Raw genomic sequence first — 57,671 nt, 5'->3', positions numbered from 1 at the left:
CCTGTTTTCGCAGTGCCTACGGCTTCACCGTGGCGCATAAGAGCAATGAACATTTTTAGACAACCAGCCATTTATTAATCACAAAAAAAGTAACCTGTAATTTAAAATTGAAAAAAATGAATTTATAATCGTTTATACTTTCTTATAAATTATTATAGTATCAATATGTTAAAAATTTGAACGAAAAATTATTTTTTGTCTTGTGTTAGAATTTTTTGCACAATATATAGAGCCGCACATACAACATGTGGAGGCTTTGAATATGAGCGAAACACAGAACGCTGAGTATCATCCTACCGAAGATGAGCCTTTCATGAGTGAAAGGCAAAAAGTCTATTTTCGTGCTAAACTTATAGCTTGGAAGAATGACATTTTACGCGAAGCGAGAGAAACGCTCGAAAATTTACAGGAAGAAAACGCCAATCAACCGGATTTGGCTGATCGTGCGTCATCCGAAACGGATAGAGCAATAGAATTGCGTGCTCGCGATCGGCAAAGAAAGTTGATCGCAAAAATTGATGCAGCGTTGGAACGGCTGAATGATGGCACTTATGGTTATTGCGAGGAGACCGGAGAGCCGATCAGTATCAAGCGTCTTGATGCGCGTCCTATTGCGACACTTTCTATAGAAGCGCAAGAACGCCATGAAAAACGTGAAAAAGTTTATAAAGACGAGTAAAACGTCTGAAGAGTAAAATTAAGCCCAGCCTGTGTCATAACAAAGTGTGACACAGGCTTGTTTGTTTTAATTAAAGTGATGGGGATGTTTACGGCAAGAATTTAAGCACTTTGATATATCACAAAAGCCGCGGGACTTCGATTAGACAGGCGAGTGGTAGCAAAATTGGCTGATGATGGCAAAATCCGGTTTTTATGGATAATTTGCTGCATGAAATTCGTAGTGAGAAAATTCAATTTGATTGAAATGGTTGTGTAACCGCATTTATTAAAAATCCCGTTCGCGAGGCTCTTGTGCGTCCATATTGGATTTCGGAAATGAGCCGGCTAAAATTTTTGTTCAAAAATGGCTTACTTGAAAATAACCGGAACACATTTGCCAAAAATGAAATGGCGTAGAACTCCAAATTTCAATGAAACACAGATAAAATCGGAAGCCCCATTTTGGTTGATGAAAATGCGGATCATGCAGCTTTTTGACGTAACAGTTCAAGTGCAGGTGTTCGCCATTTTTACGGAAATGGGTGTTACCATTCTTCCCGAAACAGGAATGACAATGTAGTTATATCGCGAAACGGTTTTGGTTCCGCTTAATCACTTGAACAAGCAAACATTTTCAGCGCCCGAATAAGCAAATATTTCGCAAGTTTAGTGTTTTTCGTTTTTTATTGCGTCTTTCAACTCGTCTTCAAACATGTGGTCGAAATCGTCGTCGAGATTGACCGCAGGATCAATCGTTTTTTGCACCGTTCCAAGAGATGGATCGCGCCGACCTTCTATTTCAGCACCAATCGTACTATCTCTAACAGTCGGAGAAAAATCGGGCGTAACGGGCGGCTTTTCGTGCAAACGAGGTGATACTCTTCCCGTCGGAAGAGGAGAAAAATCCGCTGCAGAACGGTCACGTGGCGAGAAAACGGGCGGTTCTACGCTGCGATTAACCACTTTGTTTTCATCGGCAGGGCGGATATTCAATTCGGGAGAAATATTTGTGAAATTTCCGGCTGATGGGGACGCATCAAGAGAGGTGGGCGCGGGATTTGGTTTCAAGGCGGACCGATTATCGGCACGATGTTGCAAAGGCGGGACAGGGGTATTTTCGGCGGGCGTCGGATTGGTAAATCCTGTTTCTCGAAAGCTCGGTGCGGGCTGCGGATTTTCGGCCAATTTGTCGGTAGGCGTGAACAAACCGGGTTCTTTTCCTGCCATTTCGCCAATTTGGATATTTGTTTCAATGACGATATCGGTAGGTCCGCCAATCATCAACAAATGTTCGACATTGTCACGTCGTACCAGAACAAGTCGGCGTGTGCGATCAACGGCGGCAGCGTCACGCACCGATAGACGTGGTGTTCGTGATTTTCCGCCAACAACAAATGTACCATTGTTGAATTTGCGTAACAGCGAAATGGTGATTGCGATTGCAGCGATAACAACGATGAGCACCACAAGGCTGGTAATGATGTTCGCAGCCGATTGTCCGATCTGGTTTTCTAACCAAGCGTGCATACTTTCTCTATCTCCTATTGGAAGAACGTGACCATATCCATTCTTTCACAGTTATGCCAGAAGATTTATAGACCAAAGAAGGCCTTATAAAGGAATGGAAAGTTGTTTTTTAGAATATGCACCAATATTTGGAGTTGTCGCCAGAGCCGGGACTGTTGTGAAAAATTGCGTACCGTATCATTATTGCTTCATGGATAGGGTGTTTTCGGGCAAAATAGCTCGAAGAATCAAAATAAATGTCAGAGGCAGTCCTGAATTATGAAGAAGCCGGAAGAAATGGATAACAAACTGGTTTTTTCGGAAAAATATAAGCGATTTGTAAAGCTTATTGCCGGTGCTATTGTACTCGTTTCAATTGCTATGGCGTTTGGGGGTGTGTTTGTCCGGAATCGTCAATTCGATTTTGCCGCCAAAATTATGTTTCTGTTTTTGGCACTGATCGGATTTTCTGTGCTTATTGTCTTTTTATCTGGCACATTCGAGCGGTTTTACAGAAAAGACAGGGGGGGAGACGGGCTTTCCGGCGATATGGTGGAAGATGCACTACTTCTCACCGACGCATCCGGTCACATCATTAACGCTAACGCGGCATGCCGGAACCTCACAGAATTTGACAAGTCGAAAACAGTCTTTTCGCTTTTTTCTTCGCTGCAAAATGCCGAACAACTTATCTATCGGCTTACTGCAAAAGCACTTTCAGGTGAAGTGGTGCGCGAGCAAGCGCAGGGAACCCGTCCCTTATGGTCTGAAACAAATGGAGAAACTCAAAGCTGGTACAATTTGACAGTTAGACCGGTAAAACGGGAAGGTGTTTTATGTCTCTTATGGAGGCTTCAAGATATTGGTTTTGCCCGTGATATGTACGCGCCGCTTTTCCGGAATCTTCAGGAAGCGATCAATTATCTGGACCAGTCACCTGCCGGTTTTTTATCAGTCGACCAAAATGGCTCCGTTCTCTACATCAACGCCACATTGGCGAATGCGTTGAATATTGACTTGTCAAAATTCAAGAGGGGCGAATTGACTTTCGACAGCCTCTTCAAATCGGGTGATTATGGAGAAACGTGGTCACAATTAAAGCAACATATGAAAGAGGGTGGGAATAATCATCGTTTCCACATTGAATGGCGTAATCGTGAAGATAGGCACAAGACTTTCCTGGCTCTCGCTGCAAGCCAAACAAGCGAAGGCGAGGATGAAACATTTTGTCGTCTTGTGTTTATTCCTGCCGAAGGCCAAGCAGATTCAATAAATGTATTGCCAGCAACGTCGGACATTTTCCGTTATTATTTCAACTATTCGCCTCTTGCACTTGCCACAATTGGTCGCGATGGAACTTTGTTTGCAATCAACAAGCCTTTTCATGAACTATTCGATATAAAAAACGATGATAGCGGCAAAAAATCACTTATCGGGTTTTTCAGCGAGTCCGGTAAACGTGACATTGGCGAAATCATTCGGAAAATATCGCAAGACGGGCATGGCAGCTTGACCACAGAGGTTAGCCTTGCAACGAATGAAAACCGGCATTTCCGGCTGTATTTTTTAGGTCTATCGAAAGAAATCGACCAGTCTGACAAAGAAATAGCCATTTTATCAGTGATTGAGACGACAGCTCAAAAAACGCTGGAAGACAAGATGGCGCAAGGGCAAAAGTTACAGGCAGTCGGTCAACTTGCTGGTGGCATAGCCCACGATTTTAACAATGTTTTGACCGCGATCATTATGTCTTGCGATCTTCTATTGGCAAGTCACAGGAGTTCCGATCCGGCTCATGCGGATCTCATCAATATCAAGAACAATGCCAATCGGGCGGCTTCGCTTGTCCAACAATTATTGGCATTTTCACGCCGACAAACACTCCGTCCCGAAGTCGTCGATTTTACCGAACTATTATCGGATGTAAGAAATCTTTTAATGCCTCTTCTTGGAAGCAACATACATTTGAAATTCAATCACGGGCGCGATCTTTGGAATGTAAAAGTCGATCAGGCATCATTTCAACGTGTTCTGATGAACCTTGTCATCAATGCCAGAGATGCAATGCCTAAAGGCGGAACAATTACGATTACAACAACAAATATGCCACGACAAAAAATAGCCAATCTTGCCTTTAACGGCCTTAACGCCGGTGATTATGTCGAACTCGACGTGGAGGATACGGGAACCGGTATTCCCAAAGCTGTTCAGGATAAAATGTTCGAGCCATTCTTTACGACAAAAGAGGTCGGCAAAGGGACTGGCCTCGGCCTTTCTATGGTTTACGGCATTGTCAAGCAGACCGGTGGTTATATTTATTGTGAAAGTGAAGAAGGGAAGGGTACAAGGTTCCGTATCTTTTTGCCGCGTTTTGTCGCTGAAAACACTCAAAACACTCAAAAGCCGACAGAGCCGGCCAAATCGCCAATCGAAAAAAACGCAGATCTTTCGGGAACAGCAACTGTGCTGTTGGTAGAAGATGAGGCAGCGGTGCGAATGGGGGGTGTGCGTGCATTGCAATCACGTGGATATACTGTTCTGGAAGCCGAAAACGGGCTGGAAGCACTCGACATTATTGCAGAGCATAACGGAGCAGTCGATCTCGTTGTATCGGACGTCGTTATGCCGGAAATGGACGGTCCGACTTTATTGGGCGAAATGCGAAAGAGATATCCCGAAATAAAGTTTGTGTTTGTATCGGGATATGCGAAGGATGCTTTTGCTAAAAATCTACCTTCGGATGCGGTCTTCGGTTTTCTGTCAAAACCGTTCACTTTGAAACAATTGGCGATGAAAGTGAAAGAAATGTTGTCCGATAATTCCAATAATAGTGCATCAAATTAAAACCTGTTTTATTTTTCCTCGAAACATTGCGTTTAGGTGATTGAAATCCTCGTCATCTAATGCAAGATAAACACCACTAAATTCGGTAAAGAGGGTGAACCATGCGCAAAATTCTGATTTCTACAGTTTCCGCCTTGGCATTAACTGGCAGTCTTTTCACAATGTCGGCATATGCCGATATTATTATCGGCTTTATCGGTCCGATTACCGGTTCCGTCGCAGCCTATGGTATTCAGGCAAATAACGGCGTAAAAGTTGCCATTGACGAATTCAATAAAAAAGGTGGCATTAACGGCGAAAAACTGGTGTTGAAAGTTTTTGACGACGGTGCCGAGCCGAAGCAAGGCGTGTCTGCAGCCAATCAGCTTGTTGGAGAAGGTATTCAATATGTGGTTGGGCCGGTCACCTCGAATATAGCCTTACCGGTTTCAAATATTCTGGAGGAAAATGATGTTTTGATGATAACACCTTCCTCGACAACACCCGAACTTTCAAGCCGCGGGCTTTGGAATGTCTTGCGTACAACCGGACGTGACGACCAGCAAGGTGATTATGCAGCAAACTATTTCATCCAACATTTGAAAGATAAACGTATTGCCATCGTCCATGACCGTGCCACTTATGGCAAAGGACTTGCCGATGCATTCAAATCGGCTTTGAACAAAGGCGGCGTAACCGAAGTTTTTTACGGTAACATCACACCGGGCGAAAAAGACTATTCGGTCATGGTCAGTCGGCTCAAGCAGGAAAAAGTCGATTACGTCTATTTTGGTGGTTATCACCCCGAGGCAGGGCTTCTTCTCAAGCAGTTGCGCGAACAGGGCGTTGACGCACCGCTTATCGGAGGCGACGGCTTCAACACGTCCGAATTGTGGTCGATCGCTGGAAATGCAGCCGAAGGATCTCTGTTTACCAATGCTATAGATGTTAAAGGCAATCCGTCCGCGCAAGATGCGATCAAGGCGTTGAAAGCCCAGAATATTCCGCCGGAAACCTTTGCCATCAATGGTTATGCTGCAGTCGAGGTTCTTGCCTATGGTATTGAAAAAGCGGGTTCGGCAGACGACCCGGAAGCAGTCGCAAAAGCTGTCAAATCCGGCGAGCCGATCAAGACAACGCTTGGCGAGATAACTTATGGTGATCGCGGTGATATAACATCAAAGGTTTTCGGCATGTATAAATGGCATAATGGCGAGATTATTTCAGCCGAGTAAACGAGCGTAGAACGAAATAATAGACTATATCGGAAAGGCGGCGTAAAGCCGCCTTTTTGTTCGAGCTATATTTGCTTATGTTTTAAATCACGAAAATTGAAGCGTCATTCAATTGCTTGCAACGGCGGTTGATTGGTAAATGCGGGCAAGCATTCGGGAACCGTCTTTTTGCATGTTGGTTTGCATTTTATTTTCCGTCGCATCAATGAGAGCGGCAACGGTATTATTGCGAATAGCAACAGGGTTGCGTTCGTAACCGGGGCGCAGGAAAAAATTCGCTGTGGGGACTTTGTTCCGGTATTGTGCCGGCATTGTGACCATATCGTAACCATTGCCGTCTCCGGTCAGGTTCAGCATTTCGAGTTCGGCGCCGGAAAGTGGACGGGTCACACCCTTTCGACGTAAAAATGTTAAAGAGGTCTTCAATTTATGGATTTGCAACAGAGGACCTACATCTTTATCCATCGTCATTGCATGCATTCCGAGGCCGGCATCGGTTTTTGCAAGTTCGCTCTGTGCCGTCCAATTGTGAGGCACTGTCCTTGCCCTTGCTGTCATCCGTTCGACGACATTGGCTTTTTCGAGTAATCTCATTCTTTGTGCACCCGATGCCATTTGCGCTTTTTGTCGCAATTCCTTGACAATGTCGTTGCCATATTCCCACATCAAGCTCACACTTGCGGTTGCGACAAGTTGGTTATAGCCGATAGCGGTCGATGCCGGTCGGGCGTTTGCTTTGCCCTTAATCATACCCGATTGAAGATCGTGGCTGCCATCCCCACCGGTTTCAAATGCATAGATAGAAACGAGCTGGTCACGGTTAAGGCCGATTTCACGCGCTGCATCGACATAAGTGCGCATAAATTCTTCCTCGCTTGCGGGAGCTTCCGGTTGGAAGCCATAAACGCGTTTTGATGCTGCAATAAAATCGTCAACGCCCGGTATTGTTCGGGATGGGGCTGAAGAACCGCCTGTCTGTGGTTTTGAAGGTCCGGTGTAGAGCGGCGGCTGGGTAAGTACATAATCGGTAAGTTCTACAGTTTGTCCGCGTGCGCGTTTTTGATTCCGCAACTTGCGCTTGGCGCTAATCTCGTCCCAATATGCAGAAGCTTTTTGATTATAGGCGCTATAGGCTGTCCGCCACGCTTCATAATCACCATTATTGGCGGTTTTTAAGGGGCTGGAAGGCCGGATACTGGATGTTGTTTCACTTGACGGACGTGAGGATGACAATTGCAGAGACTGGAGCGAGTCCGACATGCAACCGCCAACAAACAAACTGCAACCGATGAATAATATAGTTTTCGTTTTTAACACAACAGCACGATCCTGTGAAAACTTCACTAGCCATTATGTGGTTAATTGGTTGACAAGTTGTAAAGACGTAACTTGTTCTTCGCAGGACGGCCGATCCGAAGAATTTAAAAATTCTGCGACGTTATTATTCGAGGTATAAAAATCGCAGCAAGAACATCTCGATAAGGGTAAAGAATTATTCGGCTACGACCAGACAATACGCGCGACAGGCAATACTCAGGATTTGTTAATTCGATTTTTTCCACCGCTTGTCATGGTTTTTAAAGGCAGGGGGTAATCGCTGTCTCTTCAAATCATTGTTCGGAATATTCCTACAAAGTAGAAAAGCTTTACAACAAGCAGACAATCTTCAAATGAAGTCAGAACGAAATGATCTGTTGTTCGCCATTTACACCATCGTGCCGATGTTCGATAAATGCGCGCAAGGTTGCCGGATAAAGCTGGTGTTCGACTTTGAGTACCCGTGCAGCCAGACTGTCGGCTGTGTCATTTTTCAAGACCGGTACTGCTGCCTGACCTAATATTTCCCCTTCATCCATCCCTTCAGTGACGAGATGTACAGTGCAACCGCTTATTTTTACGCCTGCTTCAATGGCACGTTGGTGGGTATGTAATCCTCTAAAAAGAGGTAGGAGAGCCGGATGAATGTTCAATATTTTTCCCTCATAAGGAGAAATAATACGTTGTGAGATCAAGCGCATGAAACCTGCAAGGCACAGAATATCCGGCCGGTATTCATCAATTCGATTAAGCAGTGCGATTTCAAAAGCTTCCTTGTCGGCGAAGTCTTTACGTTCGACAACATGAGTCGGAATATTGAAAGCTTGAGCTTTCTCGATGCCTTTCGCGTTTTTGTTATCACTCAATACGGCTACAATTTCGGCCGGAAAGTTCTCTTTTCTGGTTGCTTCTACAAGCGCCACCATGTTGGATCCGCTGCCGGAAATGAGAATTACAACTTTTTTTTTCATAATCCGAGGTGTCCTTTATAGACAACGCCCTTATCTTGCCGGGGAATAACTGTTCCAAGCGCAATAACTTTTTCACCCTGTTGCTGAAGGAGTGAAGTAATATCGGCAGCATCTTTTGCTTCGACGATGACAATCATACCGATGCCGCAATTATATGTACGTAACATTTCATTTTCTGCAATATTTCCCTGTTTTGCAAGCCACGAGAAAACCGGAGGGACTTCGATAGCAGAAAGATCAAGCTCGACGGCCAGATTTTTCGGTAAAACTCTTGGAATGTTTTCGGGAAAACCGCCGCCGGTAATGTGGGCAAGTGCTTTTATGCCGCGATGGTTTTTTAAAACGTGAAGGAGAGACCGGACATAAATCCTTGTAGGTGTCAGTAAAGCCTTGCCGAGTGAAAGAGTTTTGTCGAACGGAGCAGGGGCATTAAAATCAAGACCACTTTTTTCTACAATTCTACGCACAAGGGAAAAGCCGTTTGAATGTAGACCGGTGGAAGACAACCCCAATACAATATCACCGTTTTCCAATTCTTTGGATGGCAAAAGTGTACCACGTTCAGCCGCGCCGACAGCAAAACCGGCGAGATCATAGTCGCCTTTTTTATACATACCCGGCATTTCGGCTGTTTCACCGCCGATAAGAGCTGCTCCCGCCTGTCTGCATCCTTCGGCAATTCCGGAAACAATGGCTGCTCCCTCATCAGGATCAAGCTTGCCGGTTGCAAAATAGTCAAGAAAGAAAAGCGGCTCTGCACCTTGAACGACAAGATCGTTGACACACATGGCGACAAGATCAATTCCGACGGTGTCATGAATGCCAGTATCAATGGCAATTTTCAGCTTTGTTCCAACGCCGTCATTGGCGGCAACAAGAACAGGGTCTTTAAAGCCCGCAGCTTTCAAATCGAACAATCCGCCAAAACCGCCAAGTTCCGTATCGGAGCCGGAACGTCGGGTCGTCCGTACGACAGGTTTTATCTTCTCGACCATAAGATTTCCGGCATCAATATCGACACCGGCATCAGCATAAGTCAGATTGTTTTGAACAGGATGTGTGTCGCTCATCGGATTTATCCTTAACTATGCTCTTGAACACGTCAGAGCAATGCCACGTTCAAGCGTCACCCGCAAGTTTTATCAAGCTTAAAAAAAAGATATAAACGATTGTTTCTTGACGATGCGACGGGAAGCTGCATATCCTTAAAAAACAACAAATTCAGTGGACGTTTATGAGCAATACGGATTTTGATACCGCCTCCAAACAACAGGCAATGTCAGAGGGCAAAAAAGGTTTGAGACTGGGAAGGCCTAAAAAGACGGTCTATATTCCGGCTTATGCCAATGTTGCATTCCGTGGTAACGTAAAAAGGCAAGCCATATTCTGGCTCTTGACATTGCTTTTTTTTATCATTTTCATGTTCGTCTTCAGTTCCATTCTTTTGCCATTTGTCGCTGGAATTGTGCTTGCCTATTTTCTCAATCCGATTGTTGAAATACTCGAAAAAATCGGAATTTCACGAATGTGGGGAACGGTTCTTATTACAATTGCGATCGTACTTATACTCGTTATAGCACTTACAATTCTTATTCCGGTTATTACTTCACAGTTACAGCAATTTATCCGCGACGGATTGCCGGTTTACGTAAATCGTATTCAAGCATTTTTCGCCAATCATAGTTTTGAATGGATAAAGCGATATATCGGCAGCGATGCATCGGAAATACAGGCAAATATTCAAGGCCTGCTGGGGCAAAGTTCGGATCTTATAAAATCGGTGCTCAATTCTGTTCTTGATTCGGGAAAATCACTGGTTAATCTTGTGAGCCTGTTTGTTGTTGCACCGGTCGTTGCATTTTATATGCTCCTTGATTGGGAGCGAATGGTCAATACAATCGATTCATGGATTCCGCGCGACCATCTGGAGACGGTAAGGGGCATTTTTCATGAAATGGATCGGGCTGTTGCAGGGTTTATTCGTGGGCAAACATCTGTCTGTCTCGCGCTTGGCGTTTATTATGCAGCAGGTCTTACCATATCAGGCTTGAATTTCGGTCTCCTGATCGGATTGTTCGTAGGCTTAATCAGCTTTATTCCCTATGTCGGTTCTATGACAGGGTTTGTTCTTTCGGTTGGTGTTGCGTGGGTACAGTTCTATCCCGAACATTGGGAAAGAATTATAGTTGTCATGGGAGTGTTTTTTGTCGGACAGTTTCTTGAAGGATATGTTTTGCAACCGAAATTGGTTGGTCAATCGGTAGGGCTTCATCCTGTCTGGCTTATGTTTGCGCTCTTTGCTTTTGGTTCTCTTTTCGGCTTTACCGGTATGTTGATCGCTGTTCCTGCTGCTGCGGCTGTCGGGGTTCTTGTAAGGTTTGCACTTCATACCTATCTTGAATCACCACTCTATTCACCGAGCAGCAATTCCGCAGCCGATCAAGTCGGAGGAAAGGAATGAATAAAAGGTTAGAGCAATTACCGCTCTCACTTTCGCATCCAACAGATTTCTATTCAGATGATCTGGTTGTCACCAAAAGCAATATTGCTGCATACGAGCTCATTGAACACTGGCCGGATTGGCCTATGCCAATCGCAGTTCTTGTCGGACCGAACGGTTCGGGAAAAACACATTTTTCCAGTGTTTGGAAAAATATCAGCAACGCGCGTCAGGTTTCTCCGGATCGGCTTGGCGAGGCTATTGTCGAGATTGATAAGGGTAATCCGGTTCTGATAGAAGATATTGATAGTGTCGAACTCGACGAAGTGACTTTTTTCCATCTTATCAATTCGGTCAAACAAGCCCGTTTGGTCAATCGGGTGGCGACATTGTTAATCACATCAACATCGGCTCCTTTAAGCTGGAAGGTAAAACTTGATGATCTCACAAGCCGTTTAAGGTCGGTGACACTGGCAGTCATCGGGCAGCCTGACGACGAGTTGCTGGTTTCTGTTGCTTCCAAGCTTTTTTCCGACCGGCAGATAACGGTAGATCCTTCGGTGGTAGAATATCTGGTAAGTCGTTCGGAACGGTCGCTTTTTGCGCTAGGGAAAACTGTCGATGCAATCGACAGGCTCGCATTGCAAAGAAAAAGCAAGATTACCAAAGCACTCGTCTCTGACGTTATGAATAACGTATCGGAACAGGATTAAACGAGGGAAAACCGGTCACGGGGTTATCGAACCGGTTAAAGCACCATCAATCAAACTAGAAATATCCGGTGCTCTGGTGCTTAAACTTGTTCCGTTTGCCCAGCCGATGATATTGGTGGAGGGCACAACCACGCGGTGCCAATTGCCCTGACGTTCATAGGAACGCATTTCCTGCCCTGCTTTGACATTTGCAACAATTTTCGAGTGCGAATCAGCCTTTGTATAGATCGCAGTCGGCACTCTTGCAAAAATAACATTGGCGGCATTGTTAACGGCAAATCTCGCTTGGGGCGGTAAGTTTGTATCCGGACGATAGGGTATAGAAGGTGAAGTGAGGTCAGGTTTTTCGATCGGAGCCTTAGGCGCGACCGGCTGGAATGTGACCGGATCCGGTACTTTTGAAACGGGCTTTACAGCAATTTCCGGAAGCTTGATTGATGAAAGTTCGGTTTTGCGAAGAGGTGTGGCAGAGGAATTCGCAAGGGTTCCGGATTGTTTCTGGTTGGCATTTGTCTCGTATGTATTATGGTACCAACCGGCACCACCCAAAAGAGTTAAGCCGCCAAGAAGAAAATAACTTAATGTGGAGGAATATTTTTTTCGGTTTGAAGTTTGCCGGATTTTTTTTGCTCTTGTCCGATGTACCGCCATAGCAAATCCTTTCTTTAAGGCGATTTTGACATCAAATTATTTTAGAAAAGTTATCGCCCCAAAAAAATTACGGAATAATCGGAAAAAAGCGAGATTTACGCTTGCACTTCACAGTGGAAAAATTTAGGGAATGTGCGTCGAACTTAATTAATGTCGGAGCGTAGCGCAGCTTGGTAGCGCACCTGATTTGGGATCAGGGGGTCGTAGGTTCGAATCCTATCGCTCCGACCATGACTTGATTTGACAAAAAGATGATGCGACAAAGTGGTCGTAAAAGTTTATAGTATGACCACGGCATGATCCGAAGGGAATAAATCATGGTAGCTCGAATTTTCAGCCCGGCTAAAACGGCGATGCAATCTGGAAAACGCAATACCGGTTTTTGGGTTCTTGAGTTTGAACCTAGTGAAGCCAAGATGATAGATCCGTTGATGGGATATACATCTTCTGCCGATATGCGTAGCCAAATCAAATTGACGTTCGAGACACAAGAGGAAGCTATTGTCTACGCGACAAAGAACGGAATAGCCTACCAACTTGAGGAACCGCACGCGATGACACGCAAAAAGGTTTCCTATTCGGATAACTTCCGGACTGATCGTCAGGTTCCTTGGACACACTAATCAAACTATCGTTCTGAACAATTTTGGTCCCGTAGCTCAGCTGGATAGAGCAACGGCCTTCTAAGCCGTGGGTCACAGGTTCGAATCCTGTCGGGATCGCCATTTCACCTTGAAAACAAATTTTTTCCGATTTTCAAGGACGCTTGCGATGTTGTCGATCGGGACGAAATCCGTATTCTTGAGTTCGACATTACAGTTCACAATAACATAAATCATTCATTTCGAGTCGCTGCCTGTCGCCTTCGTCTGCAAAGTTTCAAAATAGAATCATTTAGTTTTCTATTCCCGCTCTTTTCCGGTTTTACGGCTTGAGTGCGGAAGAAAGCGGATATTACGGCTGTTCTTCTTCTTCATTGCTCCGCATCTTTTTTTAAGTAATTTTTCTTTTCAAAATCGTTTTCACGAAAGTGATAACTTATCTGAAAAGCGTGTTAAATTATCGATGAGTGCGAGTTTGTTTTTCACATGCGTTGAGCGCAAAAATTACGAAATGACAGAAACTCGTCGGAAGTGAATTGCGATTTTTACGAATCAGTCAGGCAACGGGAATCAACATCCGGTAATTCAAATCAATAAGAGTCCTGCATTCTTTTATATTCGTTAGAACAAGAATGGGCAGGCAATGCAATGTCTCGATTGCATCGGGAAATTATCTTCAATATCTGAAATATGCGTCCAGAGCGCTACAAGTGGATAAGGGGCAATTCCCCTTTTGGTGAGTGCGGATTTCTTTTGAACGCGAAAGTACCGCTAATACTCGTAGAACACAGGATAATAGCCGATATTCAAGCTGTTTATCGGGCAGGGAACAGACCGAACAATCCGCTGCACGGCTATTTTTTATTGTCACTGAAAGGGAGGAAAACTGCTGGTACGCCCAAGGGGATTTGAACCCCTGTTTCCGCCGTGAAAGGGCGGCGTCCTAACCACTAGACGATGGGCGCTTGGCAGTGAAACGGCTTATAGAGAGGATATTATTTAATCGCAAGCCCTGTTTGCAATTTTTTTTAATTTTTTGCTGAACAAGTCCAATTCCAATCGCGTTTCGGACCAACATCGACGTGAATTGACTGGTGACAATATGTTCCCACTCCGCCTCTATTGGGCAAAGCACGAACAAATTTTGCGACTTCCCACTTGTTTGTGTCCGGCACTTGTATGTCTGCTGCGGCACAAGACATATGCATGGAACGCTTTGCACCGTTGACTTTCTGGTTATAGGAGGGGCTACGATAACCCGACGTTATAATAACCGGCTTATTGAAGCGACGTTCAATGGTTTTTAAAATCGCAACCAGTTGGGGTCTTAAACACGAAACTTCGACATCTTTACGCGCGACTTTAAGTCCGTTTGGAAGCGAACGGCCGTACATGCTCACCGAGGCAAGTGTATAAAGCGACGGCGAATCAATTTCATTCGCATCAATATCGGTATCGTCATAAAGACTTGTGCGATGTTTGATAACAATTCCGCCATTGGGACGTACCCCCGGTAATACATCGTTATATTCGTGAGGATCTTTTTTCGGCAGTGGCACAAGGGCGGTTTTCGTCTCGCTATCGACGGGCTTGTTTTCTTTGTTATTATCGGAGCGCCCGAAAAGACGCATCAAACTGCCTTTTTTTTGACTTGTTGCATCATGTTCGGGCGGCAGGTTCCGGTTTTCGGGAGATTGAGCTGTCGATTGTGAAGAATCACTGCCGGTCGCACCGGCATTCGCCTTTTCCGTGGGCGTTACAGTATTGGTTGCAGGCGTGGCAACGGACGGGTTGGACGCCGAATTGTTGGCAGTCGGTAACGTTCCGGAGGACGGACTTTGACCGGAATCAGGTGGATCTTGTGTCTGGTCTGTTTTTTCTTTTGACCGTCCAAAAGAAAAAAATGCCGTTTTCTTAGGTTTCGGTTCTTCAGTGGTAGCAGGTGCTCCCGCTGTTACTTCTGCCGGAACCTGATTGCCAATCTTCGCGGTTGACTGATCGGGCAACGGAGACTGTGTCATCGCCGTTTGCGGTTTTTCGTTCAATTTTTGTCCCGACAATGGCAAAGGGGTCGGAACAGGCACATTTTTAGGTTGATCCTTGCCGTGGCCGTTAGCATCCGGATTGACATTAGGTTCTGCCGAATTGATAGAGCCTTGAGTATTTTTAGCCGAATTTGCCTCGATAGAATTATTGTCGGGAGTTTGCGTTTGGGGAGTTTTTGACGATTTATCAAATACGCCGAGCCCGTTATTATTAGCCGTGCAGGAAGTCAACGCCAACACCAACGAGATCACGAGGCCTGAACGCAATAAATGTTGGCATAAGACAAAGGGTTGTTTGTTCGTTTTCGGAAAAATGTCGTTACTAGCTAACAATCAACAACCTCTTGTGGGGGCCTTAAGGCTTATGTTTCCAGCCTAACGCGTGGATAAACACAAGTGAATTATTTGGCGACCAATTTGCGTTTATTTTATGCTAAAAATTAAAAATGGTCATCACATGACGATTCACTTTTGAAATATATGTTACTTTAACCACACAATTCACCGAAAACAACAAAACCTGACGAATATCGTTCAACATCTCTTGACGTTGGCTTCATGATAATCTCATGATAGGTGAGACTTTTATCATAGCGACGGGAATATAGAAGAAAGATGAAGATGCCCTTCAACAAAATGCAAAGTGTTGTTCTGACTTTGGTCGCGATTGCAGCTATGGGCTGTGCTCGCAGTGCCGAATTTACAGCACCGGAACAAGCTGGGGCATCCCACTCGGATATATATCCTCGTTTTTCCAATAAACCCAGAGCTGCCACAAAACAGTTTTCGGAAGCTGAAAAACAGTCTCTAACCGAAAAACTCGATTCCGAGGCAACCGCTCTGAAAAAAGTCCCTGGTCCCACTGCAAACAGCGCGTCCAAACTTGCAAAAGCCAAAGATGATGCCCGCCGCGAGGCCGAAGAAACAGTTCGTCAAATCGAACAAAGTGGCAAACAGGATTAGTCATGTATATGCCACTGATTTATCAACAACTTTAACTTCAATTTTTGAACCGGATTAGAAAATGTCGGAAGAATTCCATAAAATTCGTCGTTTGCCGCCTTACGTATTTGAACAGGTTAACCGCCTGAAGGCTGCGGCGCGAGCGAAGGGAGCCGACATTATCGATTTGGGAATGGGAAATCCCGATTTGCCGACGCCGCAAAACATTGTTGATAAGCTTTGCGAGGTTGTTCAGGATCCACGAACACATCGCTATTCGGCTTCACGTGGCATTCCCGGATTAAGAAAAGCGCAGGCCAAATATTATGAACGCCGTTTCGGTGTAAAGCTCGACCCCAATACGCAGGTCATTGCGACACTGGGTTCCAAGGAAGGCTTTGCCAATATGGCTCAGGCTATAACTGCACCTGGTGACGTTGTTTTATGCCCGAACCCGACCTATCCGATTCATTCATTCGGTTTTATTATGTCTGGCGGTGTCATTCGTTCCATGCCTGCATTTCCGGGTGAAGAATTGTTGCGTGCTCTTGATCGTGCCGTCAAACATTCGATTCCGAAACCGATTGCCGTTATTCTGAATTATCCTTCCAATCCGACGGCTTATGTTGCCGATCTCGATTTTTATAAGGAAGTTGTCGATTTTGCTAAAAAGAATGACATCATCCTGCTTTCCGATCTTGCTTATGCAGAAATCTATTTTGGCGACAAAGAACCGCCGTCAGTTTTGCAGGTGCCGGGTGCTATTGATGTAGCCGTGGAATTTACATCCATGTCGAAAACCTTTTCAATGCCTGGCTGGCGCATGGGTTTTGCTGTCGGCAATGAGAGATTGATTGCCGCCTTGACGCGCGTCAAATCATATCTCGACTATGGAGCTTTTACGCCTATACAGGTTGCGGCTGCCTATGCTTTGAACGGTGACGGCTCGGATATTGCTTATGTCCGTTCTGTCTATAAAAAACGCCGTGATGTTATGGTCGAGAGTTTCCATCGTGCCGGTTGGGATGTACCTTCGCCGGAAGCAACAATGTTTGCATGGGCACCAATTCCTGAGCAATATAAACATCTTGGGTCGCTGGCTTTTTCCAAACTTCTCATTGAGAAAGCCGACGTTGCTGTTTCTCCCGGTATCGGATTTGGCGAACAGGGCGATGATTATGTACGTATTGCGCTTGTCGAAAACGAACACCGGTTGCGGCAAGCTGCGCGTAACATCAAGCGCTTCTTTTCCGACGAGAAAAACAAGGCAGCCTGACGAATGGTAAATGCGTTGAAGATCGGCATTGTCGGGCTTGGAACCGTTGGAAGTTCTGTTGTCCGGATATTGAAAGAAAAACAGGACTTGCTGACCAAGCAATGCGGCAGACCTATCGAGGTTGTTGCTGTAAGCGCGCGTGACAGAACACGCGAACGCGGGATTGATCTTCAAAACATAGAGTGGGTTGATGACCCGTTGGTTCTCGCTGGAAGTAAAGATATTGATGTTTTTGTCGAATTGATTGGCGGTGAAGAGGGGATAGCACGTTTTTGCGTTGAAGAAGCGCTCAAACGCGGTCATCACGTCGTTACCGCCAATAAGGCTTTGCTTGCACGCCATGGTGTGGCGCTTGCGAAAATTGCTGAAAAAAAGGGTGTTTTGCTGAATTTTGAAGCCGCCGTGGCGGGTGGAATTCCGGTCATCAAAGCAATGCGCGAGTCGTTATCCGGCAATAGCGTTTCGCGGGTTTACGGGATATTGAATGGAACATGTAACTATATCCTGACCCGTATGCTTGCCGAAGGGATTTCTTTCGAGGAATGTCTTAAAGAGGCGCAGATACTGGGCTATGCGGAGGCAGATCCGACTTTCGACATTGAAGGGTATGACACTGCACACAAGCTTGCATTGTTGACCAGTCTGGCATTCGGTTGTGTCATATCGGTCGACGACATTTATGTCGAAGGAATCAGTAATATTTCGCTTGCCGATATTCATGCAGCCGATGAACTCGGTTATCGTATTAAACTGTTGGGCGTGGCTGTGAAAACCGACACCGGTATCGAACAGCGTGTTCACCCGACAATGGTACCAACTTCAACCGTTATTGCCCAGGTTCAGGGCGTTACGAATGCTGTTTCCATCCAGACCGATCTGTTGGGAGAATTGCTGTTGTCGGGGCCGGGGGCCGGTGGGAATGCAACTGCATCAGCCGTTATTGGTGATATTGCAGATATAGCGAAATCCCATCCCGGTTTTCAGCACGGGCCGGTTTTTGGAACACCTGCCCAAGCACTTGCGCCCTATAAACGTGCTCGCATGCGTGCTCACGCGGGAGGCTATTTCATACGTTTGACGGTAACGGATAAAATCGGTGTTTTTGCAAGTGTTGCAAAACGGATGGCCGAGAATTCGATTTCACTGGAATCGATTGTTCAGCGGCCGCTTGCCGAAAATGTGCAGCCCAATACTAAAAACATTGTCCTCGTCACTCATGAAACGACCGAGTCGTCGGTACGTAAAGCGTTGATGTCGATCATGGAAGATGGACATCTTATAGATAAGCCGCAGATGATCCGCATTGAACGCCCGAATTAAAGGCCGTTTTTTGCGTTTATTTTGTTTATTATCACTTATGTTTCAATAATAATTTATGAATTGATCGTATGCCCTCTTGCGGTAAAGCGGAGTCTTTGCGAAAAGGCTATACTATAACGTTGAAAAACAACGTTGGTTTTTCTTTAACAATTATCCGGTGGGATTAATCATATGTCGAACTCGGCTGACCATACATTACATGGACTCAATCGTATTTTAACACTTGAGCTGGTTCGCGTAACCGAGCGTGCAGCGGTTGCCGCAGCACGCATTCGGGGATGCGGAGACGAAAAGGCAGCCGATCAAGCCGCCGTTGACGCAATGCGTAAAGAATTGAACCGTTTGCCGATCGACGGAACTGTTGTTATCGGCGAGGGCGAACGTGATGAAGCACCCATGCTTTATATCGGTGAAAAGGTTGGAACCAAGGAAGGACCGGCTGTTGATATTGCATTGGATCCTTTGGAAGGTACAACAATCTGCGCCAAGAACTTGCCGAATTCGCTTGCTGTTATTGCAATGGCGGAAAAAGGCAATTTGCTTTATGCGCCGGATGTCTACATGGAAAAAATTGCTATTGGACCGGGTTATCCCAAAGGGATCGTCGATCTTGATGCAAGTCCGGTTGACAATATCAATGCTCTCGCCAAAGCGAAAGGCGTGAAGCCCAATATGATTACCGCTTGTATTATGGATAGACCACGCCACGCCAAACTTATAGAGGCCGTGCGCACAACCGGTGCCTCGATCCGTTTGATTGGCGACGGTGACGTTGCAGGTATCATCCACACGACAGATCCGGATGAGACAGGCATCGATATTTATATGGGCATTGGCGGCGCACCAGAGGGTGTTTTGGCTGCGGCGGCACTTCGTTGTATTGGCGGACAAATGCAAGGGCGCTTGCAGTTGAATACTCAGGAAAAAATTGACCGTGCGGCCAAGATGGGTGTTACCGACCCGCACAAAGTTTATGCGATGGAAGAAATGGCAAAAGGCGATGTTCTTTTTGCCGCGACCGGCGTAACAGATGGTAACCTGCTTTCAGGTGTGAAATTTGCAAAAAATTATATCCAGACGGATACAATCGTCATGCGCTCACACAGTGGGACAATTCGCAATATCATTGCTCGCCATCAGGATATGACAAAGTTTGATTGATTTTCGTGATTTTCTAAACCGGTTTTGCCGGTAGTTGCGAAATTATGATTATTTTTAAAGCGCGTTTTCAAAATAGAACGCGCTTTTTTATTTTTCTGGATAGTCAGGAATCCGGTTGAAGTAGAGCGTTATACGATAGGGATAGACTATAAGTGGACTATTGTTTGATGATTAAAAACGAAGCGCGTTTTCTACCGGTCAGATAATATCTTCCGAATGCGCTTTATATTTCTCTCTATTATTCTTGCAAAAAGAAGAGGCCTGAAAAGAGTTCACTTAAAAAGTTTTTCAGATTTATTATATCCACTCCAGCAGACATACAAAACCGCGTGGTTTAAAGAAAACACGAATAGCATCCATCCGGAAAATTGTTATTCACGTTTATCGGGAGAGTTTTAACGCTCGTAAACAACAGACGATATAACATACGGGCTTCGTTTTAACTTAAATTCCGTATCTCTCGCGATCAGCTAACGGTTATCGGGAAATATCCGAATGGAGAACCGCGTGAAACGTGTTCATTCATGGTCGGGAATAAAAGTTATGAAAAATACATGACCCCAACGTTACATTGTCGAACGATCGAAGCCGCTTAAAGCATATGAGCTAACGGAAATACCGCAAGTTTAGTAAAGAGAAACAAAAAAAGTGCAGCCTGATAAGGCTGCACTTTCAATTAAATGTATAATCAATCAATTTTAACAGTCTTTACCCAGCCGTAAGGATCTTTGGCTTCACCTTTTTGGATATGGATGAGCTGTTCACGTAGATTCTGGGTAATTTCGCCGCCATTTCCATTACCAATGACAGTTTCACCGCCTTCATATTTGAATACTCCGATCGGCGTTATCACGGCAGCGGTACCACATGCAAAAACTTCCTTGAGGTGGCCACTTTTTGCATCCTTTTTCAAATCGTCAAAGGAATAACTGCGTTCTTCCACCTTCATTCCGTTGTCTTTGGCAAGTTGCAAAATCGACTTTCTCGTAACACCGTGAAGAATCGTTCCGTCAAGTTTCGGTGTAACGAGCCGATTGTCGTCCATGACAAAGCATACATTCATGCCGCCAAGTTCTTCGATCCATTTACGCTCGACCACGTCGAGAAAAAGAACCTGATCGCAGCCGTTTTTCTCGGCATTAATCTGGGCGAGCAAGCTTGAAGCGTAATTGCCACCGCATTTTGCTTCACCTGTTCCGCCAGGGCCGGCGCGGCTGAATTCGGTATCAAGCCAAACGCTGACCGGTTTTGTGGTACCGCTTTTGAAATAGGAACCGACCGGAGAAGCAATAACACTGAAAATATACTCGTTAGCCGGATGGACGCCCAAAAATGCTTCATTTGCGAACATGAACGGCCGTAAATAGAGACTGGAATCAGGTGTTTCGGGAATCCAGTTCCGGTCGATCTTGACAAGCTCGTTGATGGCGGCAAGAAATACATCCTTATCAAGAGGAGGCATTGCAAGCCTTATAGCGGAATTATGAAAACGTTCAGCGTTTGCCTCAGGGCGGAAAAGAAGAATGCGGCCATCATGTGCACGATAAGCCTTGAGGCCCTCGAAAATTTCCTGCCCATAGTGAAGAACAGCACTTGCCGGATCAATCTCGAAAGGCTTGCGAGCGGTGATGACCGCATCATGCCAGCCTTTTCCGGCTGACCATTGCACCACTGCCATGTGATCGGTGAACACCCGACCAAATCCAGGATTCTTCAATAGGTCCGCACGCTTTTCTGCACTGAGCGGATTGGGATTTTTTTCAATTTTAAATGGAAGAACAGTACTGGAACCTGTCATGACAATAACCTTTTGAAATGTATGTTCATCTTATTGCTCTTTTAACAATTGGTGATTTCTGCAAAGCAATAAGGTTTGAACATTAGAGTTTATTCGGCACAGGTGTCAACGATTTTAGAACAGTTGTCACGTCCGGGAACAACATTGTGAAACGTTTTTATAAGTGCACATTAAATAATGATTAAAAACAGCAAGGGAACACAACAATAGTCCATGCGTTTAAGGGATACAGAAATCATCATAGCCCGTGAGGACTATTGTTCTTATCTCTAAATTGAACTTTTAGTTCTCATGAATGAAAGCCTCTCTCAATGTCAGACAACAAGACCAACAGTATAATTACGCGCTTGTTAGCGTTTCTAACGAACCGTATCCTGATAGAAGCTTTTGCAGTTTTTGCGGTTACAACATTGTTTACGTGGGCAATATTTACTGCGACCGTTCTCGTCAACTGATGAACACGTTGATGATTGTATCAAACATGTTTGCTCCATTGTCACAACGCTTCCTTGGACGGCTTGTCTGTTATATGCTCGAACATGTTTTACACAGAAATCGGGACGCTATCCACGTCAATTCGGTACGATATTTTTCGGCTGATAATCAGAATAAATTTTTATAAGATTTAATTTTTATAATTTTACAATCAAGAAAATAGCATACAATAATATTACGGATGTAACCAGTATAAATATATTAATTTATTCATAAAAAATACACGTAAAATTGATAATGAATTATTTATATGAAATTTTATTTAATTAATTAAAATAGCGTTCTCAATTTGATAGAAAAATATAGAAATTTGGTTTTATATCAGATTCATTATTTATTTTAATATAAATAATTCTCATATATTACAATTGTGAATTATTAAATGATTATATTATGTGATGAATACCTATCATTTATCTGTATGTATTAATTGATTTTTATGAGTAGCCGATAAAAGACAGCAGTCCGGATTACGGAGCGCCCAGTATAAAAATCCATACCGTCCGTTGAAAAAAGCGTAAACTTAGAAAACGTCTGGCGGCGACGGAAAATAGTTGCGGTGACAATAGACCCGCTATTATTTTCCGACAAAACAGCTTCCGTTTTGGCTCTTTATCTTATCACAAAGACTTACTGCATCATCACGCGGACCTACTTGTATTCTGACGCGATAATAAGTGCCTTTACCGGGAATGGAAGCCGGTTGAATACTTAAAGGTAATGATCCGATGAGCGAGCCGAATAAGCTCTTGGCTTTATTCATTGACGTTGTAGCCGCTTCCTGAGTGGGTTGTGAGGCAATCTGGACGTAGTAGCCGCCTGAGCCAACGCTCGCTGTCACGGGAGCAGTAGTTTTCGGCTCTGACGTTTCTAACGGGCGAGTGGGTGTTTTTGGAAGAGCTGGCGGAGATTGTCGGGGCGTTTCTGCGGTGATGATAGGTTGCGCCTGTTGTTGACGCTTGGGACTGTTTACTGTGTTGATACCGTTTAAAACGCTTTCACTGGTTAGTGAACCGGTTTGTGAATTGTCACCATTATCATCAGGCGTTCCGTGATTGGACTGTGCATCTTCATTGATAATCTTGGTCAGTTCGGAATCAGCTGCCGACATGCCGGATTCGGAAGAAGCCGTACCATCGGAAGAGGCTTGCTCCGTCCCGTTTTGGGCGTTTGCTTCTTTATCGTTTATTGTTGCGGAAGAACTATCCTGTTTTTCGGCTGTATTTGAACGCGGACTCGGAGTGATTGTACCGTCAGGATTGACTACAACGGATTGAACTTCTCTGGTCGGGACGCTCTGATTTGAAGCCGCAGTAATTGCATCTTCCACGTTTGACGGGTCGGCATATGTATCGACGCCGTCCGGTACATCATTTAATGCAGTCAAATCTTCCGGCGTTTCGGAGTGGTCGACCAGTTTATCCTGATTGCCTTCAGAGCCATTTTGACCGTTCGCCTGATTATAAACGTCCTGATTGTTTTGTGTTTCGTTAGTCGTGCCGGTTTGTTCTGCCTGTACTTTATAAGGCGAATCATCCGCATGTATGACGGTTGAAGCGCCACCGCCTTGCGATGGCATAAAATACTTCATTGCCGCATAGCCGCCGCCAAGTAAAATAAATAAAGCAACACCGCCGATCGTTAATTTTCGTGCAAAGGATTTTGGTCTGTTTTGGTTTTGCAGTCCTTCCAACGCCGCATTTCCTGCAAGCAAAGCTTGTTCGCTTCCATCATAGGGAACGTTCGGCTGGGGTAGCGGGTATTGCCCCTGAAGAGTTTCGCTGGCGTTTTCAGGTTCACGGGTTTTATCCTGTCCATAACCGGATTGAGCATAAGCTTCTGCGAAAAAATCATCCTGTTCTTGGGGGGTATTCGTGGCTTCCTGTTTGTTGCCTACGCTGAATACATCGGCAAATTCACTCTCTAACGCATCAGCCGATTGTGCCGGTTCTTCAGCAGGGTAGGGAATCTCCGGCACATCGACCGGCTCTGTTGTTTCCACTATTTCATCTGCAAATTTATAAGTATTGACGTCTGGTGGCTGGTTGGCATCATTTTCGCCAGAATTTTGCGCAAACGCCTCTTCGGAAGCAGGGTAGGAGGTGTTAACCCCATCATTTTCTTCAGCCGGTTGAGGATAATCCGGATTTGGATTTAATGCTTGCGTATTTTCCGCAGCCTGTTCACCGGTTTGAGCATAGCGGGTTTCCGAATTTACGCTTTGCATAAACTGTTGTTCGGTTTCCTGAGCTTCTAACGGTAAATGTGGAATATCTGCTACGTCATTCACCATATCCGGTTGAACATCTCTTGATTCTGGCGAAGCAACAGGAGACGGGGCTTCATGGAACGGGGGATTGACGATAGCATTTTCGTCTGCCGACAAGTCCTCAAGGCCGAAGGGATCAGCGCTTTGCGGTCTAGCATCCGGAGCGGCAGCCGGTTCAGCATGATGTAAACCGCTATCCGGTGGTACATTTTCGCGCAAAGGGTGACCGTCGTTCGCAAACACATCATCAAATCCGAACGGATCGTCCGAATTTAAAAAATCGGTTTCGGAGCCGGTTTGGTTTTGCTGCGGAGGTTCGTAAGGTAAAGGCGCAGCATTGGTTGCACGGCTCTCACTATAAGTGTTGGCAGAATAGGGCTTATTTTGCTCGAATTGACTTCTATGTGTTTGAAACTGCGGATCATTGCCGCTGGTTTCTATATTCGGGAGTGAATTCAAATCACCCGAATATTGGTGATTTTCGACCGGCGGGTTTACAGCCTGTCTGACCGGATCGTTATAATGTGAAGTAGACGGTGCAAGATTTTCAGCCGCATTTTGCGAGCCGAAATGTTCTCCGGATGTAGGAAGCGGGTCATTAACGAGAAGGTTTTCGAGTTCTTTGTCAAAACCCATTTCATCGAAAATAGGATCCCGACGAGCCGTTTGTTGAACTGTTGTCTGGTCGTTGGTATTCTGCTCAGGCAGTTCTTGTGAAAAATTATGCACAGGTACCGGTTGAGAAAGCTCGTTCGGCGAATTTAACGGTTGTCCAAAACGCGTATTCTGGAAACCTGATGTAGTTTGTTCGGGAACAAAATCCGGGCTATTCGCAACTCTTCCATATTGGGCTTGCTTATCAAAAGTCGGATTTACCGGATTAACCGGCTGCGACGGCTCGTTTCCAATCGGAAGATCCGGTAAAGTGTCCAAGTCAATATCGGGAAAGCCTGCAGGCGGCTCTATCGGCGCACCGGTAGCACGAGCCTGCGGGGTAAACGATGGCATGTCATAAAGTTCGTTAAAAGGAAGATCAGGTTCCTGTTGGCGAGGTGCAGGCGCGGAATCTTCAGCCTGTGGCAGAAAATCAAGATCATCATTATTTCGCGCGGCAGTGTTCCTGTCATTTGTCAGTCCACTTGCCGGCCGTGAGCTGGTAACTGGAGGTTGAGCGTCAAGAAAAGACAAACCGGCATCATCCGCACCGCTGTTCTGGGGGTGTTCAGATGGGCCTGTCTGCACAGTGGATGTTACCGGTTTGCGAGTCGGACTATCACCATTCGCATTAAAGTCCAGATTGAACAAGCGCGTAAGTTCGAGAAGCGGGTCTTTCTCTTCTGAAGCCGGTCGTTCCGGACGGGGGGCATTGCGATCATTGTCGGTCATAGTTTTTCCCACATAGTCGGTTACGCAATCTGGTATTTATTGCATTCCGCCAGACATTAAGCTCATTCATCTTAAAAATCTGAAATTCTGCTTTAATATCATAAATATACGTTAGATAACCTTAACACAAGACATAGTTACAAAGCCCGTCTGGAAAGTCTCTTTATCAACGCATTTCCACCGGAATCAACGCATTTCCACCGGAGCATCAACACCAATAATGCCCAAGCCGGATGACAGAACATCAGACACAGCCTGAATGAGGCCGAGTCTTGCTAAAGACAATTCTCTATCGTCAAGCTTGATAAAACGTAAATCCTCATTTTCTGTACCTTTGTTCCAATGTCCATGGAAAAAAGAGGCAAGATCGTAAAGATAAAACGCCAATCTGTGCGGCTCGTAATTCAATGTAGCCTGTTCGACGATACGTGGATATTCCGCCAATTTCTTGATTAAAGCAATCTCTCCGGCATCTGTCAATTTTTCGAGATGCGAAACCAGTTCCTCCCGTTGGAAATTCGACAGATTAAGGAGTTCTTCTGCTTTCCGGAAAGTGGAATGGCATCGTGCACACGCGTATTGGACATAAAAGACCGGATTGTCTTTGGACTGTTCTGTAACTTTCGCAAAATCAAAATCAAGCGGAGCATCGCTTTTCCGATAAATCATCATAAAGCGCACAGGATCCCTGCCGACTTCGTCGACAACTTCACGGAGAGTGACAAAAGATCCGGCTCTTTTTGACATAACCACCGGCTCGCCATCGCGGAAGAGCTTTACCAATTGGCAAAGAAGCGCTGTCAATTTGGCTTTTCCACCTGAAATAGCTTTGGCGACCGCTTGTAGCCTTTTTACATATCCACCATGATCTGCACCCAATACATAAATCATTTCATTGAACTGACGTTCAAATTTATTGCGGAAATAGGCTACATCGGCAGCGAAGTATGTATACGAGCCATCCGATTTGATTAATGGTCTGTCCTGATCGTCACCAACTTCCGTCGAGCGAAACAGTGTCTGTTCACGATCTTCCCAATCTTCCGAAACCTGTCCCTTCGGCGGCGGCAATGTTCCCTTATAGACATATCCTTTCAATGTCAGATCATTGATCGTACTGCGTATCGCTTTTGCATTATCGGCATGCAAAGTTTTTTCAGAGAAAAACACATCATGATGAATATTGAGTGCAGCAAGATCATCGCGGATCATCTGCATCATTGCATCAACCGACCGTTCTTTTATGAGTGGCAATCGCTCCTCTTCCGGCATTTCCAAAAGCTTGTTGCCAAATTCTTTTTTCAGTGCCTCGCCGACAGGGACAAGATAATCGCCGGGATAAAGCCCTTCGGGAATTTTGCCTATCGTTTCACCAAGTGCTTCCCGATAGCGCAGGAAAACAGAATTCGCCAATACATCAATCTGACCGCCCGCGTCGTTGATGTAATATTCCTTTACAACGTCATGTCCTGTAAAAGAGAGAAGGTTTGCAAGCACGTCACCAACAACTGCCCCGCGACAATGTCCGACATGCATGGGGCCGGTGGGATTGGCCGAAACGTATTCAATGTTGACTTTTTTCCCCAATCCAAGCTTTGTGCGGCCGAAATTGCTACCCGATTTTACGATGGTTTTTAATACATTACGCCAAAAATCGTCAGTCAGCCGGAGGTTGATAAAGCCAGGACCCGCAACATTAACAGATTCAATATCATCGTCCGCTTCCAGAAGAGATACAATTCTTTCTGCCAGCGCTCGCGGATTGCAACCGACAGATTTCGATAGAACCATTGCCGCATTCGTCGCCAGATCACCATGTGACGGATCGCGCGGAGCCTCGATGGCGACCCTGCTTAAATCAAGTGGCTGACCATCTTTTGCTTTAATATCAGACCGCTGAAGCAATTGTTTAATTTTTTGCTCGAACTCATTAAAAATATTCATCATCGAAATCCGTGTTGTTGTCACCTTCGTTTAGGACAAATAAGTTGCGCGGTCAAACAATCGTCGATATTCGCGCAGTGCATAATTATCGGTCATTCCTGAAAGGAAGTCGGAGATCACTCTTGCGCGACCGTTGTCACTTAGATCAATTGTCGTTTTAAACCACTCTTCCGGCATTGCATTCGGATGTTCGTAATAAAAATCGAACAGGCTTGAAACAATTTTTTCGGCTTCGTTGCGTCGTTTCCAGACATATTCGTGATGATAGAGATTATCATAAAGAAATTGTTTCAGTTTTTTTTCGGATTTGGTCATAAGCGGAGAGAATGCGACAAGTTGGTGATCTGCACCATGGACGTCGTCAATAGTGTGAGGTGCGAGCTGATGGATGAGGTCCAGAGAATGTTTTATAACGTCTTCCACCATTGCGGTTATTTGGCGTCTTACAAGTTCATAACCGGTGCGGGTTCGGTCCAGATTCGGAAATTCGTTTTTGATAAGACGCAGGATGTCACCTGACAATTCGACATTTTCAAGTTGCGTAAGGCTTAGAAGTCCGGATCGCAAGCCATCGTCAATATCATGGGCATTGTAGGCAATATCATCAGCTATAGCCGCACATTGGGCTTCAAGACTGGCAAATTTATCAAGTTCCAGATTTTGAATCTTGTTATATTCGGCCAAAGTAACAGGGATAGCAGAATTTTTTGCGTAAGGTCCGGAAAGTGGGCCGTTATGTTTGGCAAGTCCTTCGAGAGTCTCCCAGGTAAGGTTCAAGCCATTAAACTTCGGATAACGATGTTCAAGTCTGGTAACGATGCGCAAGCCCTGCGCATTATGGTCGAACCCGCCAAACGGTTGCATCCTGCTGTTTAAAGCATCTTCACCTGCGTGACCGAATGGTGTATGACCAAAATCGTGAACGAGTGCAATGGCTTCTGCCAAATCTTCATCAAGGCGCAATGCACGAGCCAAGGCGCGGGCAATTTGTGATACTTCGATTGTATGTGTTAGACGTGTGCGGTAGAGATCGCCTTCATCGGCGATGAATACCTGGGTTTTATGCTTCAATCGACGAAATGCATTTGAATGGATGATACGGTCGCGATCGCGTTGGAAAGGTGTTCTCGTCGGACTTTCCGGCTCATAAACCAGACGTCCACGACTTTTTGCCGGGTCACTGGCATAAGGCGCACGAGAGTGGTAACCAAAGCCTATATCTTCTATATCCATTGTAACTTGTCCAATCGAGACCTAGATTCAGATGTAAATATCTTTTATCTGATATTCAGGTTTACGAAAACAGTCTATAGCAAGGAAGTGTTGATAATGGGTGTTGTAGTTACAGAATCAGCGGTCAAACGCATAGCTCGTATTCTGGCCGGTGAACCTGACAAGACGGCTTTGCGGATTTCCGTCGAGGGAGGCGGTTGTTCCGGCTTTTCTTATAAATATGACCTTGTCAACGAACCGCCCGCAGAGGATGATTTGGTAATTAAAAAAGACGGTGCCACAATATTGATAGATTCGATGTCTCTACCTCTCATGGATGGTTCGGAAATCGATTTTGTCGATAACCTTTTGGGACAAGCATTCAAAATCAATAATCCCAATGCTGTGTCCTCATGTGGTTGCGGTGCCAGCTTTTCAATATAGCCGGACAAGCGGATAAAAGTGACACTCGATTGCTTTTACCTAATTCATAACACCAACGACTTGAAGCTGCTGACAGTTAAAACCAGATGACGTTTCTACTCCGCTCAAAGCAAAAAACTACGATCACCATTCTGGCAAGTCTTGTTGCTTTGGCAGAAGCTTTTGGCATGTCTCATGCCTGTGCCGAAGAAAAACAGCACGAATTGAATTTGACGGCACCCGAACCGCAACATCATGAGAATAAATTCAAACCACAGGCCGCGCCTAAAGGAGAAAACCCGCCAACCAATGTTCCCCAACCCGCAACCGGCGCGCCATCTCAAAGCCAATCTTCAAGCGAGACTGAGCAACAAAAGGCCAAACTTGATCTCAATGCGAGATTGACAGATAAGGGGATGGACATTTCACGCGGGCTCGTTTGGCGTATTTTTGAACCGATTTATGGAGTGGATAATAAATTACCACTTGTCGCTTCTTCCCAAGGGGGAAGTGCACATTTTGCTCTCGACCCCGGAAGCTATATTGTCCATGTTTCATTCGGGAATGCGAGTGCTATGCGACGCGTAACGGTGAGTGCGGCGCAACAACTGTCGGAAACTCTGGTTCTGGATGCCGGAGGCTTGAAGCTTAATGCGACCATGCCGGAAGGTAAAATCAACCCGCAATATTTACGTTTCTCGGTTTATTCGGACGATAGTGAAAATGACGATACCTCACTTATTCTTGCAGATATTAAACCGGGAAAAGTCATAAGGTTGAAAGCGGGTAGCTATCATATTGTATCGAATTACGGAACGGCTAACGCCATTTCCAGATCCGATATTAAAGTTGACGCCGGCAAGATAACCGAAGCCACAATGCAACATCACGCGGCACTTGTCACTTTGAAACTTGTTCGCCAAGAGGGTGGAGAGGCTTTGGCCGATACGAGTTGGTCAATTACCAATGACTCTGGCGATATTATCCGCGAAACGGTGGGTGCATATGCAACTCTTGTATTGGCCGAGGGTGATTATGTCGCAATTGCAAAAAACAAAGACCAAATCTATCAAAAAGAGTTTTCGGTTTCTTCCGGCCATGATCAGGATGTCGATCTCGTTACAACTGCGCCGCCCCAACCGCCAATTGATGATTCGATGGATTGACGGAACGCTGTCAGCAGGTGATAGCCGGATTTGGCAATAAAAACGATTATTATCATTAAATAATTTGAAAAACAGCCGCTCAATTGAACAGTCCGGCGTCACGTTTGGTCTCTGCCAAGTTTTGAATTAATTCTTGCAATTTTTCTTCACAGAAACGTTGAAATCAATGTCACACCGGTTAACCTGATACCTGACGCTGTCAGACAATCGGGTTCAGTCGAGTTTTTTCGGCGGGAATAGTTATGGCAATCTATCAAGCTGTAAAAAAATCTGGCAGGTCATGTTTTACCTGCCAGAAATTCATTGAGACAATTAATCTTCTAGCGCATTGCGGCGAATATCGGGAGGCGTTGCTTCCTCTTTAAGGTCGGCGATCACCTTTTCAAGACGTAGAGACACTTGTTCCTGACTCCCCAGACGGCGCATATTTACCGAACCGTCTTCGGCTTCGCGTTTCCCGCAGACCAGAATGACCGGTACTTTTTGTAGCGAGTGTTCGCGTACCTTATAGTTGATCTTCTCGTTTCTAAGATCCGATGTTGCCAACAAACCGGCGGCTTTGAGCTTTTTGACGACTTTTTTGGCATAGTCATCGGCTTCCGATGTAATCGTGGCGACAACAACCTGAAGGGGAGCAAACCACAACGGCAAATGACCTGCATAGTTTTCAAGAAGAATACCAAGAAAGCGTTCCATTGATCCGCAGATTGCACGGTGGATCATAACCGGCTGACGTTTTTCTGAATCTTTATCGATGTAGAAAGCACCAAAACGTTCCGGAAGATTAAAGTCTACCTGTGTCGTTCCGCATTGCCATTCACGGCCGATCGCATCTTTCAATGTATATTCAAACTTCGGCCCGTAAAAAGCACCTTCACCCGGCAGGATTCCGGTTTTGATACGACCGTTCGATTTTTCCTCGATTGTGCGCAAAACCTCCGCCATGACGCTTTCGGCGTGATCCCATAATTCGTCCGAACCAACGCGTTTTTCAGGTCGTGTCGACAATTTTACGGTAATTTCGTTGAAACCGAAATCGGCATAAGTGCTTAAAATCAGATCATTAATTTTCAAACATTCATCGGCGAGCTGTTCGTCGGTACAGAAAATATGGGCGTCGTCCTGCGTAAAGCCGCGCACACGCATCAAACCATGCAGCGAACCGGAGGGTTCATAACGGTGAACAACACCGAATTCTGCAAGGCGGATAGGTAGTTCGCGGTAAGACTTCAGACCGTGCTTGAATATTTGCACGTGGCCGGGGCAATTCATCGGCTTCAAGGCATAAACGCGGTCGTCGTCCGCATCGTCACCTGCGGGCGTTACCTTGAACATATTTTCTTTATACCAACCCCAGTGCCCTGATATTTCCCATAAAGACTTGTCGAGAACCTGAGGAGCATTGACTTCCGAATATCCCTGATCGTCAAGGCGGCGGCGCATATAGCTTACAAGATTCTGGAACATCCTCCAGCCTTTTGCGTGCCAGAAGACAACGCCCGGACCTTCTTCCTGAAAATGGAACAGATCCATTTCTCGACCCAAGCGACGATGGTCGCGTTTTTCGGCTTCTTCCAGCATATGAAGATAGGCTGCAAGATCCTTCTCATTGGCGAACGCGGTTCCGTAAATACGGGTCAACATCGGATTGTTGGAATCACCCCGCCAATAGGCTCCGGCGACCTTCATCAATTTGAATGCATTGCCGATCTGGCCTGTCGATTGCATATGAGGCCCGCGACAAAGATCGAACCAATCCCCTTGATGATATATCTTAACGTCTTCGTTTTCCGGAATTGCGTCAACCAGTTCGACCTTATAGAGTTCGCCTTTATCCGCGAAAATCTTTTTGGCTTTTTCGCGCGGCAAAACTTCCTTGGTAAATTTTGCATTGCGCTTGATGATTTCGTGCATTTTCTTTTCGATAACCGGCAGATCTTCAGGCGTAAATGGCTGGTTACGGGCAAAATCATAGTAAAAACCATTTTCGATAACCGGACCGATTGTGACCTGTGTTCCAGGAAAGAGTTCCTGTACTGCTTCGGCTAGAACGTGTGCACAGTCGTGACGAATAAGAGCAAGTGCGCGCGGGTCGTCACGTGTAATAATCTCTATCGAGCCGGATTGTCCGAGTGGATCCGACATGTCACGTAAAACGCCATCAAAGCTGTATGCAACAGCATTTTTTGCCAGTGATTTTGAAATGGATTGTGCGAGTTCCAATCCGGTCATATCGGCGGGATAATCGCGTTTTGAACCGTCAGGGAAAGAAATGGAAACGGTGGAAGACATAAAATTACTCCTAATCCAGTCCCGCCAACGAATGCGGGTGGGGGTGTTGATTGCTCCGGTTGATGACAACAAAGCGGTTTAATGTCTGGTCTTTTATGTTTTCTTTTGAAAAAAAGAAAGTCCTATTCATGTTTCTTTTGCGCAATTTTCCAATAACGCCATGGTGTATACCAGTGATAGGTTTCATCGAGATGTGTCGGAACAGGATCAAAGCCGTGGGTTCCGAACGGTCCGCAACGCATAATGCGAAATAAACCCATCCACGAACCAGCCCACAAGCCATATCTTGCAATTGCTTCAAACGTATATTCGGAACAGGTGGGCAAATGCCGACATTGGTTGCCGATGAATCCTGAAAGCGTGAGCTGGTAAAGGCGAACCAGTCCGGTTCCCAAAAGTCTTCCCGGTGTTTTGCGCCAGACTCCTGAAAAATTGCGGCTTTCCGACTTCGTCATTCTGTCACTCTTTGTTGCGGGCTTCGATCTGGTCAATGCAATCAACAACGGCATCGAAAGTCAGCATAGTGGACGGCTGGCGGGCTTTATAGTTTTTTATCGGTTCAAGGCAGGCAAATTCGGCAAATTTTCCGGTTGGTGCAGGACCATTTTCTGTAAGCATGAGCCAGACAGTATTGCGTAAAGAACGCAGTTCTTCACTCGTCGAGCCGATTATATGACTTGCCATAAGTGAAGAGGAAGCCTGCCCCAATGCGCAAGCGCGCACGATATGCGCAAAATCTGTTACAATGCCGTTTTTCATTTTTAAATCAACTGTTACGGTCGATCCACAGATTCGGGAATGTTTTTGTGCCGTCGCATCGGGAGCGTCAAGACGGCCAATTTTATCGATATGCGCCGCAAACCCTAGAATTTTATCGTTATAAATTTCGTCAATCATATTTTGTTGCTCGAAAAACAACCTGTTTTTTATGAACTTACTTTGATTCTGGATATATGTGTCTATATAGGTGTAGTCATTATAACTACCAAGTTTTCTTTGGCGGTAAATCGGAGTTCATTTATGCAATCCCTTCAAAAAAGTCCGAGCGTTGAAACTCATCAAATTGCGAATAAGCGTCCAAGCCGTGAAGAGGCTGAAGCAGCAGTGCGTACTTTGCTCCTCTGGGCGGGCGAAAATCCCGACAGGGAAGGGCTTGTCAACACGCCAAAGCGGGTCGTTAAAGCTTATGAAGAGATGTTTTCAGGCTATAAACAATCCGCAAAAGAAATTTTAGGAACAGTCTTTGATGAGGTGTCCGGATATAACGATCCCGTTCTTATCAAGGACATTCCTTTCTATTCGCATTGTGAACATCATATGGTGCCGATAATAGGGAAAGCGCATGTCGCCTATATGCCTGATGGTCAAGTCGTGGGGCTGTCGAAAATACCGCGTGTTGTAGACGTTTTTGCAAAACGCTTGCAAACGCAGGAAAGTATCACCGCAGAAGTTGCCGACGCCCTTTATCAATATTTAAAACCTCGCGGTGTGGCTGTGCTCATAGAGGCCGAACATATGTGTATGGCCATGCGCGGCGTCAAAAAACAGGGGTCAACCACTATTACCGCCACATATCGGGGAGCCTACAAGGATAACGTCGAGGCGCAGGTCAATTTTGTCAAGATGATACGCAATCTTTGATTTTAGGGAAAAGAAATTGTCTGAAGAAAAAAATAGCTTGGAAGAAGGTTCGCAGTTTTTACCGAAATTTGATTCACAAGGGTTGCTTACCGCAGTTGTGAGTGATGCCGATGACGGAACCCTGTTGATGGTCGCTTTTATGAACAAAGAAGCACTGGCATTGACACTTGAAACGGGTATTGCGCATTATTGGTCACGATCACGCCAAAAAATATGGAAAAAAGGCGAAAGTTCGGGAAATTTCCAGATCATCGAGGAGATTCGGGTCGATTGCGATCAGGATGCAATCTGGTTGAAAGTCCATGTAAAAGGTGCGGGTGCAACCTGTCATACCGGTCGCAGAAGCTGTTTTTATCGCCGTCTGGAATTGGTCAACGGAAAAGCTACACTTGAAGAAGATGATAAGAAGCGTCTTTTCAATCCGGACGAGGTTTATAAAGCCTGAAAAGCGACGTGTATCGAAAGTCGCTCTCATGAGCCGAAAAAATTATTTCAACCAAAATGTTCAATAAATATGCGGTTTTTTAAAAAAAGGTCTTGTTTTGCTTCTGTCGATTTGTTAAATGCCGCCAGCCGGTTAATTATCGGCTTCTACCACGTGCGGTCGTGGCGGAATTGGTAGACGCGCAGCGTTGAGGTCGCTGTGGGGAAACCCGTGGAAGTTCGAGTCTTCTCGACCGCACCATTTTTTCTTTTATTTTTGAACAATTTTACTGTTGTGAGATCTAATGCAAACATTTTTTCTCCTCGCAGTTTTTTGGAACTATCAGCTACAAATGCAAGGCAAACAGTCGAATAACCGGATAAATCGAATTTTTAATTGTTTTGGCTGTCGGAACTAGCGGATAGGTTTCTCGAACGGAAAATGTGGATTTTTTAAAACCCGATTAGGACAAGATATAATCAAACTGAAACTAATATTCTAATTTTACAAAATAATTTTATAAAATATTGTTTATACATTTGAAAGAATTATTTTTAGTTGTTTGTGACTATACTATCTATGTGTTTTATAGAGATGCGTTCTTGTCTGTTGTAAAAAATGAAAACGTTTAGAACGTCTATATTTCATATTTTTATGTTAACAAGAAAATTGTTTTTATTGGAAAATATTTACCAAAAAGGCAACTTTTCAAATACAAAGATGAATGATAATGTGACGCGCCAAACTTGGTTAAAAGCGTATTCCTGTTTGTCGGAATGGAAATGGAGACTGTTTGATGGCTGCAAAAGGTAAAACAAAATGGGGTTGGATAGCGATCGGTGTGATTGCTATAGTTGCAGTCTATAGCGGCTTGAAAACCTATCTTCACCCCGGACTGCCCGAAGGTATTGCCATGGGAAATGGCCGCATAGAGGCAACCGAAATCGATATCGCCTCCAAACTTGCCGGTCGTATTCAGGATATTACGGTAAGAGAGGGCGATTTCGTCAATATTGGTGATGTAGTTGCCCATATGGACACCGACAATTTGCAGGCGCAATTGCGTGAAGCTCAAGCCCAATTGAAACGCGCTGTCATTAATGTTGATACGGCAAAGATGGAAGTGGAACAACGTCAGGCCGAACAGGAAGCCGCCGAAGCGACAGTGGCTCAAAATGAAGTCCAGCGCGATAATTCCAATCGACGTTATCAACGCTCAGCCACATTGCAGCAAAAAGGCACGGTTTCGACACAGGTCAGAGATGACGATCAGGCAACCTATGACGGTGCTCTGGCGGCTGTTGCAGCCTCGAAAGCACAATTGGCAGCGGCAAAAGTTGCTGTTTCTACCGCAAAAGCCAATGTCGTGAATGCGGAAGCCGCAGTCGACGCGGCAAAAGCAACAATCGAACGTATCCAGTCTGACATCAATGACAGTGAGTTGAAAGCAACCCGGTCGGGAAGAATACAATATCGCATAGCTCAACCCGGCGAGGTTGTAGCAGCAGGTGGGCGTGTGCTTAATCTGGTCGATCTGGGTGATGTCTATATGACATTTTTCTTGCCCACCAAAGTTGTTGGCAAAATCGCAATTGGTACGGAAGCGAGAATCGTACTTGACGCTGCTCCCCAATATGTCATTCCGGCTAATATTTCCTTTGTATCCGATGTGGCGCAATTCACGCCAAAAACAGTGGAGACAGCCGAAGAGCGCACCAAGCTGATGTTTCGTGTTCGCGCCCAAATTCCACAAAATCTGTTGGAAAAATATATAAAACAGGTCAAAACCGGTTTGCCCGGAGTGGCCTATGTGAAGACCGACCCGAACGCAAAATGGCCAAAGATTGTTAGTACACCAGTAGTTCAATGACAGAGCCTTCAAAAATCACGAAACCGGAATCAGGTGAACCAGTTGTAAAACTGGAAAGTGTCCGTTTGGTCTATGGCGAGAAGATTGCGCTTGACGGGATTGATCTCGACGTACCGTCCGGCAAAATGATCGGTATGATCGGCCCTGACGGTGTTGGTAAATCAAGTCTTCTGTCGCTGATTACCGGTGCGCGCGAAATTCAGGAAGGAACCGTTTACGTGTTGGGCGGTGATATGCGTGACAAACAACATCGCCTCGATGTTTGTCCGGATATTGCCTATATGCCTCAAGGCTTGGGAAAAAATCTTTATCCGACCTTGTCTGTTCAGGAAAATGCTGATTTCTTCGCGCGGCTTTTCGGGCAGGGTAAAGAAGAACGGGATGCGCGTATTGCCGAACTCTGCGAGAGAACGGGTCTTAACGGTTTTGAAGGTCGTCCGGCCGGCAAACTATCCGGCGGCATGAAACAAAAACTTGGTCTTATTTGTTCGCTTATTCATGACCCGAAGCTTCTTGTGCTCGATGAGCCTACAACGGGTGTCGACCCGTTATCCAGACGGCAATTCTGGGATTTGATTGACGATATTCGCAAAGAACGTTCCGATATGAGCGTGATGGTGGCCACTGCCTATATGGAAGAGGCCGCACGGTTCGATTGGTTGATTGCCATGTATAATGGTAAAATTCTGGCAACAGGTACACCTGCCGAACTGCTTGAACAGACAAAAACCAAGACACTGGATGAAGCATTTATCGCACTTATGCCTCAAGAAGAGCAAAAGGGGCATGTGGAAGTTGTTATTCCGCCGCGTAAAGAAACAGGCAACGAGGAAATAGCGATTGAAGCTGATGGTCTCACACAGCGTTTTGGAGATTTTACCGCCGTCGATCATGTCAGCTTTCGTATCAAAAAAGGCGAGATTTTCGGTTTTCTTGGGTCCAACGGGTGCGGAAAAAGCACAACCATGAAAATGCTTACCGGACTTCTTCCGGCGACGGAAGGCACTGCCAAACTGTTCGGTCGTCAGATAAATGCCAATGACATGGAAACGCGGCGTCATGTTGGCTATATGAGTCAGGCTTTTTCGCTTTATGCCGAATTGACTGTTCTCGAAAATTTACAGCTTCACGCAAAACTTTTTGAAATTCCTGCGGAAAAGGTCAAGGAACGCATGCAGGCGATGATTGACCGGTTCGAGCTGAAAGATGTGCTCAACGCCATGCCTGATTCTTTGCCGCTTGGTATCAGACAACGTATGTCGCTGGCTGTTGCGTTGCTGCATGAGCCGGAAATTTTAATCCTTGATGAACCGACTTCCGGTGTTGATCCGATTGCGCGCGATCAGTTGTGGCAACAACTTGGAGAGTTATCGCGCAACGATAATGTGACAATTTTTATCACAACCCATTTTATGAATGAAGCCGAGCGATGCGACCGCATTTCTCTTATGCATGCCGGTAAGGTTTTGATTACCGATAAACCTTCTGAAATTGTTAAATCGAAAAATGCTGACACGCTGGAAGAGGCGTTTATCGAATATTTGCAGGATGCGATTGATAAGCAGAATGCCGGGAAAAAGTCAAAAGCCGATGAAACCAAGGCCGCCGCTGAGAACAGCGTGGAAAAATCGCATGTGACAGCCGAGAACGCGAAAAGTTCCGATAATGATAATCCGGTCGATGTCAAAAAAACACACGGAGACCGTTTTAAACGACGTTTCGATTTTATGCGGATGATGAGTTATGCCAATCGCGAGGCGCTCGAACTGCGTCGCGACCCGATACGCGCAACGATGGCGTTGCTTGGCAGCGTTATTTTGATGTTCGTTATCGGTTATGGTATCAACATGGAAGTCGAAAATTTGACTTTTGCAGTGCTCGATCATGACCAATCGGTAATCAGTCGCGATTATGTGCAACAGATTTCCGGTTCCCGTTACTTTATCCAGAAAAAAGACATCGTTGATTATGATGATCTTGATGCAAGAATGCGATCGGGCGAAATCAGTCTCGCTATCGAAATTCCGCCCGAATTCGGGAAGGATATGGAACGCGGGCGCAATGTGGAAGTCGGCGCATGGATTGACGGAGCAATGCCGCTCCGCGCCGAAACCGTGCGTGGCTATGTGCGGGGTATGCATGCGTTATGGTTGCAGAACAAGGCGCGAACTTTGCAAGGCAAAGCCGCAACTATGGGCGATTATCATCTGGAGGTTCGCTACCTTTATAATCCCGGCATAGAAAGTCTTACGGCCATGGTTCCGGCCGTTATCCCGATTTTGCTTCTGATTATTCCTGCTATGCTTGCAGCTTTGTCGGTTGTGCGCGAAAAGGAAATGGGCTCGATCATCAATCTCTATGTCACTCCGGTAACAAGGTTGGAATTTCTGGTTGGAAAACAACTTCCTTATATCGGCCTTGGTCTTATCAATTGTATTTTGCTGTGGTTGTTTGCGGTATTTATTTTCAGAGTGCACTTCACCGGCGGCATCCTGACATTCATGTTCGCAGGGCTGCTTTATGTGGCATTTTCAACGGCATTCGGGCTTTTGATTTCAACCTTTATGAATAGCCAGATTGCTGCAATTTTTGGTGCTGCCGTTTTGACTATTTTACCGGCAACACAATTCTGCGGCTTGATGGATCCGGTAAGCTCCCTTCAAGGAGCCGGCCGGTTAATCGGCGATATTTATCCTACAACCTATTTCATACTGATTTCGCGTGGCACATTTGCCAAAGCCCTTCAGTTCCATGATCTTGTCGGTTCATTTATTCCACTCATACTGGCAGGTCCGATTTTGGTCATCATAGCCTCGTGGCTTACTAAAAAACAGGCGAAGTAAAGTCATGAAGTTAAATCATATTCTGGATTTGGGAATCAAAGAATTGCTCGGCGTTTTCCGTGACCCGATGCTCTTGGTTCTGATTGTCTACGCGTTCACAATATCCATTTATATATCGGCTAACGCGACGCCTGAAACTTTGAACAAAACTCCTATCGCGATCGTCGATGAAGATAGTTCACCTTTGTCGACACGTATTGCCACTGCATTTCTCCCGCCATATTTCATAACTCCCGAAGACATCGACCAATCCGAACTCGATTCCCGTATGGATCAGGGAATAGATACATTTGCTGTCGATATTCCGCCGAATTTTCAAAGGGATGTGCTTGCCGGACGCTCTCCGGCCATACAGCTTGACGTCGATGCGACACGTACGACGCAAGCTCTCACCGGTTCACAATATATCCAGCAAATTGTTGATGCTGAAGTGAAGGAGTTTGTCTCCCATTATCGCTCGAAAGAGCCGCAGCAGGTTTCGTTGACGTTACGTGCACGTTTCAATCCGGAATTGGAAAAATCGTGGTTCGGTTCGATTATCAATGTGATTGATAATGTGACAATGTTATCCATCATTTTGACAGGAACTGCGCTTATCCGTGAACGCGAACATGGAACTGTCGAACATCTTCTTGTTATGCCGGTCACACCGACCGAAATTATGATTTCAAAGGTGTGGTCAATGGGATTGATCGTTCTCGTTGCGGCAACATTTTCGTTGATCGTTATTGTCGAAGGCTTGTTAAAAGTGCCGATTGAAGGCTCTGTCATGCTATTTCTTGCCGGAACTGTTTTGCATCTTTTTGCAACGACATCCATGGGCATTGCCCTTGCGACCGTTGCCGGTTCGATGCCACAATTCGGTCTGTTGCTTATGCTGGTACTTATGCCTTTGCAAATCCTGTCAGGTGGTATTACTCCGCGTGAAAGCATGCCGGAAATTATCCAGAATATCATGCTTGCCGCGCCGAACACGCATTTTATTATGATGGCTCAATCAATTCTTTATCGTGGTGCCGGTTTTACGGTTGTCTGGGAAAACTTTGCGGCTTTAGCCGTGATCGGATCTGTGCTATTCGCGTTCTCTCTCAATCGGTTCAGGGCTACACTTAAATGAGAAAAACAATTTTGGCTCGATATATTTGTTTCTTTGTTTGTCTTGTTTTTTTAACAAATTGCGGTGGATCACGAGCCGTTTTATGGCATGGAAAAAATGCGACACCGGCAACGGTGGCCGCTCAAAATGCGGCTATTCGGAAACCCGGTAAGCCGAAGGCAGTGGTTCCTGTCTATGTCGCTACAAGCAGGCAGTCGCAAAACGATTATTCGGAACCGTTCGGAATAAAAAGATCGAAAACGTTGAATTACGCGCGCGTTGACGTTGGCATTCCCCAAAAACATAAAAAGGGAGAGGTTGAAACAAACGGTTACAAACCGGATCTGGAAAATTATTTCTCTGCGGTTAATGTGGTCAAATATGACGGTCGCGAGGCGTTCAAACAACAACTGAATAATGCGCTCGACAAAAAGCCCAAGGGAAAGCGGGAAATATTTTTATTTATCCATGGCTATAACAACAATTTTGCCGACAGCACATTCAGGGCAGCACAATTTGCATATGATTATTCATTAAACGCTGTTACCGTTCATTATTCCTGGCCTTCGGGTGGCTCTATCCCGCTTTACGTTTATGATCGGGATAGCGCCGATTTTGCCCGCGACGGACTTGCCGATCTGCTAACTTTATTAAGTGAAACAGATGCCAACGAGATTACCGTTGTTGCCCATTCGATGGGCAATTACGTAACCATGGAGGCATTGAGAAGTTTAGCTCTTCAAGGCAAACGATACCCGATTGATCGTATTTCAAGTTTCCTTATGGCAGCGCCGGATATTGATGTTGATGTGTTCGAGCGTCAGCTCAAAGACGTGAAAAAAATGCCGCAACCGACCGCCGTGCTTGTTTCGCGTAAAGACAAGGCGTTGGCTGTTTCCGGCCGACTGGTTGGAGGGCACGCAAGGGTAGGGGATGGCTCCAGCATACCGCTTCTGCAGAAAAACGGAATTGCCGTTCTTGATCTATCCGATGTCGACGGTGGCGCACATAATGTATTCGCTTCGTCTCCGACTTTAATGGCACTCGCCCATGACGGTTCGCTTTCAACGTCAATGATGAAAGAAACCAGTGAAACCGGAGGACAACAGATGATTGATGATAGCGGAAACATTTTGAGAGGTACGACAAATCTCATTTTCTATACGCCTGCTCGAATTATTTCTGCTGTTAGTCAGAATTGAAACAAACCGGATTGAAAAATCACGCGCTAAGCATAGAGATAAGCCGTGGAGCGGTTTATCTCGATAATACAACAGGTTGGTCACAGTGTTTTCAAGGGTAGTTAAACGTTTTATATGCATTTTGGCGTCGATAGCCGCTATATTATTTATTGTCACGTCGGCGCAGGCAGAATTCGATAACGGTGCCTTTGTCAAACGTTTCTCGGAAGCCTTCGGGAAATCGGTTACTGTTTCCCATACTGGAATTGCGGGCAATAAAGATCGTTTGACTTTAGACGATGTCCGTATAACCGGAACGCCACTCTCGCCGGATACTTCATTAGGACGGGTCGAATTTTCAGGAATTCAGGAACAGGAACACGGAGCCTATTCCATCAAAAAAATTGTGTTACCGCAGATTGTCTATGTCTATGAAGGAAATACTATACGGGTTTCCGGCATTACCTTGAATGATGTAACGTTTCCGCCAAACAAGGGAATTTACAATCAGGATACAGGTTTCAGGTATAAAACCGGACAATTCAAGAATTTGGAATTGTTTGATAATAAAAAAAAGCGGTTAGGTCTTCTGGAAAATGGAGCCATCGCTCTTCACCCGTCAATACGCGCAAACCCGATTGATTTTGTTATAAACATCAAAAAAATAACCGTCTTCGTCGACAATTTCCCTGAAGGCTCGACCCGTCAGGATTTTATCTCGATGGGGTATAAGAATGCAACCGGACGGCTTGATATAGCCGGAGCCTATGGTGGCTATCTTTCGATGATGGATTTGAAACATTTCCATCTTGTACTGGATAAAGGTGGCGTTCTCGATGTCAGCTTGAAAATGGATGGTATGACACTTGATTCCTTGCTCACAGTGGTTACGTTGCAACGCGAGAATGAACACGGGCACATAAAGTCGACACAGATGTGGCTTGGTATGTTGGCGCAAGTGCAACGTTACAATTTTTACGGCGGAAAATTACGTTTTGAAGATCATTCTCTTACAGGGAAACTCGTTGCTACCGAAGCGAAGCGAATGGGAATCGACGGAAATGCGTTGAAAACAAAGTGGAAGAACAGTCTGCCCGGTTGGCTGGCTTTTGCAAAAGATACCAACTTTGAAGCCGACGCTCAAAAAGCTATAACCACCTATCTGGACGCTCCACATTCTCTAACCGTTTCATCTACGCCGATGGATAGATTGCCGGTTATCATGCTGGCAATTTCAGGAAAACTTAGCCCGAAAGAGCTTGTGCGCGAACTGAATCTTGCAATTTATGCCAATAAATAATCGGGTATTTTCCCGTTCGGACGGTATGAACAATTGTTCATTATCCGATATTCTTTATCGCGTGTTCAAGTTTGACCGATTGATTTGAATTGATCAAATCCTGAGCTTTACAACATGAATTATCGTCGCTGTTGTTATCAACCGGCATGTGGTCTTCATAGAAAAATGTAGTTTGGATAATCCGGCTCGCGATTTCCTGGCAATAATAGAATTCAGTCGTGATTAAAAATGGCTACCATCCCTTATTACCCGACTATTTCTGATGTACTCTTCTCGCTCACCTTCTGATACAGCGTTTGACTTATCTTCAGGAATTTCCGATTGCCTGCGCAAAGATAAGATGATGAAAATTCAACTGTCGGCAATTATCGACTGTCGGTTATAAAAAATATCTGCTCTTAATTTTAATTGCTTTCATACTATTCTGCTACGGCTTGAAGCCCGCATCATAGCAAACAATCGACGACGAATATTTGTTCAGCCGGTATTTCACACAATTTATCCGGTCGATAAGCCAAAGTCCGGTTTTGTGAAGCAATCGGTTAAAAAGAGAAAGGGTTGGTGGAGCTAAGCGGAATCGAACCGCTGGCCTCTTGCGTGCGATGCAAGCGCTCTCCCAGCTGAGCTATAGCCCCGTCCTACAAGGTTTGTTTTCCTCTAGGGGGTATTAAAGTGCAACGCATTGAAGATCAAGAGCCATTTTGAATTCAGGTCAATAATCGAACAATTTTATCAAAACCGGCCAATAAAAAAGGAGGCGGAAGCCGCCTCCTTTCGCAATATTTGAAAATGAAAACAATCAACCGGCTTTGCGCGGTTCGATAAATACTTCAACAGGAGGCAGAGATCCTGTGAATTTTTCAATTTCGACAACAGCGGTCTGGCCGCAATTGGCTTGCGCCAATTTAGAGGTCGATACACTGGTCGTGAGGTTGTTCACATCACCGTACCGACAGAGAGTTTTTGCTTCTCTCGGATTGACCGGATCATACCAACCGCCTTCATTGATACGGATAACGCCAGGCCGGATAACATCGGTTACCTTGATGCCGACAAGAATCTGACCACGATCGTTATAAGCGCGAGCAATGTCACCATCTTTCAAGCCGCGTGCTTCCGCATCTTTCGGGTTGATCCAGCAAGGTTCACGCCCACCTATTGCATATTTTTCCCTTAATTTGGTGCCGCACAATTGCGAGTGCAGACGGTAAATCGGATGGTTTGAAGCAATATGCAGCGGATATTTTGTTGTGGGTCCGTCAAGGCGTTCGATCGGCTCCATCCAGGTTGGATGGGGAGGGCAATCGTCATAATGCATCTTCTCGATATTAAGCGAGTAGATTTCGATTTTGCCAGAAGGAGTTCCGAGAGCATTAAGCAGCGGATCCTCACGGAAATCGGCATAACGCACAAACTGTTTCTGTGCATCCTTGACGGGGAAGCCTAAAGCTTCTTCACTTTGCCAGAACGTATCGAAGACCGGCATTTCCATACCCTTGGCACGCGATTCAAGACGGGCTGCTTCATAGAAGCTCTTGATCCAGTCCATTTCATTCATGCCTTCGGTGTATTCTTCACGTTTGCCGAGACGTTCACAAATATCGGCGAAAATGTCGAAGTCGGAACGTGCTTCATACATCGGTTCGACAAGTTTCTTCATAGGAACAATATGGCTTAATGCATAGTCACCCAATTGTTCGATGTCATTGCGTTCATAGGAAGTTGTGACCGGCAAAACGATGTCGGCATGACGTGCCGAGGCGGTCCATTGGAAATCATGAACAACAAATGTATCCAGTTTTTTCCAAGCCTCGACCATTTCGTTACGGTTCTGCTGATGCGAGAACGGATTACCACCCGCCCAATAAACCATATGAATTTCAGGCAGAACAATATCCGACCCGTTATATTTGATGGTTCTGCCAGGGTGGAGCAGCGCTTCTACAAGCCGACAAACCGGAATGGCATTGGATTTAGGTTGGCATGCAGATTCGGTAGAACCCGGATGGCAACCGGCAGGCAGATCTGTTACCTCGGCTGCAGGACCATCTGTAATACCACCCAGAATCGGACTTGTGGCTGTTGGTGTGCCGCCGCTGCAATAGTGGTAGCTAAAACCGAAACCGCCACCGGGAAGGCCGATTTGGCCAAGCATCGAACACAATGTTACCAACATCCAGTGGGCTTGTTCGCCATGGTGTTGACGCTGGATAGACCATCCGGCTGCAATCATTGTGCGGTTCTTGGCAAAGTCACGAGCAAGCTGTTTTATTGTGCCTGCATCTATGCCGCAAATCTTTGACGCCCATTCTGCGGTTTTCGGCGTGCCATCCTCTTTGCCGATAAGATAGGCAAGGAACTTGTCGAAGCCGACTGTATATTTTTTCAGAAAATCTTCGTCATGAAGCTTTTCTGCGTAGAGTGTGTGGGCAATACCGAGCATCATTGCAACGTCGGTCTGCGGGCGGGGAGCCAGCCATTCACCATCCAGATATTGGCAGGTTTCTGTTTTGATCGGATCAATGCAGATAACCCGAATACCGGCTTTCTTGACTTCCTCAAGGCCGACAAACGCGCCATGGTCGGCAATCAACCAGCCGATCTGGTCGGTATTGACAGGGTTACAACCCCAGAAAACAAGCGTTTTTGTGTTGTCGCGAACAACATCCCATGATGTACATTGTTCATAGACTTCCAAAGATCCGACAACGTGAGGCAGAATAACCTGTGCAGCTCCCGTCGAATAATCGCCGAGCGAGTTGACAAAACCACCGGTTGTTTTCAGCATTCTGCGCAAAAGTGTCCGGCAATTATGGAATTTGCCAACGCTTTTCCAGCCATATGAACCACCGAAAACGCCGTTTGATCCGTATTTCTTGCGCACGCGGGTGAGTTCACCGGCGACAAGGTCAATAGCCTTTTCCCAGCTCACGCGAACAAAGTCGCCTGTGCCACGCCCTTCAGGATCTGCACCGGGACCTTGTTCAAGCCAGGCGCGACGGACCATCGGATATTTGATGCGCGACGGCGAATAGATGGAATCCATCATTCCTTGCAACATAGGAGTGGGATGCGGATCCTGTTCCCAAGGCGTAACTTCAACCAGACGGCCTTGGTCAACACGACCGCGGAAAACGCCCCAGTGGCTGCCCGACATAGTCAGTTTCGTGCCGGATTGTGCCTGTGCGCCACGTGTGAGAAGTGAACCGCTCGCGGCACCCACCATCGTCAACATAGCACTACTTTTGAGAAATGAACGACGATTCATTTCCGGCAGGGTGATTTTTGTTTTGTCGAATGACATAGCATTCTCCTAGTGTTTAATGTTGTCTTGGTTGCCATAAAGGCGACTGAAAGACGAAAGATAAATAATAAGCAAGTCGACCAGGCGGGCATAGAGACTATGACCAGCCACCTTACCCAGCGCTGAACTCATTTCAGGAAGCCATAGAAAGAGACGTGAAGTAACATCTGCTATGACTTTCTGTTCGTGTTGGCGGAAAGCTTCAGCCAATGCGGCCAATTCCAATGAAATATGATCGGCCGGTTCTTTACAAGATGCACTTACCGAAACATCAAGTTTCTGCAAAACATCCAGCATTTCAACATAAGGAGCCTGAAAAAGTCTTCCGTTTTCATCCCGATAATAACTTTCATACGGAGGAACAGAAAGCGGGCCGGAAGCACCATCAAACAAACTGATATATTGTTGCGAAAGCTGGTGGTTAAGCACTTCTGGAGAATGACTGCGGAATAAATCCGCAATCATTTTTGTTAATTCGGTTGCACCGAGTTCTTTACCGAATTCACCCAGAAAAGTCATAACGGAATGCGATTGACATTCTTCGAGAAGTTCGATGCTTGGTGGCGCTATGAACAATCTGGCGAACCAATCGATTATTCTGGCCTCTGCTTGATCTTCATTGGATGTCATTTGACGTTCAGCGTTAAATGACGCTTCTGATTGAACAACAGCCATCAATGTGCCTCTTCACCTTCATTAACATCTTTTGAATGGTTCTGGAGATAGCTCAAAAGCAAGCGATATTGATCCGGTGTCAAGGAAGTATAACGCTTCATTGCATTCAAATTGCCGATCCATTGATTGGCAAGCAAATGTCCTGCTTCGGGTAGTGAATGGCAGACGCTACATGTCGAACTGAAAAGATCAGACGTATAGGCCCACATATCTCCGAGAGAAACATTGACATCTTTATCGCTTGTCCACAATTCAAGGCTTACAGGATACCATGTTTGCTTGGTTTCAGGATCAACAACAGCCTTGCCAAGCTTATAGGAGGCCATAGCCTTGTCGCCAAGAACCGCATACATAATTCGCTGACCTTGCAGGGCATAGACAACAGATGGTGCTCCATCCATTTGCCAACCATCCAGACGTACCTTCAGCTTGTCGCCTTTATGTTCGAGAACTGAAAGTTTTGCCGCCGCCAATAATTTACCGTCTTCGTCTCCGGAACCATTCTCGTCAATATAGAACGGTTTCGTGTAGACCGAATAAACTGTATCTGCATTTTTAACAGCATTATCGGACGATGTCGGCAATGTCACATCAAGCTTGTTGGTTTGTGGCAACATAACAATTTTTGATGTGTGGTTTGATTGCGGTTGTCCGGGAGCAGGCAAATCAACACCGGGGAGGGTTTTGATATAAGCAGCCATGGCACGGAGATCTTCATCGGGAAGCTGTTTCGTGTTTTTAATGACTTCTGCCATATCGCCACCGGCAACTTTATTGATCGGGCTCTTGCCGGTCTTCAAATAATTGAAGATGGAGTTCTCGGCCCAGAATTTGATACCGGTATCATCCTGACTGATATTCGGGAAATGCCCGTTACCATCAGGTGTAGCACCACCACCATAACGTAGATTGCTTTTTATTACACCCATAAAATTACGGGTTGAATGGCATTCGGCACAGTGACCCGCACCTTCAACGAGATAACGTCCACGTTCAAGCAGGGCTTCCTCGTCTTTTGTTTCCTTGGTATCGGTAGTCGCAGTGACTTGCATCGGTGGCAATGCTTTGCCGTCAAGAAAAGCCAAACGCCAAACGCCGACACCACGACGCATATTGAAAGGAAATTTCAAATCATGATCGGGTGCAGCACCTTGAACAGGTTCAAGCGATTTGATGTAGGCAAACAGGTCGCGGACATCGTTCGCTGTCAAACGTTGATATGATGTATAAGGAAATGCCGGATAGAGGTTTTGACCGTCAGGCATAATGCCATTAGGACCAACACCTTCACGTACAGCTTTGGTAAACTCGGCAAGTGTCCAGTTACCTATACCGTCTTTTTTATCCGACGAAATATTGGGCATATAAAAACGCCCGAATTCAGTATCCAAGGCACGCCCGCCACCTAACTTCAACGGATTGTCCTGATTAGGGGAAGCATGACAAGTCGAGCAGTCGCTGGCTACAAATACAACGCGACCATTTTCCAGATCCGGCGCAGTATTGTCAGCTACGTCTCGTGTGGGATGAGTAAGTGACCATGTGATCGGGGAGGTAAGAACAAAAAAACCTACGATCCCTATAACAACAAGAACCAAAAACCATCGGGTTAGCCGTTTCATATTTTTGGCATCCTTCTATGCAATTTTATGTTCAATTTTCTCTTTCGACATTTGAAACCTGTTTCTACCTCCGCAACAGGAATGCCCTGATATTCAAGTTAAAACTAAATGTGACGACACACTTATAGTAGCAAAATATCACGATTTCGTGACGGATTGAACATTTTACCCAAAAACCGATGTGAATAATTTTATGCTTTAAAAACAGCAAGTTGTTAGTTGATTTATATCAATTCTGGGTAAAAATGCCTTTTTTCAATCCTATTTTGAAACAACTTACGTTAGCCGGAGAACAAAAATAAAAAGGTGAATATTTTATTCATATTTCATCCGGGATTCCTTTATGAGACGTGAGTCTCGATTGGAAAATGAATCCACATTTCGGGTTGGGATAAGAACAATAGTCCAGAAAATTCACCTCCAGTTTTTTGCCAAAGATCGATAAAGAGGGGCAAACATTGATAACGGGAAAGGCAAGATATGCAGATCTTGCTTGTTCAATGATTGGTCGAACAATTTGTTCCGATAGCATTTCGACGTTTTGATTTTTCTATTTTTTTATTCAATCCGGCGTTTGAATATCCGATAAATTTGAGCAGTATGGTCGCCAAACAATGATAATCGCAGGTTGGGGAAGTAAGAGGAAAGCTTGGACACCTGAAAAATAAATCCGAATGAACCGCCCGATCAAATTGGCGGGGCTTTTTGTTCTGTATCGGTTATAATGAACCGGTTTATTACCGAAGTTCATAAGCGATGGCAATCAACTCACGCGTTCTTTGAACACTGTCATCACTTTTAAACATATCTCTCGTTGATCGGAAAGTTGTTCTTGGTAACGGATATTTCCGTTAACATAACGAACCCGTTTTCAGAAAAAAATAAACCGGAAAAAAAGCGTTCCGGTTTAATGAACACAATATGTTTGTCTCTTTGATCGAATTACTACAAGAAATTGATTGTTGTTAAAGATAAAATAATTCTAAATTAAAAAATGCCTTTTTGTCTACAATCGGAACAATAAAATAAAAAATATAAATAAAGAATATAGTAATTTTCTTTTTTTTGTTTATAGTGAAGGCGGAGAGAGGTATTTTTGCGGGATAAAATGTAAAAATTTTCAAAAGTGAACTTGCTCAACAAGAAAAATTTTCCATATCGTTATGAGTGCGCGAAATAGCGCATCTATTCAAAATTCGTCAAAACCAACTACAGAATACGTGAAGTGATTGTTTGATTTTTGGATAATATTCACGTGTTCCTAGCCAATGAAGGAGACCATCATGGCAAAGACGATGCAAGCCGCAGTTGTGCGGGAATTCGGAAAGCCCCTTACCATTGATGAAGTACCAATTCCGGAGCCGGGAGATGGCATGATTCAGGTGAGTGTGCAAGCTTGTGGTGTTTGCCACACAGATTTGCATGCAGCACACGGGGATTGGCCGGTCAAGCCCAAGCCGCCTTTTATTCCCGGTCATGAAGGTGTCGGCTACGTATCGGCTGTAGGCCGCGGTGTCAAACACGTAAAAGAAGGTGACCGGGTTGGCGTGCCTTGGCTATACACTGCATGTGGATGTTGTTCACATTGTCTCGCCGGTTGGGAAACGCTCTGCGAACACCAGTTGAACACGGGCTATTCTGTTAACGGAGCGTTCGCTGATTATGTCGTTGCCGATCCGAATTATGTGGGACATTTGCCTAGCAATATCGGCTTTAACGAAATTGCCCCAATTCTATGTGCCGGAGTTACTGTTTATAAAGGTCTTAAAGTAACCGATGCAAAACCGGGCAATTGGGTCGGTATTTCGGGCATTGGTGGCCTCGGTCACCTCGCAGTGCAATATGCTAAAGCTATGGGGTTCAATGTTGCAGCAATTGATGTTGCCGACGATAAAATCGAACTGGCCAGGCAATTGGGTGCCGATGTTGGTATCAATGTCACGAAACATAGCGATCCAACCGCCGAATTGCGCAAACTTACCGATGGTGGCGTGCATGGTATGTTGGTCACAGCCGCATCTCCGAAAGCCTTCGAACAAGCTTTGGGTATGGTTCGCCGCGGCGGTACTTTGGCAATGAACGGCTTACCGGCCGGTAGTTTTCCGGTTTCGATATTCAATATGGTTCTCAATGGCGTGACACTGCGTGGCTCGATTGTGGGCACCAGACTTGATTTGCAGGAAGCTTTGGATTTTGCAGAAGCGGGAAAAGTCAAGTCCCATATTTCGACTGATAAGCTCTCCGATATCAACCATATTTTTGACAATATGATTGCAGGCAAAATCGAAGGACGTGTGGTCCTTGATATGACAAAATAAAGTTCAGGGAAAACGTGATTTGCTAATCTTTGCGGGCCTGTCATATCAGGCCCGTTTTTTTATGATGTTTTTTATTTCGAGAGGAATTTTCCGGTTCAATATCCAATCAGATCTTTCACGATTTTTCGGGGTGACTTGAAGATCGTTAGCGAGCCTAAATTGCAAGTCAAAGACAGTTGCTGTAGTCGGTGCGAAATTAAAATTATAATACCGGCATTGACCGTGTTTGTTATGGCAACCTCTCGTCAAAAACACAAATTATAGTCAATTGTTGAAAGCATTCGGCTGTCTGGCCAAATGACGAGTTATCTAAAACTCTTTCTAAACGTTCGTTCTTGATAGAGAGTGTTTTTGCTGCCCGACAAAAACCATCTGAAATTCGCCAATATTCGAGGTTGCCGAACTACCCGTTGCCGGGGATGGGCGCTGCCACGTTCTGCAAGTTGGACTTACGTCAAACCTATATTGTTATAGACGCGGTATGGAAATGAAAATTCACCATTCAAAATTGCGTTTTTATATATCCGCAAAGCTTTATTGATATTCACAGTTAAATTTGTTTCGTCAACTAATACTATAGACAACAGTCGATAAATAATAATAAAAAATAATTCGGCTGCTTTTGTTGGAAGGTCGAAGTAACATAAGCAGGTATTTTTTCCCGAAGAATTTCAGGAGGAGGGGAAATATGGAGACCATTCGGAAACCTTTAACCGCCACTCAAGCAATAATTCTCGTTATATTGGCAATATTGGGTGCTTTTTCGCTAGGATATATAGCACTTCAACGTGGAGAAGCCATCAATGCCATGTGGATTGTCGTTGCTGCGGTTTGCGTCTATCTTGTTGCTTACCGTATTTATGGATTATTCATTTCCGGTGTTGTTCTGAAGGCAGACAGAACGAGAATGACACCTGCTTATCGTCGCAATGACGGGCTTGATTATGTTCCTACTGACGAGAAAATCCTTTTTGGTCACCATTTCGCGGCAATAGCCGGTGCAGGACCGCTTGTGGGACCCGTGCTTGCTGCTCAAATGGGCTATTTACCCGGTTTATTATGGATATTGGCAGGATGCGTACTTGCGGGTGCCGTGCAGGATTTTATGGTGCTCTTCATCTCGACCCGAAGGGACGGGCGCTCGCTTGGCGAACTCGTTCGTGAGGAAATGGGAGATGTCGCCGGTGTCATTGCACTTATTGCCTGTTTCATGATTATGATAATCATTCTCGGTGTTCTGGCAATGGTGGTTGTGAAAGCTTTGGCCGGTAGCCCATGGGGAACCTATACAGTCGGTTTTACCATTCCTCTCGCCTTTTTTATGGGAATTTATCTGAGATATATCCGTCCGGGCAGAATTGGTGAGGTTTCGGTGATCGGCCTTGTGTTTCTGCTGTTCGGTATTGTGTCGGGCGGCTGGATAAAAGACAGCAGCATTGCATCGTGGTTCACCTATGAGGCAACAACACTCACTTTAATGATTATTATATATGGTTTTATTGCTGCGGTTTTACCTGTTTGGCTATTGCTCGCCCCGCGCGATTATCTTTCGACCTTCTTGAAGATTGGAACGATTATCGCTTTGGCAATCGGCATTATTGTTGTTCGCCCGATGCTCGAAATGCCGGCTCTTACAAAATATGTAGACGGTACTGGGCCAGTCTGGGGAGGCGATCTTTTTCCATTTCTGTTCATTACAATTGCCTGTGGGGCGGTGTCCGGTTTTCATGCGCTTATTTCTTCAGGGACAACACCGAAAATGTTGGCAAATGAAGAACAAGCCTGTTTCATCGGCTATGGCGGCATGTTGATGGAATCTTTTGTTGCCATTATGGCGTTGATTGCGGCAAGTGTTATCAATCCGGGCGTTTATTTTTCGATGAACGCGCCGTTAAGCGTGCTTTTACCTGAAGGAACAGGAGATTTGGTCCAATCGGCTGCAACCGTTGTTTCAAGTTGGGGATTTCAGGTCACGCCTGAAATGCTGACAAATATAGCAAATGAAGTTGGAGAAAAGTCGATCGTTGCCAAAACCGGTGGAGCGCCGACGCTCGCTGTCGGTATGGCGCATATTTTACATAATGCTCTCGGTGGCTGGATGAGCATGTCATTCTGGTACCATTTTGCCATTTTGTTTGAAGCGCTTTTCATCCTCACCGCTGTTGATGCGGGAACCCGTTCTGCCCGCTTTATGCTACAGGATCTTCTTGGTATTGTGTTCCCCCATATGCGCAAAACCGACAATCTTTTTGCCAATCTGGTCGCCACGGCGCTCGTCGTACTTATGTGGGGATATTTTGTCTATCAGGGAGCGGTTGACCCCAAGGGCGGAATTTATTCTCTTTGGCCATTATTCGGCATAGCCAATCAGATGCTTGCAGCGGTAGCACTGCTCTTGTGTGCAGTTGTACTATTCAAAATGAAGCAGCAGCGCTATGCGTGGGTTGCAATTCTTCCTGCTACATGGCTTTTCATTTGTACCATGACAGCCGGTTGGCAAAAGGTATTTGACGCCAAGCTCAGTTTCTTTGTTGCGGCAGCGAAAGCCACAAACAAACAATTGGCTTTGGGTAATTATATCAATGGCATTTTAACGGCATTGTTTATGTTAGTGGTTCTGGCTTTGACGTTATTTGCTATCAGGTCTGCCATTAAAGCTATGAAGAGTGATAAGCCGACGGTTCAAGAAATACCCTATGAACCATTTCCCGCCAATCCGATTGAAGTCAAATAGTTCAACCGGAGTGTAAGGCTGATAGCCGAACAGCATATAGCATTGTTTTATAGCAATGCTATATGCCATTGATGGAGGATATAAATATGTGCTTGAATTTTCTTGGTATGGGGAAGTTTTTAGGCCAGACAGCAAAGCTCATGATCGGTGTTCCCGATTATGACAACTATGTTGCTCATATGAAACGTGTTCATCCCGACGAGCAGCCTATGTCCTATAACGAATTTTTCCGTGAACGTCAGGAAGCGCGATATGGTGGCAAAGGCGGCTTCAAATGTTGTTAAACTTGACCTTCGCGCGATGGATGACAAGTGATTTCGCTCGGTAGATGATAAGAAACTTCACGCGTTAGGTGACATCGGACTTCACAAGATCGATGAAGATGACTTCGCGTCATAGTTAGCGCGTCATAGTTAGTAAGTGCCGGTTTAACTCCCGTCCGCGAGGGACGTTCGACATGAATATGCTGGCCTGCCAAATCTGTTGTGTGTCGAGAAAATGTCTGTCCTCTTCTATGGAGGCGTTGATATAACTGCCTACAAACAGCACAACAATCGAATAGGTGGCAGGAGACGAGACAAAACAAGAGAACGGTATTTTTAAACCGAGTTACGAGATATATATCTATTATCCGGTTCGTTCGGGTGGTCTACATGTCACATAACGAAAAATAATTATCAAATAACATGCATGATCGATATTAAAGGTAAATGTCTGTATTAACGGCCATTGAGAGGACGCGAAGATTTGTAATTGGCCGTGTTCAATTAAGTTCAATGAGGCGCAAGAAAAACACAGCTTTGGGGGCGCAAGAAAAACGCTGTTTTAAAAAATTCCCTTGAAGAGAAATGACCCGATTATTCAATCAGGAAAAAATCCTTCCGGATTTTTGATTATTCCATTTTGTACAATTGATTATTTAAGAAACGCGGATTGGTGAATTTGAAACTTTTCGACCAAATGGATAGTGCGGGATATTTGCACCCGCTAGAAATGGGCTTTGACCTATTGTGCCGCATTTTTCAAAAATATTCACGAGAACTGATATAAGTGTGCTGCCAGCCAGCCTATTCCAAAGGTCACAGACCGTTCACATTCCAAAAGTCACATACCGTTCACGTTCCAAAAGTCACATACCGTTTACGCCTTTGAAGAACTGCTGGTATGTTAGACATATAACCTTCTTTTTTACTGCCGGTATGTTATACATATAACCTTCTTTTTCATGGCTTCTGTCGGGGAATTTTTACACGCGATTTAACGCTTGGTGCGAATGATATAGCCCGATATGTGCGCAAATTCGGCTCATAACCGGTCATCTCGATTTTGTTGACACATTGATAATCGAAAACAAGATAAACAGTGCCCCGAAAGTTCAATTATTTATTCCTGCATGTGGAACACTGTTTAGCTTAACAGGTTTTCAATCCTGATTTTGTTTTTTATCAAGTTTGGCTTTCTCCAACAGGATTGCATGAAGCGATTTGGCGAGGCTTTTATAATCTTCATCAAAATGATGCCCGCCTGGAAGCTTGATACGTTGCATTCCATTCAGCTCGGGATCCGGACAGGCAGTGTCGTCCTCGTCTTCGCCATAAATGCAAACAGTTTTATCCGTCGGCATATATTGCATTTGGTCGAGGACGGGAGTGTCGCCGGAACCACCAAGCCAACCATCAATAGAAATTTGGAAATCAGCCGTTTTGGATAATCCCATAAGGGCTATCATGACTGTTTGATTTTTAACGCTATCATCAAGAACCTGCCAGGCAAAAGGTAACACATCCGCACCAAATGAATAGCCGAAAAGTGCAACGGGCAGGCGTTGTTGAGGATCAGCCTCCTGAACAAGTTGTTCAATATCTTTGGCTATTTCTTCCGGCGTGCGTGTGCTCCAGAAATAACGCAGTGAATCAATGCCAATGACATGAACATCCTGACTTTGCAGGAGATCACCTATTTCCATATCAATGTCACGCCAACCGCCATCGCCGGAGAAAAAGATAACAAGAGCTTTTGCCGGATTTTTGGAAGGCATATCAACTATTGGCAAGTCGGCGTCGGCGGCATCACGAATTGCGTAATCAAGTGCTGTATCGACTGCTGTCTTCAACCTAGATTCAATTGCAGGGTCATGGATAACTGCGGCAGTTTTATCTCGCATAGCCTGTTTGACGTCATTTCCTTCAAGCCTGTTCGATATGATTGTGACCGGCGAAGGAACCTTGGCTCCAATCTCGTAACTATAACCGCCATCAGAGTTTTTTATTGCATCCGCAGCTTCTGTGCAGGATGGAAGTTTTGTGTGTGAGGATTGGGCAGGGTCAATGACGACAGTACCAGCCAAGGTATTTTCAGGAGAATCGGCTGCGGCTGCATAAGAAATAGTTCCACCTTCTCCAATGCCGACGACAACCGGATGAAAGTAAACGTCAAGATCGAGCCGACGCAGAATATCTTTCGATAGCGCTTCCAAATCGGAATCGAGATAGACGCAATCACCATCTTCCTTATCAAGTTCTTCCCGCCAGTTATCATAATTGACAGTTGCAACGATCAGGTTGCGTTTCAACAATGCCGCCATTATATCGGTTTCGCGGGTTTTCGGGCCACCGGCATCTGAAACAAGAATAACAAGACCTCTGATATCCCCTTGAGGCAAATAAACAGGAATATCGCTAAAACGTTCCCCCTCTGCATAAACAACAGGAGAGGTGGAGCCAATAAAACCGGCCCATAAACGATTGATTTTCCCGCGATGGAGAACACCGTATACCACCGCCACAATAACAAGAACGGCGACCACGAATAAAATTATACGTCTGATCTTCATTTACGTAGAAACTCCAGTGGATTGCCGTTAATAAGTGTTGTGACATCAAAAAGAACTTTGGCGGTTTCAAGGCCTCCCGGACAGATAAGATAGTGGGGTGACCAGACAGGATCAAATTTATCCTTGAATGCTTTCAAGCCGTCAAAATGATAGAGATCACGACCACGATGGTAAATGAACGAGCCTATCCGTTGCCAACGTGCAGCCAGACGGTTTGTTGAAAGACCGGCGAGGGGCGCAGCTCCGAGATTGAACCACTGGAAGCCTTGCTCTTTCCCGTAAAGCAGTAAGTGGGCGAACAAAGCATCCATCATGACTTTTGAAACGTTCGGCAGATAGCGCATCATATCGACAGTAATTTCATTTTGATTGCCGCTTTTCCAAACATTTGCGAAAGCCACAATCTGGCTGTCTTTTGTCATGACAGCGACGTCATAACGCTTCAGGAAATCCTCGTTGAAATAACCGATCGAAAAACGTTTTTCCGCTCCCGCTTTCGACGCAAGCCACGTATCCGAAACATGGCGAAGTGCAAGAAGGTGATTTTCAACCTCGTTTGCCGGTATAATCGAAAATTCCAACCCCTCACGAGCCGCCTTACGCTCGGCATAGCGGAAAGGTTGGCGCTTTGGCCCGTCCAACGAAAAATCGGGAAGATAGACTTTTGCAACCTCACCCAGTTTGATAGCGCTTAGCCCCATGTCGAGATAAAGCGGCAAGTGACGGGGGCCGACACCATAAAATACGGTGCGCAAAGCTGCATCATCCGCATGTTTACGGAATTCCCAAGCCAAATCATTAAAGACTTTCTCGTCATTGCTTACCGGTTCACCCAGCGCTATCAGGCTTCCGCCCGACTTGCTATACATGATGAAACCGTCTTCATTCGGTGAAATCAGAAACTGTTTGTCGCCCAAAAGTGCCAAAGCTGTGTCTGATAAAGGGGATTGGGCAACAAGTCGGGGGATACAATCGGGTATTATTGCCTCTTGTTTTGAACGTTTGCGCAATGGTCTATGAATAATATTGTAGAGTGCAGCAATAAAGACGACAGAAAATATTACAACGCTTGCCCTTAAAAAGCGTGGAGCATTGGCGTTCCATGCAAAACTCCACCACAATTCATTGGAATATTCAACGTGCCGGTAAACAAAAAATCCGAGCCAGATAACGGCACAAACGA

The 57,671-nt window shown here is 45.3% G+C and carries 42 protein-coding genes and 5 tRNA genes (2 of these 47 cut by a window edge); 26 read left to right on the top strand and 21 right to left on the bottom strand.

The window, feature by feature from the left end; genetic code table 11:
• Positions 1 to 71, bottom strand: the start of a protein-coding gene (locus tag GQS64_RS07515; RefSeq protein ID WP_198231153.1) for a SixA phosphatase family protein. 433 nt of this gene lie to the left of the window's left edge; 71 of the gene's 504 nt are visible here — the first part of the coding sequence; its start codon is at positions 69 to 71; its stop codon lies off the left edge, out of view.
• Positions 72 to 262: 191 nt separating this feature from the next.
• Between GQS64_RS07515 and dksA the strand changes: the two genes are divergently transcribed.
• Both dksA and GQS64_RS07505 read left to right on the top strand, forming a co-directional pair.
• The gene (gene dksA / locus GQS64_RS07510; RefSeq protein WP_075870874.1) at positions 263 to 679 is read left to right on the top strand and encodes an RNA polymerase-binding protein DksA; all 417 of its coding nucleotides are present in this window, start codon (positions 263 to 265) and stop codon (positions 677 to 679) included.
• A gap of 384 nt (positions 680 to 1,063) precedes the next feature.
• Positions 1,064 to 1,240, top strand: a complete 177-nt coding sequence (locus GQS64_RS07505; RefSeq protein WP_198231152.1) for a hypothetical protein — start codon at positions 1,064 to 1,066, stop codon at positions 1,238 to 1,240.
• A gap of 86 nt (positions 1,241 to 1,326) precedes the next feature.
• Here GQS64_RS07505 and GQS64_RS07500 read toward each other — a convergent pair whose 3' ends face one another.
• Entirely contained in the window at positions 1,327 to 2,187 is an 861-nt protein-coding gene (locus GQS64_RS07500; protein WP_246798520.1) for a flagellar biosynthetic protein FliO, read from the bottom strand.
• A gap of 258 nt (positions 2,188 to 2,445) precedes the next feature.
• On the opposite strand from GQS64_RS07500, the gene GQS64_RS07495 reads away from it, so the two are divergent.
• Both GQS64_RS07495 and GQS64_RS07490 read left to right on the top strand, forming a co-directional pair.
• Positions 2,446 to 5,010, top strand: coding sequence for a hybrid sensor histidine kinase/response regulator (locus GQS64_RS07495; protein ID WP_198231151.1), 2,565 nt, complete (start codon positions 2,446 to 2,448; stop codon positions 5,008 to 5,010).
• Positions 5,011 to 5,120: 110 nt separating this feature from the next.
• Positions 5,121 to 6,224, top strand: a complete 1,104-nt coding sequence (locus tag GQS64_RS07490) for a branched-chain amino acid ABC transporter substrate-binding protein (RefSeq protein WP_369805249.1) — start codon at positions 5,121 to 5,123, stop codon at positions 6,222 to 6,224.
• Positions 6,225 to 6,332: 108 nt separating this feature from the next.
• Here GQS64_RS07490 and GQS64_RS07485 read toward each other — a convergent pair whose 3' ends face one another.
• The 3 genes from GQS64_RS07485 to purM all read right to left on the bottom strand — a co-directional run bounded on the left by GQS64_RS07485 (position 6,333) and on the right by purM (position 9,582).
• Positions 6,333 to 7,484, bottom strand: a complete 1,152-nt coding sequence (locus GQS64_RS07485; RefSeq protein ID WP_210329446.1) for a hypothetical protein — start codon at positions 7,482 to 7,484, stop codon at positions 6,333 to 6,335.
• A 416-nt stretch (positions 7,485 to 7,900) separates the two neighbouring features.
• The gene (gene purN / locus GQS64_RS07480) at positions 7,901 to 8,512 is read right to left on the bottom strand and encodes a phosphoribosylglycinamide formyltransferase (RefSeq protein ID WP_198231149.1); all 612 of its coding nucleotides are present in this window, start codon (positions 8,510 to 8,512) and stop codon (positions 7,901 to 7,903) included.
• Positions 8,509 to 9,582 carry a phosphoribosylformylglycinamidine cyclo-ligase gene (gene purM, locus GQS64_RS07475; protein ID WP_198231148.1) on the bottom strand — a complete coding sequence of 358 codons (1,074 nt, stop codon included), beginning with the start codon at positions 9,580 to 9,582 and terminating at the stop codon, positions 8,509 to 8,511. The genes purN and purM overlap by 4 nt, the downstream gene beginning before the upstream one ends.
• A 206-nt stretch (positions 9,583 to 9,788) precedes the next feature.
• Here purM and GQS64_RS07470 point away from each other — a divergent pair, with 206 nt between their 5' ends.
• Positions 9,789 to 10,973: an AI-2E family transporter gene (locus GQS64_RS07470; RefSeq protein WP_246798536.1), complete on the top strand. Its 1,185-nt coding sequence runs from the start codon at positions 9,789 to 9,791 to the stop codon at positions 10,971 to 10,973.
• On the top strand, positions 10,970 to 11,665 hold the full coding sequence (hdaA, locus tag GQS64_RS07465; protein WP_198231146.1) for a DnaA regulatory inactivator HdaA: 696 nt from the start codon (positions 10,970 to 10,972) through the stop codon (positions 11,663 to 11,665). The genes GQS64_RS07470 and hdaA overlap by 4 nt, the downstream gene beginning before the upstream one ends.
• 15 nt (positions 11,666 to 11,680) lie before the next feature.
• On the opposite strand, the gene GQS64_RS07460 is transcribed toward hdaA, so the two are convergent.
• Positions 11,681 to 12,316 carry a hypothetical protein gene (locus tag GQS64_RS07460; RefSeq protein WP_198231145.1) on the bottom strand — a complete coding sequence of 212 codons (636 nt, stop codon included), beginning with the start codon at positions 12,314 to 12,316 and terminating at the stop codon, positions 11,681 to 11,683.
• A 154-nt stretch (positions 12,317 to 12,470) separates the two neighbouring features.
• Here GQS64_RS07460 and GQS64_RS07455 point away from each other — a divergent pair.
• The 3 genes from GQS64_RS07455 to GQS64_RS07445 all read left to right on the top strand — a co-directional run bounded on the left by GQS64_RS07455 (position 12,471) and on the right by GQS64_RS07445 (position 13,041).
• Positions 12,471 to 12,547, top strand: a tRNA-Pro gene (locus GQS64_RS07455).
• Between the two features lie 86 nt (positions 12,548 to 12,633).
• On the top strand, positions 12,634 to 12,939 hold the full coding sequence (locus tag GQS64_RS07450; RefSeq protein WP_198231144.1) for an ETC complex I subunit: 306 nt from the start codon (positions 12,634 to 12,636) through the stop codon (positions 12,937 to 12,939).
• Positions 12,940 to 12,964: 25 nt separating this feature from the next.
• A tRNA-Arg gene (locus GQS64_RS07445) sits at positions 12,965 to 13,041 on the top strand.
• 767 nt (positions 13,042 to 13,808) lie between these two features.
• Here the strand turns inward: GQS64_RS07445 and GQS64_RS07440 are convergent.
• A tRNA-Glu gene (locus tag GQS64_RS07440) sits at positions 13,809 to 13,883 on the bottom strand.
• A 63-nt stretch (positions 13,884 to 13,946) separates the two neighbouring features.
• Complete coding sequence (locus GQS64_RS07435) at positions 13,947 to 15,296, bottom strand: YcbK family protein (protein ID WP_246798519.1); 1,350 nt, start codon at positions 15,294 to 15,296, stop codon at positions 13,947 to 13,949.
• A 282-nt stretch (positions 15,297 to 15,578) separates the two neighbouring features.
• Here GQS64_RS07435 and GQS64_RS07430 point away from each other — a divergent pair, with 282 nt between their 5' ends.
• From GQS64_RS07430 to glpX, 4 genes are all read left to right on the top strand, one after another.
• Positions 15,579 to 15,926, top strand: coding sequence for a hypothetical protein (locus GQS64_RS07430; protein ID WP_077992274.1), 348 nt, complete (start codon positions 15,579 to 15,581; stop codon positions 15,924 to 15,926).
• Between the two features lie 61 nt (positions 15,927 to 15,987).
• Positions 15,988 to 17,181 carry an LL-diaminopimelate aminotransferase gene (locus GQS64_RS07425; protein WP_198231143.1) on the top strand — a complete coding sequence of 398 codons (1,194 nt, stop codon included), beginning with the start codon at positions 15,988 to 15,990 and terminating at the stop codon, positions 17,179 to 17,181.
• 3 nt (positions 17,182 to 17,184) lie between these two features.
• Positions 17,185 to 18,501, top strand: coding sequence for a homoserine dehydrogenase (locus tag GQS64_RS07420; RefSeq protein WP_077992271.1), 1,317 nt, complete (start codon positions 17,185 to 17,187; stop codon positions 18,499 to 18,501).
• Between the two features lie 171 nt (positions 18,502 to 18,672).
• Positions 18,673 to 19,662 carry a class II fructose-bisphosphatase gene (glpX, locus tag GQS64_RS07415; protein WP_077992269.1) on the top strand — a complete coding sequence of 330 codons (990 nt, stop codon included), beginning with the start codon at positions 18,673 to 18,675 and terminating at the stop codon, positions 19,660 to 19,662.
• Positions 19,663 to 20,350: 688 nt separating this feature from the next.
• Here glpX and GQS64_RS07410 read toward each other — a convergent pair.
• The 4 genes from GQS64_RS07410 to GQS64_RS07395 form a co-directional block, all read right to left on the bottom strand.
• Complete coding sequence (locus GQS64_RS07410) at positions 20,351 to 21,460, bottom strand: branched-chain amino acid aminotransferase (protein ID WP_198231142.1); 1,110 nt, start codon at positions 21,458 to 21,460, stop codon at positions 20,351 to 20,353.
• 1,072 nt (positions 21,461 to 22,532) lie between these two features.
• Entirely contained in the window at positions 22,533 to 25,610 is a 3,078-nt protein-coding gene (locus tag GQS64_RS07405; protein WP_198231141.1) for an SPOR domain-containing protein, read from the bottom strand.
• Between the two features lie 186 nt (positions 25,611 to 25,796).
• Positions 25,797 to 27,554: an arginine--tRNA ligase gene (argS, locus tag GQS64_RS07400; RefSeq protein ID WP_198231345.1), complete on the bottom strand. Its 1,758-nt coding sequence runs from the start codon at positions 27,552 to 27,554 to the stop codon at positions 25,797 to 25,799.
• Between the two features lie 30 nt (positions 27,555 to 27,584).
• The gene (locus tag GQS64_RS07395) at positions 27,585 to 28,787 is read right to left on the bottom strand and encodes a deoxyguanosinetriphosphate triphosphohydrolase (protein ID WP_198231140.1); all 1,203 of its coding nucleotides are present in this window, start codon (positions 28,785 to 28,787) and stop codon (positions 27,585 to 27,587) included.
• Between the two features lie 96 nt (positions 28,788 to 28,883).
• Here GQS64_RS07395 and GQS64_RS07390 point away from each other — a divergent pair, with 96 nt between their 5' ends.
• Together GQS64_RS07390 and GQS64_RS07385 are read left to right on the top strand one after the other, a co-directional pair.
• Positions 28,884 to 29,210 (top strand): HesB/IscA family protein, encoded by a 327-nt coding sequence (locus tag GQS64_RS07390; protein WP_077992261.1) that lies wholly within the window; start codon positions 28,884 to 28,886, stop codon positions 29,208 to 29,210.
• An 86-nt stretch (positions 29,211 to 29,296) separates the two neighbouring features.
• Entirely contained in the window at positions 29,297 to 30,355 is a 1,059-nt protein-coding gene (locus GQS64_RS07385) for a hypothetical protein (RefSeq protein WP_198231139.1), read from the top strand.
• Positions 30,356 to 30,667: 312 nt separating this feature from the next.
• Here GQS64_RS07385 and thrS read toward each other — a convergent pair whose 3' ends face one another.
• The 3 genes from thrS to GQS64_RS07370 all read right to left on the bottom strand — a co-directional run bounded on the left by thrS (position 30,668) and on the right by GQS64_RS07370 (position 33,544).
• Complete coding sequence (thrS, locus tag GQS64_RS07380; RefSeq protein WP_198231138.1) at positions 30,668 to 32,647, bottom strand: threonine--tRNA ligase; 1,980 nt, start codon at positions 32,645 to 32,647, stop codon at positions 30,668 to 30,670.
• Between the two features lie 122 nt (positions 32,648 to 32,769).
• Positions 32,770 to 33,102 carry a membrane protein insertion efficiency factor YidD gene (yidD, locus tag GQS64_RS07375; protein WP_246798518.1) on the bottom strand — a complete coding sequence of 111 codons (333 nt, stop codon included), beginning with the start codon at positions 33,100 to 33,102 and terminating at the stop codon, positions 32,770 to 32,772.
• 4 nt (positions 33,103 to 33,106) lie between these two features.
• Positions 33,107 to 33,544 carry an iron-sulfur cluster assembly scaffold protein gene (locus GQS64_RS07370; protein WP_077992255.1) on the bottom strand — a complete coding sequence of 146 codons (438 nt, stop codon included), beginning with the start codon at positions 33,542 to 33,544 and terminating at the stop codon, positions 33,107 to 33,109.
• 123 nt (positions 33,545 to 33,667) lie between these two features.
• Here GQS64_RS07370 and folE point away from each other — a divergent pair, with 123 nt between their 5' ends.
• From folE to GQS64_RS07330, 8 genes are all read left to right on the top strand, one after another.
• A complete protein-coding gene (gene folE / locus GQS64_RS07365; RefSeq protein WP_077992254.1) occupies positions 33,668 to 34,288 on the top strand; it encodes a GTP cyclohydrolase I FolE in 621 nt (206 codons plus the stop codon).
• Positions 34,289 to 34,304: 16 nt separating this feature from the next.
• Positions 34,305 to 34,733, top strand: a complete 429-nt coding sequence (hisI, locus tag GQS64_RS07360) for a phosphoribosyl-AMP cyclohydrolase (RefSeq protein ID WP_210329445.1) — start codon at positions 34,305 to 34,307, stop codon at positions 34,731 to 34,733.
• 155 nt (positions 34,734 to 34,888) lie between these two features.
• Positions 34,889 to 34,973, top strand: a tRNA-Leu gene (locus GQS64_RS07355).
• A 535-nt stretch (positions 34,974 to 35,508) separates the two neighbouring features.
• Positions 35,509 to 36,582: an HlyD family secretion protein gene (locus GQS64_RS07350; protein ID WP_077992250.1), complete on the top strand. Its 1,074-nt coding sequence runs from the start codon at positions 35,509 to 35,511 to the stop codon at positions 36,580 to 36,582.
• Entirely contained in the window at positions 36,579 to 39,425 is a 2,847-nt protein-coding gene (rbbA, locus tag GQS64_RS07345; RefSeq protein WP_198231136.1) for a ribosome-associated ATPase/putative transporter RbbA, read from the top strand. Before GQS64_RS07350 ends, rbbA begins: the two co-directional genes overlap by 4 nt.
• Before the next feature lie 4 nt (positions 39,426 to 39,429).
• Positions 39,430 to 40,542, top strand: coding sequence for an ABC transporter permease (locus tag GQS64_RS07340; protein ID WP_198231135.1), 1,113 nt, complete (start codon positions 39,430 to 39,432; stop codon positions 40,540 to 40,542).
• On the top strand, positions 40,539 to 41,723 hold the full coding sequence (locus tag GQS64_RS07335; RefSeq protein WP_077992247.1) for an alpha/beta hydrolase: 1,185 nt from the start codon (positions 40,539 to 40,541) through the stop codon (positions 41,721 to 41,723). The genes GQS64_RS07340 and GQS64_RS07335 overlap by 4 nt, the downstream gene beginning before the upstream one ends.
• A gap of 85 nt (positions 41,724 to 41,808) precedes the next feature.
• Positions 41,809 to 43,002 (top strand): hypothetical protein, encoded by a 1,194-nt coding sequence (locus tag GQS64_RS07330; protein ID WP_198231134.1) that lies wholly within the window; start codon positions 41,809 to 41,811, stop codon positions 43,000 to 43,002.
• Between the two features lie 559 nt (positions 43,003 to 43,561).
• On the opposite strand, the gene GQS64_RS07325 is transcribed toward GQS64_RS07330, so the two are convergent.
• The 4 genes from GQS64_RS07325 to GQS64_RS07310 form a co-directional block, all read right to left on the bottom strand.
• Positions 43,562 to 43,637: transfer RNA gene (locus GQS64_RS07325), tRNA-Ala, on the bottom strand.
• Between the two features lie 164 nt (positions 43,638 to 43,801).
• Positions 43,802 to 46,306 carry a trimethylamine-N-oxide reductase TorA gene (gene torA / locus GQS64_RS07320; RefSeq protein WP_077992245.1) on the bottom strand — a complete coding sequence of 835 codons (2,505 nt, stop codon included), beginning with the start codon at positions 46,304 to 46,306 and terminating at the stop codon, positions 43,802 to 43,804.
• Positions 46,307 to 46,315: 9 nt separating this feature from the next.
• The gene (locus GQS64_RS07315; protein WP_077992243.1) at positions 46,316 to 46,981 is read right to left on the bottom strand and encodes a TorD/DmsD family molecular chaperone; all 666 of its coding nucleotides are present in this window, start codon (positions 46,979 to 46,981) and stop codon (positions 46,316 to 46,318) included.
• Positions 46,981 to 48,603: a c-type cytochrome gene (locus GQS64_RS07310; RefSeq protein ID WP_198231133.1), complete on the bottom strand. Its 1,623-nt coding sequence runs from the start codon at positions 48,601 to 48,603 to the stop codon at positions 46,981 to 46,983. Before GQS64_RS07310 ends, GQS64_RS07315 begins: the two co-directional genes overlap by 1 nt.
• A gap of 1,283 nt (positions 48,604 to 49,886) precedes the next feature.
• On the opposite strand from GQS64_RS07310, the gene adhP reads away from it, so the two are divergent.
• The 3 genes from adhP (at position 49,887) to GQS64_RS07295 (ending at position 53,939) form a co-directional block, all read left to right on the top strand.
• On the top strand, positions 49,887 to 50,921 hold the full coding sequence (gene adhP, locus GQS64_RS07305) for an alcohol dehydrogenase AdhP (RefSeq protein ID WP_077992240.1): 1,035 nt from the start codon (positions 49,887 to 49,889) through the stop codon (positions 50,919 to 50,921).
• Between the two features lie 688 nt (positions 50,922 to 51,609).
• Positions 51,610 to 53,655 carry a carbon starvation CstA family protein gene (locus GQS64_RS07300; protein WP_198231132.1) on the top strand — a complete coding sequence of 682 codons (2,046 nt, stop codon included), beginning with the start codon at positions 51,610 to 51,612 and terminating at the stop codon, positions 53,653 to 53,655.
• An 86-nt stretch (positions 53,656 to 53,741) separates the two neighbouring features.
• Positions 53,742 to 53,939 (top strand): YbdD/YjiX family protein, encoded by a 198-nt coding sequence (locus GQS64_RS07295; protein ID WP_077992235.1) that lies wholly within the window; start codon positions 53,742 to 53,744, stop codon positions 53,937 to 53,939.
• 1,139 nt (positions 53,940 to 55,078) lie between these two features.
• Here the strand turns inward: GQS64_RS07295 and GQS64_RS07290 are convergent.
• Positions 55,079 to 56,488 (bottom strand): virulence factor family protein, encoded by a 1,410-nt coding sequence (locus GQS64_RS07290; protein WP_198231131.1) that lies wholly within the window; start codon positions 56,486 to 56,488, stop codon positions 55,079 to 55,081.
• Positions 56,485 to 57,671: the 3' portion of a bifunctional lysylphosphatidylglycerol flippase/synthetase MprF gene (gene mprF / locus GQS64_RS07285; RefSeq protein ID WP_198231130.1), read on the bottom strand. 1,438 nt of this gene lie beyond the right edge of the window; 1,187 of the gene's 2,625 nt are visible here — the last part of the coding sequence; its start codon lies beyond the right edge, outside the window; the stop codon is at positions 56,485 to 56,487. The genes GQS64_RS07290 and mprF overlap by 4 nt, the downstream gene beginning before the upstream one ends.

It is taken from the genome of Bartonella sp. P0282 (assembly GCF_048452985.1).
GTDB lineage: Bacteria > Pseudomonadota > Alphaproteobacteria > Rhizobiales > Rhizobiaceae > Bartonella > Bartonella choladocola.
The sequence above is the reverse complement of the archived record's forward strand: the minus strand, read 5'-3'. Positions and strand labels throughout refer to the sequence as shown.

Coding starts and splice junctions, on each gene's coding strand:
- dksA (WP_075870874.1), top strand. CDS start 263: ATGAGCGAAACACAGAACGCTGAGTATCATCCTACCGAAGATGAGCCT.
- GQS64_RS07505 (WP_198231152.1), top strand. CDS start 1,064: ATGAAATGGCGTAGAACTCCAAATTTCAATGAAACACAGATAAAATCG.
- GQS64_RS07500 (WP_246798520.1), bottom strand. CDS start 2,187: ATGCACGCTTGGTTAGAAAACCAGATCGGACAATCGGCTGCGAACATC.
- GQS64_RS07495 (WP_198231151.1), top strand. CDS start 2,446: ATGAAGAAGCCGGAAGAAATGGATAACAAACTGGTTTTTTCGGAAAAA.
- GQS64_RS07485 (WP_210329446.1), bottom strand. CDS start 7,484: ATGTCGGACTCGCTCCAGTCTCTGCAATTGTCATCCTCACGTCCGTCA.
- purN (WP_198231149.1), bottom strand. CDS start 8,512: ATGAAAAAAAAAGTTGTAATTCTCATTTCCGGCAGCGGATCCAACATG.
- purM (WP_198231148.1), bottom strand. CDS start 9,582: ATGAGCGACACACATCCTGTTCAAAACAATCTGACTTATGCTGATGCC.
- GQS64_RS07470 (WP_246798536.1), top strand. CDS start 9,789: ATGTCAGAGGGCAAAAAAGGTTTGAGACTGGGAAGGCCTAAAAAGACG.
- hdaA (WP_198231146.1), top strand. CDS start 10,970: ATGAATAAAAGGTTAGAGCAATTACCGCTCTCACTTTCGCATCCAACA.
- GQS64_RS07460 (WP_198231145.1), bottom strand. CDS start 12,316: ATGGCGGTACATCGGACAAGAGCAAAAAAAATCCGGCAAACTTCAAAC.
- GQS64_RS07450 (WP_198231144.1), top strand. CDS start 12,634: ATGGTAGCTCGAATTTTCAGCCCGGCTAAAACGGCGATGCAATCTGGA.
- GQS64_RS07430 (WP_077992274.1), top strand. CDS start 15,579: ATGAAGATGCCCTTCAACAAAATGCAAAGTGTTGTTCTGACTTTGGTC.
- GQS64_RS07425 (WP_198231143.1), top strand. CDS start 15,988: ATGTCGGAAGAATTCCATAAAATTCGTCGTTTGCCGCCTTACGTATTT.
- GQS64_RS07420 (WP_077992271.1), top strand. CDS start 17,185: ATGGTAAATGCGTTGAAGATCGGCATTGTCGGGCTTGGAACCGTTGGA.
- glpX (WP_077992269.1), top strand. CDS start 18,673: ATGTCGAACTCGGCTGACCATACATTACATGGACTCAATCGTATTTTA.
- GQS64_RS07410 (WP_198231142.1), bottom strand. CDS start 21,460: ATGACAGGTTCCAGTACTGTTCTTCCATTTAAAATTGAAAAAAATCCC.
- GQS64_RS07405 (WP_198231141.1), bottom strand. CDS start 25,610: ATGACCGACAATGATCGCAATGCCCCCCGTCCGGAACGACCGGCTTCA.
- argS (WP_198231345.1), bottom strand. CDS start 27,554: ATGAATATTTTTAATGAGTTCGAGCAAAAAATTAAACAATTGCTTCAG.
- GQS64_RS07395 (WP_198231140.1), bottom strand. CDS start 28,787: ATGGATATAGAAGATATAGGCTTTGGTTACCACTCTCGTGCGCCTTAT.
- GQS64_RS07390 (WP_077992261.1), top strand. CDS start 28,884: ATGGGTGTTGTAGTTACAGAATCAGCGGTCAAACGCATAGCTCGTATT.
- GQS64_RS07385 (WP_198231139.1), top strand. CDS start 29,297: ATGACGTTTCTACTCCGCTCAAAGCAAAAAACTACGATCACCATTCTG.
- thrS (WP_198231138.1), bottom strand. CDS start 32,647: ATGTCTTCCACCGTTTCCATTTCTTTCCCTGACGGTTCAAAACGCGAT.
- yidD (WP_246798518.1), bottom strand. CDS start 33,102: ATGACGAAGTCGGAAAGCCGCAATTTTTCAGGAGTCTGGCGCAAAACA.
- GQS64_RS07370 (WP_077992255.1), bottom strand. CDS start 33,544: ATGATTGACGAAATTTATAACGATAAAATTCTAGGGTTTGCGGCGCAT.
- folE (WP_077992254.1), top strand. CDS start 33,668: ATGCAATCCCTTCAAAAAAGTCCGAGCGTTGAAACTCATCAAATTGCG.
- GQS64_RS07350 (WP_077992250.1), top strand. CDS start 35,509: ATGGCTGCAAAAGGTAAAACAAAATGGGGTTGGATAGCGATCGGTGTG.
- rbbA (WP_198231136.1), top strand. CDS start 36,579: ATGACAGAGCCTTCAAAAATCACGAAACCGGAATCAGGTGAACCAGTT.
- GQS64_RS07340 (WP_198231135.1), top strand. CDS start 39,430: ATGAAGTTAAATCATATTCTGGATTTGGGAATCAAAGAATTGCTCGGC.
- GQS64_RS07335 (WP_077992247.1), top strand. CDS start 40,539: ATGAGAAAAACAATTTTGGCTCGATATATTTGTTTCTTTGTTTGTCTT.
- torA (WP_077992245.1), bottom strand. CDS start 46,306: ATGTCATTCGACAAAACAAAAATCACCCTGCCGGAAATGAATCGTCGT.
- GQS64_RS07315 (WP_077992243.1), bottom strand. CDS start 46,981: ATGGCTGTTGTTCAATCAGAAGCGTCATTTAACGCTGAACGTCAAATG.
- GQS64_RS07310 (WP_198231133.1), bottom strand. CDS start 48,603: ATGAAACGGCTAACCCGATGGTTTTTGGTTCTTGTTGTTATAGGGATC.
- adhP (WP_077992240.1), top strand. CDS start 49,887: ATGGCAAAGACGATGCAAGCCGCAGTTGTGCGGGAATTCGGAAAGCCC.
- GQS64_RS07300 (WP_198231132.1), top strand. CDS start 51,610: ATGGAGACCATTCGGAAACCTTTAACCGCCACTCAAGCAATAATTCTC.
- GQS64_RS07295 (WP_077992235.1), top strand. CDS start 53,742: ATGTGCTTGAATTTTCTTGGTATGGGGAAGTTTTTAGGCCAGACAGCA.
- GQS64_RS07290 (WP_198231131.1), bottom strand. CDS start 56,488: ATGAAGATCAGACGTATAATTTTATTCGTGGTCGCCGTTCTTGTTATT.